The organism is Robiginitalea myxolifaciens (assembly GCF_900115205.1).
Taxonomy (GTDB): Bacteria; Bacteroidota; Bacteroidia; order Flavobacteriales; family Flavobacteriaceae; genus Robiginitalea; species Robiginitalea myxolifaciens.
In genome coordinates, this window is record NZ_FOYQ01000001.1 from 346,988 (window position 1) to 404,658 (window position 57,671).

46 protein-coding genes and 5 tRNA genes (1 of these 51 cut by a window edge) are annotated in these 57,671 nt (G+C 49.1%); 15 read left to right on the forward strand and 36 right to left on the reverse strand.

The window, feature by feature from the left end; genetic code table 11:
• The 6 genes from BM318_RS14345 to BM318_RS01525 form a co-directional block, all read right to left on the reverse strand.
• The coding region (locus tag BM318_RS14345; protein WP_218154976.1) for a hypothetical protein at positions 1 to 623 on the reverse strand (623 nt) is incomplete at its 3' end.
• A 429-nt stretch (positions 624 to 1,052) separates the two neighbouring features.
• Complete coding sequence (locus tag BM318_RS01505) at positions 1,053 to 4,313, reverse strand: FG-GAP-like repeat-containing protein (protein WP_092980111.1); 3,261 nt, start codon at positions 4,311 to 4,313, stop codon at positions 1,053 to 1,055.
• 1 nt (position 4,314) lies between these two features.
• Positions 4,315 to 10,008, reverse strand: a complete 5,694-nt coding sequence (locus BM318_RS01510) for an HYR domain-containing protein (RefSeq protein ID WP_092980113.1) — start codon at positions 10,006 to 10,008, stop codon at positions 4,315 to 4,317.
• 219 nt (positions 10,009 to 10,227) lie between these two features.
• Positions 10,228 to 12,162, reverse strand: a complete 1,935-nt coding sequence (locus tag BM318_RS01515) for an OmpA family protein (RefSeq protein WP_092980114.1) — start codon at positions 12,160 to 12,162, stop codon at positions 10,228 to 10,230.
• 11 nt (positions 12,163 to 12,173) lie between these two features.
• Positions 12,174 to 13,085, reverse strand: a complete 912-nt coding sequence (locus BM318_RS01520; protein WP_245759776.1) for a PorP/SprF family type IX secretion system membrane protein — start codon at positions 13,083 to 13,085, stop codon at positions 12,174 to 12,176.
• A gap of 45 nt (positions 13,086 to 13,130) precedes the next feature.
• The gene (locus tag BM318_RS01525) at positions 13,131 to 16,580 is read right to left on the reverse strand and encodes a T9SS type B sorting domain-containing protein (protein ID WP_092980118.1); all 3,450 of its coding nucleotides are present in this window, start codon (positions 16,578 to 16,580) and stop codon (positions 13,131 to 13,133) included.
• Between the two features lie 374 nt (positions 16,581 to 16,954).
• On the opposite strand from BM318_RS01525, the gene BM318_RS01530 reads away from it, so the two are divergent.
• Positions 16,955 to 18,544, forward strand: coding sequence for a peptide chain release factor 3 (locus BM318_RS01530; RefSeq protein ID WP_092980120.1), 1,590 nt, complete (start codon positions 16,955 to 16,957; stop codon positions 18,542 to 18,544).
• 28 nt (positions 18,545 to 18,572) lie between these two features.
• Here BM318_RS01530 and BM318_RS01535 read toward each other — a convergent pair whose 3' ends face one another.
• From BM318_RS01535 to BM318_RS01655, 25 genes are all read right to left on the reverse strand, one after another.
• Positions 18,573 to 18,917 carry an SdpI family protein gene (locus BM318_RS01535; protein WP_092980122.1) on the reverse strand — a complete coding sequence of 115 codons (345 nt, stop codon included), beginning with the start codon at positions 18,915 to 18,917 and terminating at the stop codon, positions 18,573 to 18,575.
• Positions 18,918 to 18,935: 18 nt separating this feature from the next.
• On the reverse strand, positions 18,936 to 19,247 hold the full coding sequence (locus BM318_RS01540) for a DUF3467 domain-containing protein (RefSeq protein ID WP_092980124.1): 312 nt from the start codon (positions 19,245 to 19,247) through the stop codon (positions 18,936 to 18,938).
• 85 nt (positions 19,248 to 19,332) lie between these two features.
• Positions 19,333 to 23,631 carry a DNA-directed RNA polymerase subunit beta' gene (gene rpoC, locus BM318_RS01545; RefSeq protein ID WP_092980126.1) on the reverse strand — a complete coding sequence of 1,433 codons (4,299 nt, stop codon included), beginning with the start codon at positions 23,629 to 23,631 and terminating at the stop codon, positions 19,333 to 19,335.
• Between the two features lie 37 nt (positions 23,632 to 23,668).
• Positions 23,669 to 27,478 (reverse strand): DNA-directed RNA polymerase subunit beta, encoded by a 3,810-nt coding sequence (gene rpoB / locus BM318_RS01550; RefSeq protein WP_092980128.1) that lies wholly within the window; start codon positions 27,476 to 27,478, stop codon positions 23,669 to 23,671.
• A 127-nt stretch (positions 27,479 to 27,605) separates the two neighbouring features.
• Positions 27,606 to 27,989 carry a 50S ribosomal protein L7/L12 gene (gene rplL / locus BM318_RS01555; RefSeq protein ID WP_092980130.1) on the reverse strand — a complete coding sequence of 128 codons (384 nt, stop codon included), beginning with the start codon at positions 27,987 to 27,989 and terminating at the stop codon, positions 27,606 to 27,608.
• Between the two features lie 52 nt (positions 27,990 to 28,041).
• Positions 28,042 to 28,560, reverse strand: a complete 519-nt coding sequence (gene rplJ, locus BM318_RS01560; RefSeq protein ID WP_092980131.1) for a 50S ribosomal protein L10 — start codon at positions 28,558 to 28,560, stop codon at positions 28,042 to 28,044.
• A 12-nt stretch (positions 28,561 to 28,572) separates the two neighbouring features.
• Positions 28,573 to 29,268 (reverse strand): 50S ribosomal protein L1, encoded by a 696-nt coding sequence (gene rplA / locus BM318_RS01565; protein ID WP_092980133.1) that lies wholly within the window; start codon positions 29,266 to 29,268, stop codon positions 28,573 to 28,575.
• Positions 29,269 to 29,290: 22 nt separating this feature from the next.
• Positions 29,291 to 29,728 (reverse strand): 50S ribosomal protein L11, encoded by a 438-nt coding sequence (rplK, locus tag BM318_RS01570; RefSeq protein ID WP_092980135.1) that lies wholly within the window; start codon positions 29,726 to 29,728, stop codon positions 29,291 to 29,293.
• Positions 29,729 to 29,860: 132 nt separating this feature from the next.
• On the reverse strand, positions 29,861 to 30,412 hold the full coding sequence (nusG, locus tag BM318_RS01575) for a transcription termination/antitermination protein NusG (protein ID WP_092980137.1): 552 nt from the start codon (positions 30,410 to 30,412) through the stop codon (positions 29,861 to 29,863).
• 9 nt (positions 30,413 to 30,421) lie between these two features.
• Positions 30,422 to 30,610 (reverse strand): preprotein translocase subunit SecE, encoded by a 189-nt coding sequence (gene secE / locus BM318_RS01580; RefSeq protein ID WP_092980139.1) that lies wholly within the window; start codon positions 30,608 to 30,610, stop codon positions 30,422 to 30,424.
• Between the two features lie 54 nt (positions 30,611 to 30,664).
• Positions 30,665 to 30,737, reverse strand: a tRNA-Trp gene (locus BM318_RS01585).
• Between the two features lie 83 nt (positions 30,738 to 30,820).
• Entirely contained in the window at positions 30,821 to 32,008 is a 1,188-nt protein-coding gene (gene tuf / locus BM318_RS01590; protein ID WP_092980141.1) for an elongation factor Tu, read from the reverse strand.
• Between the two features lie 49 nt (positions 32,009 to 32,057).
• Positions 32,058 to 32,129, reverse strand: a tRNA-Thr gene (locus BM318_RS01595).
• 69 nt (positions 32,130 to 32,198) lie between these two features.
• Positions 32,199 to 32,271 (reverse strand) — tRNA-Gly (locus BM318_RS01600).
• 272 nt (positions 32,272 to 32,543) lie between these two features.
• A tRNA-Tyr gene (locus tag BM318_RS01605) sits at positions 32,544 to 32,626 on the reverse strand.
• Between the two features lie 24 nt (positions 32,627 to 32,650).
• A tRNA-Thr gene (locus BM318_RS01610) sits at positions 32,651 to 32,724 on the reverse strand.
• Positions 32,725 to 32,810: 86 nt separating this feature from the next.
• Positions 32,811 to 33,128 (reverse strand): ribosome hibernation-promoting factor, HPF/YfiA family, encoded by a 318-nt coding sequence (gene hpf / locus BM318_RS01615; RefSeq protein ID WP_092980143.1) that lies wholly within the window; start codon positions 33,126 to 33,128, stop codon positions 32,811 to 32,813.
• A 40-nt stretch (positions 33,129 to 33,168) separates the two neighbouring features.
• Positions 33,169 to 34,059 carry a tyrosine-type recombinase/integrase gene (locus BM318_RS01620; RefSeq protein ID WP_092980145.1) on the reverse strand — a complete coding sequence of 297 codons (891 nt, stop codon included), beginning with the start codon at positions 34,057 to 34,059 and terminating at the stop codon, positions 33,169 to 33,171.
• A 91-nt stretch (positions 34,060 to 34,150) separates the two neighbouring features.
• Positions 34,151 to 34,345 carry a 30S ribosomal protein S21 gene (rpsU, locus tag BM318_RS01625; RefSeq protein WP_092980146.1) on the reverse strand — a complete coding sequence of 65 codons (195 nt, stop codon included), beginning with the start codon at positions 34,343 to 34,345 and terminating at the stop codon, positions 34,151 to 34,153.
• A 67-nt stretch (positions 34,346 to 34,412) separates the two neighbouring features.
• Entirely contained in the window at positions 34,413 to 35,552 is a 1,140-nt protein-coding gene (locus tag BM318_RS01630) for an acyl-CoA dehydrogenase family protein (protein WP_092982018.1), read from the reverse strand.
• A 39-nt stretch (positions 35,553 to 35,591) separates the two neighbouring features.
• Positions 35,592 to 36,266, reverse strand: a complete 675-nt coding sequence (locus BM318_RS01635) for a ComEA family DNA-binding protein (RefSeq protein WP_092980147.1) — start codon at positions 36,264 to 36,266, stop codon at positions 35,592 to 35,594.
• Positions 36,267 to 36,323: 57 nt separating this feature from the next.
• A complete protein-coding gene (locus BM318_RS01640) occupies positions 36,324 to 38,396 on the reverse strand; it encodes an amino acid carrier protein (protein WP_092980149.1) in 2,073 nt (690 codons plus the stop codon).
• 68 nt (positions 38,397 to 38,464) lie between these two features.
• Positions 38,465 to 39,478 (reverse strand): potassium channel family protein, encoded by a 1,014-nt coding sequence (locus BM318_RS01645; RefSeq protein ID WP_092980150.1) that lies wholly within the window; start codon positions 39,476 to 39,478, stop codon positions 38,465 to 38,467.
• A 2-nt stretch (positions 39,479 to 39,480) separates the two neighbouring features.
• Entirely contained in the window at positions 39,481 to 39,708 is a 228-nt protein-coding gene (locus BM318_RS01650; RefSeq protein WP_092980151.1) for a PspC domain-containing protein, read from the reverse strand.
• Positions 39,709 to 39,746: 38 nt separating this feature from the next.
• Entirely contained in the window at positions 39,747 to 40,061 is a 315-nt protein-coding gene (locus BM318_RS01655; RefSeq protein WP_092980153.1) for a rhodanese-like domain-containing protein, read from the reverse strand.
• 181 nt (positions 40,062 to 40,242) lie between these two features.
• Between BM318_RS01655 and BM318_RS01660 the strand changes: the two genes are divergently transcribed.
• From BM318_RS01660 to BM318_RS01710, 11 genes are all read left to right on the forward strand, one after another.
• A complete protein-coding gene (locus BM318_RS01660; protein ID WP_092980155.1) occupies positions 40,243 to 40,689 on the forward strand; it encodes a MarR family winged helix-turn-helix transcriptional regulator in 447 nt (148 codons plus the stop codon).
• A gap of 55 nt (positions 40,690 to 40,744) precedes the next feature.
• On the forward strand, positions 40,745 to 41,404 hold the full coding sequence (locus BM318_RS01665; protein WP_092980157.1) for an NAD(P)H-dependent oxidoreductase: 660 nt from the start codon (positions 40,745 to 40,747) through the stop codon (positions 41,402 to 41,404).
• Between the two features lie 63 nt (positions 41,405 to 41,467).
• A complete protein-coding gene (locus BM318_RS01670) occupies positions 41,468 to 42,058 on the forward strand; it encodes a YceI family protein (protein ID WP_092980159.1) in 591 nt (196 codons plus the stop codon).
• A 182-nt stretch (positions 42,059 to 42,240) separates the two neighbouring features.
• Entirely contained in the window at positions 42,241 to 43,638 is a 1,398-nt protein-coding gene (locus BM318_RS01675) for an anthranilate synthase component I family protein (RefSeq protein ID WP_092980161.1), read from the forward strand.
• A 1-nt stretch (position 43,639) separates the two neighbouring features.
• Positions 43,640 to 44,209, forward strand: a complete 570-nt coding sequence (locus BM318_RS01680; protein ID WP_092980163.1) for an anthranilate synthase component II — start codon at positions 43,640 to 43,642, stop codon at positions 44,207 to 44,209.
• Positions 44,206 to 45,198: an anthranilate phosphoribosyltransferase gene (trpD, locus tag BM318_RS01685; protein ID WP_092980165.1), complete on the forward strand. Its 993-nt coding sequence runs from the start codon at positions 44,206 to 44,208 to the stop codon at positions 45,196 to 45,198. The genes BM318_RS01680 and trpD overlap by 4 nt, the downstream gene beginning before the upstream one ends.
• A gap of 10 nt (positions 45,199 to 45,208) precedes the next feature.
• On the forward strand, positions 45,209 to 46,012 hold the full coding sequence (trpC, locus tag BM318_RS01690) for an indole-3-glycerol phosphate synthase TrpC (RefSeq protein WP_092980167.1): 804 nt from the start codon (positions 45,209 to 45,211) through the stop codon (positions 46,010 to 46,012).
• Positions 46,009 to 46,746 carry a phosphoribosylanthranilate isomerase gene (locus BM318_RS01695; RefSeq protein WP_245759707.1) on the forward strand — a complete coding sequence of 246 codons (738 nt, stop codon included), beginning with the start codon at positions 46,009 to 46,011 and terminating at the stop codon, positions 46,744 to 46,746. The genes trpC and BM318_RS01695 overlap by 4 nt, the downstream gene beginning before the upstream one ends.
• The gene (gene trpB / locus BM318_RS01700; protein ID WP_092980169.1) at positions 46,743 to 47,933 is read left to right on the forward strand and encodes a tryptophan synthase subunit beta; all 1,191 of its coding nucleotides are present in this window, start codon (positions 46,743 to 46,745) and stop codon (positions 47,931 to 47,933) included. The genes BM318_RS01695 and trpB overlap by 4 nt, the downstream gene beginning before the upstream one ends.
• Positions 47,934 to 47,952: 19 nt before the next feature.
• Complete coding sequence (gene trpA / locus BM318_RS01705) at positions 47,953 to 48,738, forward strand: tryptophan synthase subunit alpha (RefSeq protein WP_245759708.1); 786 nt, start codon at positions 47,953 to 47,955, stop codon at positions 48,736 to 48,738.
• A 24-nt stretch (positions 48,739 to 48,762) separates the two neighbouring features.
• Complete coding sequence (locus BM318_RS01710; protein WP_092980171.1) at positions 48,763 to 50,361, forward strand: M20/M25/M40 family metallo-hydrolase; 1,599 nt, start codon at positions 48,763 to 48,765, stop codon at positions 50,359 to 50,361.
• A 35-nt stretch (positions 50,362 to 50,396) separates the two neighbouring features.
• Here BM318_RS01710 and BM318_RS01715 read toward each other — a convergent pair whose 3' ends face one another.
• Positions 50,397 to 52,943, reverse strand: coding sequence for a phosphoenolpyruvate carboxylase (locus tag BM318_RS01715; protein WP_092980173.1), 2,547 nt, complete (start codon positions 52,941 to 52,943; stop codon positions 50,397 to 50,399).
• Between the two features lie 178 nt (positions 52,944 to 53,121).
• On the reverse strand, positions 53,122 to 53,805 hold the full coding sequence (locus tag BM318_RS01720) for a uracil-DNA glycosylase family protein (protein ID WP_092982021.1): 684 nt from the start codon (positions 53,803 to 53,805) through the stop codon (positions 53,122 to 53,124).
• 80 nt (positions 53,806 to 53,885) lie between these two features.
• Between BM318_RS01720 and BM318_RS01725 the strand changes: the two genes are divergently transcribed.
• Positions 53,886 to 54,014 carry a 30S ribosomal protein THX gene (locus tag BM318_RS01725; protein ID WP_092980175.1) on the forward strand — a complete coding sequence of 43 codons (129 nt, stop codon included), beginning with the start codon at positions 53,886 to 53,888 and terminating at the stop codon, positions 54,012 to 54,014.
• A 40-nt stretch (positions 54,015 to 54,054) separates the two neighbouring features.
• On the opposite strand, the gene yaaA is transcribed toward BM318_RS01725, so the two are convergent.
• The 3 genes from yaaA to BM318_RS01740 all read right to left on the reverse strand — a co-directional run bounded on the left by yaaA (position 54,055) and on the right by BM318_RS01740 (position 56,559).
• Positions 54,055 to 54,816: a peroxide stress protein YaaA gene (gene yaaA / locus BM318_RS01730; protein WP_092980177.1), complete on the reverse strand. Its 762-nt coding sequence runs from the start codon at positions 54,814 to 54,816 to the stop codon at positions 54,055 to 54,057.
• 109 nt (positions 54,817 to 54,925) lie between these two features.
• Complete coding sequence (locus tag BM318_RS01735; protein ID WP_092980179.1) at positions 54,926 to 55,969, reverse strand: RluA family pseudouridine synthase; 1,044 nt, start codon at positions 55,967 to 55,969, stop codon at positions 54,926 to 54,928.
• Positions 55,969 to 56,559 carry a PASTA domain-containing protein gene (locus tag BM318_RS01740; RefSeq protein WP_092980181.1) on the reverse strand — a complete coding sequence of 197 codons (591 nt, stop codon included), beginning with the start codon at positions 56,557 to 56,559 and terminating at the stop codon, positions 55,969 to 55,971. Before BM318_RS01740 ends, BM318_RS01735 begins: the two co-directional genes overlap by 1 nt.
• 93 nt (positions 56,560 to 56,652) lie before the next feature.
• Between BM318_RS01740 and BM318_RS01745 the strand changes: the two genes are divergently transcribed.
• Positions 56,653 to 57,639, forward strand: coding sequence for a D-alanine--D-alanine ligase (locus BM318_RS01745; RefSeq protein ID WP_092980183.1), 987 nt, complete (start codon positions 56,653 to 56,655; stop codon positions 57,637 to 57,639).
• A gap of 13 nt (positions 57,640 to 57,652) precedes the next feature.
• Positions 57,653 to 57,671: the 5' end (the start) of a pantetheine-phosphate adenylyltransferase gene (gene coaD / locus BM318_RS01750; protein WP_092980185.1), read on the forward strand. 434 nt of this gene lie beyond the right edge of the window; 19 of the gene's 453 nt are visible here — the first part of the coding sequence; it begins with the start codon at positions 57,653 to 57,655; its stop codon lies beyond the right edge, outside the window.

Below are 57,671 nucleotides of genomic sequence, written 5' to 3' on the forward strand. Positions count from 1 at the left end.
GTTAAAATCTGCTGCACATTTCCAGCTTCATCGGTATAGCTGTAGGTTCCGCCCCCATCGTCGGTTAAGGTGGAAATTGAGGTATCGGTAATGGTAGTTACGTTTCCAGCAGCATCTGTAAAGTCGTAAGTACCGTCTCCATTGTCTACCAGGGATACATTACCAGCCAGGCCGTTGATCTCGTCAATCGCAGCCTGAACATCTGTTGCTCCCAACCCTGAAGTCGTATTGTCATAAGTTACCTCCGCAGCCGTCTGGTCGTCCGTATCTACCTGAGCCGCAATGTCGGCAAGCGCAACACTAACCGAATTACCATCCGAATCCGTCACAACTAAATCCGCTCCAACTACGGCAAAGGTGACATTGGTGGTATTGGTGTCCGTGGAAGTCAATTCCCATGAACTTCCGTTCCAGAAGTAAATAGTCCCGGTATTCGTGTTGACGTAAATATCGCCGGTATCCGCTCCGGTGGGGCTGGTTGCCCCGGGAGCCGTAACGGCCGTTCCGGAAAGGACCTCACAGTTACACTGGTCGGCCAGGTTAACCGTGGTCTGGGAGTAACCAACAGCACTAAAAAGCGCGAAGGCTACCAAGAGGACCACTTGGCGTAAAAATTTTGACATTTGACGAGAATTGGATTCTTGGCTCATCGGTTTGAGATAATTGGAGCTGGTTGGAAATGCCTGAACCGCTCTATCGCTTTGAGGCGTACCCTCAGCACCCAAAATTTTGGGTTGAACCTCCCGAGCTTTCGGAGGAGTTTTGGTTGGTTTGATAGTCAACGGGTTCATTACATGCATTTTAATTCCCTACAAAATTATCCTGATGCCTAAGGGGGGGAAATATTTGTTGTGTACTGGTAAAAATTCACAGTAAAGGCACTTATTCTTGCTGTTTGCATACCCGGAAAAAGCGTGTTTTTCGTCGATCAAAGCCCGATATATCGATGATTCTGAAGGGTATTTGTAGGAAAAAACTGAGGGATTTTTGAACCAAAAACCAACAAAAAAACACCCCGGAATTGAGGTGTTTTTTTTCATGAAATTCCAGCACTAATTCGGATCTACCCGGTACGTAATTCTTCTATTAGTAATCACTCCGGTAACCTGTAGATTCAGCTGAGCTGTATTGGAGAGAACAGGACCACATATATAAGCCAGATTACCGACTAAAACCCTGTAATTCAAGCCATTTTTATCTTCTCTGGGGACATTGATTTGCAGCGTATTGGTAGTGGTCCCTGAGTACTCAGTTCCGTCGCTAATATCGTTCCAACTACTCCCGTCAAATACCTGCCATTGAAAGGTATTGGCACCGTTTGCGGTAACGGAAATGCTGGTGGAACACCCCAGACAAGTCGTTGTATTGGGCGGTTGGGTCGAAATTGTCGGTACATTACTGATTTCCAGGTGGTCAGGGGTACTACTGCTATCCGAATCGGCAGGTGCAGCATATGTAGCAGCTGTCACCAGGCCGTCCGCATCTACTGCTGGGCTACCTGTGCCATATATGCCATCATTATCTGAATCGGTAGTATCGGAGGCATATGCCTCGTTAGGATCAGTACAACCGTCCCCATCGCTGTCTCCATCCAGGTGATCAGCGGTAGTATCGGAATCAGTATCACGGGGTTGACAGGCGCTAAGCGTGAAACGCAAATCATCAAATACCGCATAGTTTTCCGGGGAATCATCTACATAGCCAAATACATAGGCCCTGAAAGTATAGGTCGTATTGGAATCCAGGCGATACTCGGCAGCATCCAACAGGTCAAATACGGCATATCCGGAACCGTCGTCTGTAATATTCAAATCATGGGTCAGGATTTCATAGGTAGCAAATCCATCCGCAGAAATCAGGAAGCTCATGCGGTAGGAATCCCCAACAGAAGGCTGGAACCAACCCCAGGTTATATCCGACAACACAGTATTAATCAATTGATTTTCAGTCGTAAAGGACACTTCTATGTAATCATTATTCGCCAAAGCTTCCCCGAGGGAAACGGCCGTAATATTTCGTATTTCAACGGCGCTATATGGGGCGCTGGCACTAATTCCACTGAAACTCATATTGGTACTTGAAGCCAGTACCCAAGTGGCATAGTCCGGATCCCCAAAGGCATCGATGGCGAGTGTTCCCGAAGGATTATTTAACTCCCAGGCAAAGTAGGAGTTAAAGGCATCCTGCGACTCCGTACAGTCGGTTATACCGTCATTATCGTCGTCCTCATCGCATAAATCATTGATACCGTCGCCATCTGAATCGGTACCTGAAGGATCGGTACATGGCGTGAACAGCGTTACAGTCCCGACATCGTCGAGACCTAAAGCAGGACAAAGGGAAACGGTGGCATCCGTTACGGTATAGGTAAAACTGGTACCCAAAAAGGCAGTGCCTGCACTGTATGTAAAGGTCACCAACCCTGCGTCCGCATCGTCAATAACAACGGAACCTACAGCCGGCTGGGTTATACTTTCAATACTAATTGCTTCGCCGTCCGGTTCATAATCATTATCGAAGAGCGAAATTTGAATCGAAATTGAAGTGGAAGATTCCAGACTTATAAGGTCATCCCCGGCTACAGGAGGATTTACATTTTCAATAATTTCGGCATCCGTGGTCGATAGATCAAAGTGGTTCGTGCCCGGTATGGTTGAAGGCTGGGCAACTGCCGTGGCTATCAGTCGGGTAACTCCCTCGTCCGGATCGTTGAAATTGGGGTACCGAACCTCGATGATATAGGTTTCATTCTCACCCAGCGGCAGGCCAAAATGAACAAGTTCTGGCTGTTGGGTACCGTGACCGAAAACTCCGGCCACCTGACGCAAGCCACTTACGATATTCCCCTCACAATCCTTAATTAATACGTTTGTTCCAATAGCTACGCGTCCTGCAAATCCACCCGTATCCCCGTTAGCGGCGCGATCCTCAGTTACATTGATCAATAAGTGGTTATTCCTATTGGCTGCGGGCAGGTTGTTTATATAGAGCTGATTGGTCCCGCTAATATTCATATAGATATCGAGGTCCCCGTCATCGTCGACATCGATCATGGTAGTTCCCTCCCCATTGCTGGAATTGAAAGTTTCTGAATCCAGAGTAAAAGTCATCGGGCTTCCGCTTCCGACCACCCCAGGAGCGGGTGTAGGGCTGTTGAGCTGGTTGATGTACAGATAGCTCCGATTATTTCCAACCAGTAGAATGTCTATATCCCCATCATTATCGATATCACCACCTGCAAGAGCATCGATCCGGGCACTGGAATTACTATTCGCATTCGAAGGCTGGGGCAGTCCTGGAAATACCCCCGCTCCCATGGCCGTCCAAACGCCCGGGCCATCGTTACGAAATATTTGGGTGATGTCGTTTTCCGTCCAAACGGCGTCCAGATCCCCGTCATTATCGAGGTCCCAGAGTCCATTACCTCCCTTATTATTGTTTCGGGCCTGTGCCAGGTCAGCGCCATTGGTAAAGGTTCCCCCCTGGTTCAGAAAGAAGTCGTTCTCGTCCCGCTTCCGCATGAAAATGTCTACCCATCCATCGTCGTCGACATCTGCGGCCGTTCCATAGTCTCCATCTGTGGCAAACTGATTTAAACCGAATTGCACTACCCCACTGCCATTACCCGGTGTAATGTGTGTAAAGAGGCCACTTGCAGGGGGATTCACTACAGTACTGGTGGTATGATCGATATAATTATTGCGCAAGAGCTCAATCCCATAATTATGTGAGTCGAAGAAAATATCCAGATCCCCGTCGCCTTCAAAATCAAAGAATCCTGCCCCTTCTGCGTTGAGTGGATTTATATTTATAGTATGCCCATTCCGCCCTACAGTAATAGGAGCGGTTCCGCCAACACCGTCTCCAAAAGTCCCCGAAGCGTTTTGAAGGAAGATTTGGAGTGCCGCTGGAGAAGGGTTTCCTCCTGAATTTCCATGACTGGTGATCATAAAGTCAGGGCGCCCGTCATTATTTAAATCCCCCCAGGCTGCCTGACGCTCAGCACGATCCGAAAGCATACCCGGAACCAGTGAGGGTTGCACATTGGTAAAAGTTCCATTCCCATTATTTCGCATCAGGTAGGAACGACGCGAGTTACTATTGACCAGGACAAGTACGTCTTGATCCCCATCCCCGTCGTAGTCTGCCCAGGCATGTCCCCCATCCTTATTGGTTCCCAGGTCGAGGTTAAATGCGGCAGCATTCTCCGTAAAGGTTGTCTGGCCATAGATACTGCCAATACCGCAGCAGAGCAGCAGGAAGCAGCAAATAAGCTTGGAAAGCCCAGATGGAAAACAGTAAGCCCGTTTCATGTTAGTTTGGATTTACACGATAGGTGATTCTTCGATTCGTAATCACCGTACGGGGGCTTACGGTAAGTATAGCAGCGTTTGAAATAACATCCGGACAGCTGACAGCTCCGGAATTGCTTACCAGAACACGGTATTGATACCCACTTTTGTCGATTTCGGGGGAAATTACGGTCAGTACGGCACTGTTAGTGCCCGAATATTCCGGGCCGTCGCTTATGTTTGCCCAACTCGCTCCTGCATTCGTGCTTAGCTGCCATTGGTAGGTATCCGCATTGGGGGCAATTACTGAGAAGCCGGCATTAGTTCCTACAAAAACTGTTGCATCACTCGGTTGGGAGGTGATAGCTATATCATATATGTTTATCTCCTGAGTCACATCGGTTGTATTCCCAGCCGAGTCGGTAATGCGATAGGTTCGGGTAATAATTTCAGGGTTGGATCCGCCATTACTGCTATCGGAAATAAAACTTACCGTGGGCGAACCGCAATTATCCGATTCATCGGTGACTACCGTAGGGTCCGGAGCCGGAACATCGGCCACACAGTAAACATCTAAGGAGCCAGGATTACTTGCCGCTGGAGGCTCGGTATCGGTAACCGTAATATCGAAACTATAGCTGCCGGTGTTCCCGAAGGCATCTGTTACTTCAAAGGTATTGGTGGTTGTACCCACAGGGAAATCCGATCCAGAAGGCAGTCCGGCAGTCTGCACCACCTGTAGGCTGGCAGCAGGACATGCACCACTGCCTGAGGTATCTGCAATGACCAGGGCCGGGATACTAACATCGTCTAACTGGCCGCGATCGGTAGCATTCGTATTGGTGTCAAAATCAAAACGCACCCGGTAATTCCCCGTGAGGGTTACATCAATGGCCGCGGTCTGTGTACTGTTGCTTGAGTACGTTTCCGTATAAACCACAGTTGCTACATCTGCTTCGTCTACCAGGGAAACTGTTAATCTATTGCTATTGCGAGCCTGGCTTATTCGGTGGCTAAACATTATCTGCCCACTTCCATTGAAATACGCGAGCGGACTAATCAAACTCCGCGATTCTGTACTGATTAAATTACTGGTTCGAAAGCTGCTACTTCCATTCAATGCGGATGAGGTAGAAACAGTACTTCCGAAAAATTGCCAGCATTCGGCTATCAAGTCATTACGGCTGGGGACTTCAAAATCTGTTACAAGGGGATATGTCCCGGGGCCGGCAGCGCAATTGTCCGTGGCTCTAGGGAGGGCGTAGGATACATTTGCGGAACACATGCCTGCGTCATTGTTTACTAAAATATCAGCAGGTCCTGTTACAACAGGGTCCTCCACCTCGTTTACCGTTATGGTAAAACTGCAGGTGCTCTGATTACCAGCTGCGTCGGCAGCTGTATATACAACTGTAGTCACGCCGGGTAAGAAGGTATCACCGGAACTATAATTGTTGGTAGAAAGGGTAACACTGCTGCAATTATCCGTAGCAGTTGGAGCAGTCCAGGTAACTACTGCCCCGCAGGTTCCCGGATCGTTATTTACAACAATATCGGAAGGACAAGAAGTGAACACAGGAGCCACACTATCACTAATCGTTACAATTACCCCATCTCCATCGTCCTCGTCATCAGGATCGTCCTCAATATTCAAATCCGTATCCGTATCCACTCCATTATTGGGTGTGCTATCCGGGTCTGCCTTGTCGCTAGCCGTTACCTCAGCTAATAAGGTCTGCGCACCGCATCCATCCGCGGAAGCTACAAGGGTCAGCGTTTGGGTATCCCCATTGTTCATGGCACCGACATCCCACAGCCCGGTAATATCGTTATAGGATCCCTGGGAGGGGGTTGCACTTACATAGGTCAGTCCGGCAGGCAAAAGGCTGGTAACCGTGACGTTGTCGGTTGCCCCTAGTCCATTATTATCTAAGGTAAGGGTGAAGGTTATCGAAGTGCCTGTGTCCGGGTTAGCATTGTTAACACTGGCTTCCAACTCAAGATCGGCCAGGGCGTCTACAGCAAAGGCATTTGAAAATTCTGAGGTGCTACCCCCTACGGTCGCAGTGGCCGATAGTTCGTTACCCATGGATACGCCGGGTGGCATGGGTATAATGAACTCAAATCGATTGGTATTGTCCGTATTTCCATCGGCATCGGTATAGGTAGAACTCCCATTATCCGTATCCGATCCGCTGCCTTCCACAAGGGTGATTAAATAGGTCTGGCCTTCTCCGTAATCCTGGGTATTGCCCAATTGGTTGTCCCCGGCACTGGCGGCACCGGTTGCAATGTCGCTCAAGAAGAGCTCTAGGGTAGCACCAGGCCTGGTCCATCCTCGTAACGTCAGATTGGCGCCATCACTTAACACTTCGTCAAAAACAGGAAAATTCAACAAGTTATTCGATCCGGAATCCGAATCGTTGAGGTCGTTCAAAGTAACGCCATCCCCGCTCAGGTCTATTCCTAGCGCATCCGCGGCTGTACCATTTGCATAGAAGGAGTTCTGGCTGATTGTGTTACCTGTTCCACCCCCGGTAGTAGACAAACCGGCCCCTCCGTTTGAATGGATGACGTTAAAACTAATATCAGAATTACTTCCCCCCAGTTCTATCCCCATATTCTCTGGGGCGCCGCCACAATCTCCGCCATCCTGTCCAGAACCGGTAATTGTATTCTCCGAAATAGTTAGGTTTCCGGAAGAAGCTGCATCAATTCCCAAGGAAGCAGCATCTTCAATAAGGTTCTGTAGAATAGAGATATTACTCCCCCCGGTGATTCGAATATTGTCGTCACAAGCAGCATCCCCGTTAGATGTGATATGATTTAATTGCAAGAGCGTCAACGACCCACCAGAGATAATGACACCTGTATCGGTAACTGTTGCCAGGTAATTTCCGTTCGCTACCAACTGGCCACCAAGTTGTTCAATGGCAAAATCGATATCTCCTGCATTTGCCCCCAGGGCGTTTACACCAACCAGGTTACCCTGTACGCTAAGGGAACCACCATCTACTCTTATACCTGCATTATTGTTGGCATAGACAGAAACATAGCGAATAGCATTGTTGTTACCATCATTGACGATGACATCACCGCCATTCCGGTGTATCTGAATCTCCGGACGCTCGAAAGAAGGCAGGGCAACAGCGGTTGTCCCTACAGTACTCCCTCCGGAACCGACAGTACCCGTATTGGTATCACCGCTATAGGCTGTTTGAGTACGTCCATCGATAATAAGGTTATCCGAGGTCAGGTCCTCTGGATTAATGGAATTATAGAAAATATCGAAATAACCCGAGCCATAGCCGGTATCGGCGGTCCGACCCATAGCATCTCCGGTAGGCGGTATTACAAATATGGAAACATCTTCCCCCGCAGCCGGATCAAAGAGGCTGTTGGCTTCAATATCCAATCCGCTTTCATCCAAATTATTAGCATTGATCAGAAATTGATCAAAAGAACCCTGCCCATCTTCATTGGTGTTTACAATGGCATTAAAATTAAAGCCGAAGTCTATTCCCCCAATTCCCCCACCAGCAATGCTAATGGTACTTATGGTCTGGGCTCCGGTTACGGTCCCTGTCGCTGCGTCTGCGGTTGCTGCCGGGTTAGCACCCCCAACTTCATTCGTAATTTCACTGATGCTTACCCCATTATATGATGTGCGGAAAGTCTGGACGGCGTAGCAAGAGGAACACCCACTGCCTCCGCCGCGGGTAGATTCAACATCCTGGTTCACCACGCGAATCCGATAGGTACCGTCTGACATACCTCCGAAGGAATAATCCCCGTTTACATCGGTTGTGGTAGTAGCCTGTAATACGTTGGCCACGTCGTATAACTCCACAGTTGCATTGGGAATTCCCACTCCAACTGCTGTAGCCCGGTTCCGCCCGCTTCCTCCTGGGTAATTGATATCCTCGAATACCGTTCCCGAAATCAGGTTGGAAGGAACGCGAATGGCTACTGCAGAGGAAATTACCAAATCCTGGCCTACGTCCACGTTGGCCGTTACCTGGGTATCTGCCGGGCCAATGTAGGCCGAGATATCGTAGGTATCCAGATCCAATCCATAGATCCCGGTATTATTGACCCCGCCAATCCCGTCGTAAACTGTTGAATTGTAGGCATTATTACCGGTCTGACCCCCATCCCCGGTAAGTATAAAATTGGCTCCGAGTTGGTTGGTAATCGAAAGTTCTTCCGGGTTTGTAGATCCGGAACTGGATCCGTCCAGGGTTGCATCACCTTCATAGGAAAGGAAGGTAGCTTTACTACCCGCCGCACTGATCGCATAGAAATTATCCAGGGTAAAAGAAGTCCCTGCATTTTGTGTAATATCAAACCCATAATACAGGTTTATGGTCGAGGCTGGAAGGGATGCCTCCTCATAAAATACCATCAGCGACCAGGCTCCCAGAACTGTCGCCGTCCCACAAAAATTGGCAGAATTATCGATTACTAAATCGGTAAGGTCAAATGTATTTGAGGTTGGATTCGAAATCCCAGAAACAATCCCGGTGACATTGGCGATATAGCCGTAGAATTGCCGGCCGGTAAAACCCGCGCCATAGACCAAATCGGCCTGGACATTCTGCCCTTCGAAAGTTACCTCGTTATCCGTCACATAGGAGGAATGGGACCAGAAGAGATAGGCCTCCTTTACGGTCGCTCCAGCGGGAATGGCATCAGTCAAAGTAGCCGAGGAGGTGGTTGTGATTGCACAGGGATCGGTATTGTTATCTGCAGTACGGAAGGTTCCTCCGGCGGTGGAATAATTGTAATTACCACTGAGGTTTCGATAAAGGGATAGGGGTACATCGTCCAGGATAACCTCATCATCCGTTATGCTAGCGGTACCCGTATCGGTAATAATCACTGAAGGATCTGAACTTGCCGTAAGGCTTAGAACGAAGGTTTCCACCGCTTCGAATAAACTATCGTCCAGTAGGGTAATGGTAACCGTTTCCGTATCGCCGGATGTTCCATTAAAACTTAAGGTACCCGTAAGCGCGGTATAATCATCACCTGCAGTAGCGGTCCCATCTGAGGTGGCAAAATCAACAGTAAACGGTCCGGATGCATTCCCATTGGTATGGGTTACCGTGAATGTAGCGGTACCATCGTCTTCATTGACCGCGATATCATCAATAACCATACTGGGGCCGTAAGTAGCTGTGAACAGTACGTTGTCCACAAATACTTCTTCACTACCACCCCAGTTGGTATCTCCCCGATAAAATATAATCGCTGGATTGGATGCTATTTCCGCCGCGGTCAGCGTGTAATTTACCGTACCCGTACCCCCTGTAATATTTGAGATCAAGTTCCAGAATCCGGTCGAAGAATTGTAGATATATACCTGGAGGGTTTCGTCACCGATATTGTTCGCATTATAGCTGACGCTTAAATCTACATTGCTGGCCCCGGCCAGGGGTACAAACCGATAAATAAACCGATTATCAAGATTGCGAAAGCGCAATTGGTTAGAGACTACCCGGATATTCCCACCGGTAGCAGATCCATCATCCCCGGATTCGATCCAGTTGGAGCTGAAATTCTGGGAACCGTCATTGTTGTTGTAGGCAGCGCTGCTGAACTGATCCAAAAAGGTTTCCTGACCGCTAATTTCGTTTGGCAACAGGAATGCCAGGAGCAAAGCCGATATCAGCAGAAAAAAATGAGTAGATGGAATGGAATTCCATTTGGGCATGTCAGGTCACTTAAATCGCAAATGCCTAAGGCATCCGCTAATAAACAAATGTAACCGACTGAGCTGGCGAGCTTAAACTTTTGTTGTGAACTGGGAAATTCCCCTAGCGAAGTGAGCCAATAGAGGAGTGAAGATGAAATAAATCCATGGATTTCAGGGCTGCATTTTATCGATTACAGCCCTGAAACAGGATATTCCGAAAGGTTTGAAACTTGGTGATTACTCCTGAATAATGAATTCAGAACGGCGGTTTTCCTGGTGCTGTGCCTCGCTGCAACTTACCCCATCCTCACAGCCATTAATGAGCTTGGATTCCCCGAATCCTTCACTGGTCAGGCGATCTGCGGGAATGCCCTTGGAAATCATGTAGGCAACCGTTGCCTCCGCGCGCTTTTGACTCAGCCATCTGTTGTATGCATCCGGTCCACGGGAATCCGTATGCGAATTTGCCTTGATTTTAAGGCTGGGATACTTCTCCATGGCAGCTATTACTTTTTGCAGTTCCACCTCCGCATCGGGCCGGATCTCGTATTTATCGAAATCAAAATATATAGTGCTGAGCTGCAGTAGTTTAAACAAGTCGTCTCCAAAGCCGCCTGTTACCGTTTCCGGCTCCAGATAAAAGTCTATGATTCGCGGTTTTCCATCGGAGGGTTCCAGGTATTCCTCAGCGGGAACATACCCTTCACGGGAAGCCCGGACAAAATTGATTCTGTTACAATCCAAGGTGAGTTCAAAGTTGCCTTCCCGATCGGTAATTGCGGAGCCCACTTCCTGGTTGTTCTCGTCGATTACCCGAACAGTAGCCCCGGGTAGTACTTCATTGGTTACTTTATCCCGAACAGTACCCGTTATCAGCTGAATGCATTCAAAATTTAGCGGGCGGTTCTCCACAAAACTGTAAATGTCATCTGATCCTTCGCCATCGGCGCGGCTGGAAGCGAAATACCCGATCCGGGTATCTCCCTGGATAATGTAGGTGAAATCGTCTGCAGGGGAATTAATCGGCCTGCCCACGTTCAATACTTTCCCGCTATACGGCAGGTAGGCCAGTTTCGTAGCAAAAACGTCCAGGCCGCCAAGACCAGGATGTCCTTCCGAAGAAAAGTATAGGATGCTATCCGAAGAAATAAACGGGAAGGTTTCTCTTCCGGCGGTATTAATCTTAGGCCCCAGGTTTTCTACCTCGCCAAAGGTACCGTCTTCATTTATGCGGGAGCGAAAGATATCGGATTCCCCCATGGTTCCGGGCCTGTCAGAAGCGAAGTATAAAAATTTACCGTCCGGACTTATCGCGGGGTGCGCTACCGAAAAACTATCATCATTGATGGGAAGCTCTTCCAGTGGCCCCCAGCCCAGGCTGTCATTGCGCTGAATCCTGTAAATTTTTAGTCGGGTTATCCCCTGATCGTCCTTCCCCTTTTTCTTGCCTTCCAGGGTATTGGTACGGGTAAAATAAAGGGTGCTGCCATCGGGTGAGAGGGCCGTTGTCGATTCGTGATAACGACTGTTGACTACATCGAGTTTGCCCACCCTAGCCTGAGCACTGTCAGTATGGATCTTATAGATATCCAGGAAATCCTGGCCATTCCAGGTGTGGCGGTAACGTGCCAGGTTACCCGTATCCCGATCGGAGGAAAACAGGAGTCCCCCATCGTAGAAGGCCGGTGCAAAGTCTGCATATTCAGAATTGTACTGAAAGGGAGCCGGGGTATAACGCCCGGAATTCTCTTCTATTTCCGCTAAATAATCCCCCTGGGCTTCGAATTGAATAGCCCGGGAATCATTACGCGTCACCGCTGCGAAGCGTTGCATAATTTCTTCAGCTTTCTGATAATCCTCCACGGATTTCAGCGCTTGCGCATAGCGAAAGAGGTACGCGGGAGGAAGGTCTGGACCGTATTCCTCCATCAGACGCCCATAGATTTCAGCGGCCTGGGTGTAGTCGGCATTGAAATAATAGGTGTCTCCCAATTTGCGCAACAAATCTTCTGATTGATACCCTCGATCCAGTACTTTCTGGTAAATATCCTGGGCAGGTTTAAAGGAATACGACTCGAAATTCTGGTTGGCGCGGTTAACACGACCCTGCTGGCCCTGGGCGATAAAGATCCCGGCTGCTAAGGCTACTAAAATGCTTAATTTGATTTTCATGTGTCGAACCATTAAAAGAATCTCGGAGATACGAGGCGTTCATATGACTTGATCAGCTCCCAACGGAGGAACAACTCAAAAGAACCATCGTTAAATTGCGATGCCCCTAATTCGGTCACTTCCCGGTCATAGGCGAGGCCTACCATAAGTTGTTGGTTGAGTTGGAAGCCCACCAGGGCACTAATAGCTGCATCCCAGCGATAAGCCGCTCCCAGGGAAAACTTATCGTTAAACAGGAAACTGGTCGATAAATCGAGCTGCAGGGGCGCGCCACTGACTACCTTAGTCAACACAGCAGGTTTGAATTTGATATTTCCTCTTAAATCAAAGACATACCCGGTTATCATGTAAAAGTTAATCCGGTCTACGGACAGGAAGTTCTCATCTGCGCCTGCTGCATTATCGAAGTGTTCCGACTCCAATAAATTCGGAGCCGATAATCCCGCGTAGAATTTATCGGTATGATAGTACATCCCGAGTCCGAAATTCGGTGCAAAACGGTTATCGATGTTATCGGCGTCGATCGTTTCCTCCTGAAAGGTAGCCAGACCATTAAAATCCAGACTCAGTAAGTTTCCACTCGCCATCAATCCAAAAGAGAGCTTGGCATCCCGGCTTACATCGATGGTATAACTCACCACCGCATCCAGATACGTTTCCTGAACTACCCCATCCCCTATATTGTCATTGACAATGGAGATACCATATCCTACCCGGGAATTCCGGATTGGTGAATGCAAATTGAGTGTAAAGGTTTCCGGAGCCCCATCTAATCCAATCCACTGCGAACGATACAGGGCCGCAATACTCAACTGACCCCGGGAACCCGCATACGCAGGATTCACGCTCATGGTATTATACATGTACTGGGTGTACTGCGCATCCTGTTGCCCGAAAATTGGGCTCAGCGCGCATCCCAACATTAAAAGCAGGCTAAGGCGAAAATTCTTGGTCATCATGGGTAGGTATTAACGATTCTTGTTCCCCAGGTAGAGATATCCGCTCAGGGTGAATCGCTCCTGATTTAACTCGTACTCAAAGATATAATAATATACACCCGACGGCAGGAATTCCTCCACGTTTATCGTTGAACGCCCGCGGGAACGTCCGTCGAATACATTATTGATATTGTTGTAATTAGTACCCTCATACACCGCAATTCCCCAGCGGTTATAAATTTTGAGACTGTTGTTGGTCGTGCGATCAACATTGTCTATCCAGAGGAATTCGTTGGTTCCATCGCCGTTCGGTGTGATCAGCTCAAAGACGATAATTTCGCCATCGGGTTGATCCGGGTCCAGATAGTCGGGAGTCCCATCATTATCGAAATCGTCATTGGTTGGATCCCCGTTGTTATCGGCGTCTTCTTCCATGGTAGGAATACCGTCCCCATCGTCGTCTACATCCCGGTAGTTCACATCCTCGGTGCCGTCGGTATCGGGCAGGTCGGTGGCAGGATTGTCTATTTCGTCATTGACATCGAAGTCGTCGTTGACGTCGCTGCCTTCGTACCCGTCGTCCAGGCCATCAAAATCAGAATCTGATCCGGTAAAGGTCTGATCCGGGATACCGTCAAAATTAAAGTCGTTCCCCTCATTGTTATCCGGTACAGTGTCGTTGTCGGAATCTGAATCCAGATAGTCGGGCGTACCATCTCCATCCGAATCCACAGGATCAATCCCGTCGGGAATGTAAGCCGAGTTCAAACCGTCATTTGCCGCATAGGTAGCCTCGTCATCCGGGTTGGGTGCGACATAGGTAAAGGTTGGCTGCGCTTCCACATTATCAGGGATTCCGTCGTTGTCAGCATCGATATCCAGGTGATCCGGGAAGAGGTCGCCATCTGAATCCTGGGGATTCGTAAGCGGGTCATTATCTCCGTCGGTATTCGGATCCTCCACGGTATCCAGGATTCCATCGTTGTCGTCGTCGATATCCTCAGAATCGGGTACCCCGTCGCCATCGGTATCCGGGCCCATAGGAGAATCAGGATCCAGGTAATCCGGCGTGCCATCCTCGTCCGAATCATCGTTAGTCGGATCTCCGTCTTCGTCCACGTCCTCATCCGGGGTATCAATATCGTCGCCATCGTCATCAATATCGCGATAGTTCACATCTTCGGTACCATCGGTATCCGGCAGGTCATTGGCAGGATCGTCGATCTCGTCATTTACATCAAAGCCGTCGTTGACATCGCTGCCTTCATAGCCATCGTCCAGGCCATCCCCATCCGTATCCGTACCTGTAAAGGTCTGGTCGGGGATACCGTCGAAATTAAAATCGTTCCCCTCATTATTATCGGGTACCGTATCGTTATCCGAATCCAAATCCAGATAATCTACAGTTCCGTCTTCGTCGGTATCAACAGGTGTAATTCCCTCATCTCCACTGCCTTCGTAGGCATCGTCAAGACCATCGTTATCCGAATCCATTCCCGAAGGCGCCACATAACCGTCGGTCGTCTGAGCTTCTACATTATCCGGAATACCATCATTATCCGCGTCAATGTCCAAATGGTCCGGAATACCGTCTCCATCGCTGTCCAGCGGATCGGTCAGCGGATCGTTGTCACCGTCGGTATTTGGATCCTCAAAAATGTCCAGGATCCCGTCGTTATCGTCATCGATGTCAATGGGGTCAGGCACGCCATCCCCATCGGTATCTACAACCTCAGGGTCCAGATAATCCGGAGTGCCATCACCATCGGTATCATCATTGGTAGGATCTCCGTCCTGGTCAACATCTTCGTCAGGGGTATCCAACTCATCCCCATCATCGTCAAAGTCGCGATAGTTGACATCCCCTTCCTGATCGGTATCGGGAAGGTCGTTGGCCGGATCGTCGATTTCGTCGTTGACGTCAAAACCGTCATTCACGTCTTCACCTTCGTAACCGTCGTCCAAACCATCTCCGTCGGTATCGTTTCCGGTAAAGGTATCATCGGGGACACCGTCGAAATCAAAATCGTTTCCTTCGTTGTTATCGGGAACCAGGTCATTATCGGAATCCGGATCCAGGAAGTCGGGCTCATCCGTACCATCGGTATTTACCGGATCAATTCCTTCGTCACCAGCACCTTCATAAGCGTCGTCCAGACCATCTCCGTCAGTATCGTTCCCACTAGGTGGAACATATCCGTCGGTAGGTTGTCCTTCAACGTTGTCAGGGATTCCATCGTCATCGGAATCGATATCCACGCGATCCGGCAGACCATCTCCGTCGCTATCCACATCCTGGCCAAAATTCACCGTTTGTGGGTTTACAAAATTTTCCAGGCAGGAGAACTGTATTCCCGATTGCCGTGCTACACCAGTCCTGAAGTCAGAATCGATAGAAGCCTGAATCCCAAACCGGAATACGAAGGTGGAAATATCCACAAATTCTACCGCGAGATTGACGCTGGGATTCTGATTGGAAATTCCGTCGTATTCCTGGGTCCCCCCACTGATGAGCAACCCACCTTCAGTAGCCGTTACAATGATCTCTGTTGGATCATCGAAGGTATAGCTAGCCGGGGTATCGAAGCGGTTGAATTCCTGATAATCCGGATTACCATCCACATCCAGGAAATTGGCGATCAATTCCGGTAAAACTACTGCAGTATTGGTGCCACTACTAACTAAAGTAAGGCGCAGATCCGCAAATGGCCTGCGCTGTGTGGGCGTTGTTGTAAAGAAGATCTCCGGCTTAAAAAATTCCGGATCAATGGCGTTCTGGTCCAGGGTGGAAATTTCCGCTCCCTGTAATTCTTCAATTTCAATCAAGGCATCAATGCCATCGGCAATATTGGGTATCCGATAAACGGAGCCTACCTGAAACGCATCGCCGGTCTCTAGAACCGCCGGTTGGTCAAAACTCAGATCAGGTACCGTCTCACAGTCAAAATCCGTGCTGCGCACGCTGGATTCAATCCCATCGAGTATTCCGTCATTGTCCGAATCCGGGTCCCGATAATCCGGTACGCCGTCCGATTCGGTATCTATCGGTATTAAACCTTCCCCGGCACCAGGGCTGCTTTCAAAAGCATCGTCCAGGCCATTCCCATCGCTATCGACACCGGAAGGCTCGATTATTTCGGTTGCACGTTGTGCTTCTACCGTATCGGAAAGTCCGTCATTGTCAGAGTCCGGATCCTGATAGTCAGGAATCTTATCTCCGTCGGTGTCCGTTGGGTTCGTCGCCGGGTTATTATCTCCGTCCGTATTGGCATCCTCGAGGATATCCAGGATTCCGTCCCCATCATCGTCGATATCGTCCTGATTGAATATACCGTCACCATCGATGTCCAGCAGGCCGGGATCGGCTTGTTGAAAGGCAAAAACCGAAGTAGTGGAAAAGCTTAGGAGTAATAAAAGGATAAAAGGAATCCAGCTGGAAACACGCTGATTCCATGTAGGTTGTAGGGTAGTGTTCTCCATAGTTGAGCGTTTAGACTTGAAACGGTCACCATGGCAATTAATCGGTTAGGTCAATCTTAGACTTGGGGTCTTAGGTAACACGCAAGATAGGGGGAAACTATCGCTCCGCCAATTATTAAATCCGGAAAAACGCTGCTACTCTTTCAATGACTATATTATTCGTTCAATTACCTATTCGGCCATATTTCAAAGGGTTGCGCAGCAGCTAATTTGTCGTAATTCTTAAAATAGCCCGGAATCCTATCGATAAAAGCAGCCCATTGAACGATTGATTCTTTCACGGTTCATTTGAGCAGCGGGCACACGTGAGATTAGACCCGCAAGGGATTCAATGGTCACCATTTTTATGGTATTTTTGCCCAAAATTTTTCTTCTTGAGCTTTAAATCGGAAATCGCCAAACGCAGGACCTTCGGCATTATATCTCACCCTGATGCCGGGAAAACCACCCTTACGGAAAAGCTACTCCTTTTTGGGGGCGCCATCCAGGAGGCCGGGGCTGTAAAGAGCAACAAAATCAAAAAAGGAGCCACCAGTGACTTTATGGAAATCGAGCGGCAACGGGGGATCTCCGTGGCTACATCGGTATTGGCTTTTTATTATAAAGACAAGAAGATCAACATATTAGACACGCCGGGTCACAAGGATTTTGCGGAGGATACCTTTCGAACGCTTACGGCCGTAGACAGTGTCATTGTGGTAATCGACGTCGCCAAAGGAGTCGAGGAACAGACCGAAAAACTGGTGGAGGTTTGCCGGATGCGACAGATTCCAATGATCGTTTTTATCAATAAACTCGATCGCGAAGGGAAAGACGCCTTTGACCTCATGGATGAGGTGGAACAAAAACTTGGCTTAACCGTTACGCCCCTGAGTTTTCCGATAGGAATGGGATACGATTTCCAGGGGATTTACAACATCTACGAAAAGAATATTCAGCTTTTCCAGGGAGGTACTAAAAAGAAGGTCTCGGACAGCATAGCCTTTGAGGATGTAAACGATCCCGGTCTTGAAGAACTCATTGGGGAAAATGCCGCTGTCGCCCTCAGGGAGAACCTGGAACTGGTTGAGGGCGTTTACCCGCCATTCGAGCGGGAAGCCTACCTACAAGGGCAGTTACAACCCGTTTTCTTTGGATCGGCCCTAAATAATTTCGGGGTACGGGAACTCCTGGACTGTTTCGTCGAAATAGCCCCTCCCCCGAGGCCGAAACAAGCCGAAGAACGCGAAGTAAAGCCCGGTGAAACAGAAATGAGTGGGTTCGTTTTTAAGATCCACGCCAATATGGATCCCAAACACCGGGACCGCCTGGCCTTCATCAAGATAGTCTCGGGTACCTTTGAACGCAACAAGCCCTATCAACATGTACGGCTGGGGAAAAACCTGAAGTTTTCAAGTCCTAACGCCTTTTTCGCCGAGAAAAAGGAGATCGTGGATACCTCCTACCCCGGGGATATCGTGGGACTTCACGATACCGGAAACTTTAAGATTGGGGATACCCTGACCGAAGGTGAAAAACTTAACTACAAGGGAATCCCTTCCTTCTCTCCGGAGCATTTCCGCTATATCAACAATGCCGACCCCATGAAAGCCAAGCAACTCAATAAAGGGATCGACCAGTTAATGGACGAAGGGGTGGCTCAATTATTTACCCTGGAGATGAATGGTCGTAAGGTGATTGGAACGGTGGGGGCGCTTCAGTATGAGGTTATTCAATATCGCCTGGAACACGAATACGGAGCCAAATGCACCTACGAGCCCTTCCCGGTACACAAGGCGTGCTGGGTACAACCTACGGACGCAGAAAGCGACGAATACAAGGACTTTCTTCGTGTTCGCCAGAAGTACCTGGCGCGGGATAAACGCAATCAGTTGGTTTTCCTGGCAGATTCTGCCTTCTCACTCCAAATGGTACAACAGAAATATCCTGGAGTTAAGCTACACTTTACTTCGGAGTTTGAATAGTGCCTTATCGTGAGGTCTTAACCAATACCTAAGAATCTTCAGGGAATTTTTCCCGCAAGGCGCGCTCGGTGGCCACGAAGAGATGAATACAAACCGCCAACGGGAGAAAAAGGCCCGAAAGGATGGCCAGTAATACCGGTAGTTCAAAGAGGCTGCCAAATAAACCGAGTGCCAAAAGTACCAGTCCCCAAAGGGCTACCAGTTTTCCGGAAAATTTTTGGGCAAAATCCCAGTGCTCCTGAGATTTTTGTGAAGCAGCCGTCCGATACCCGTACCACCAGTTTCTCTTTTTAGGGGGAAAGCGATAAAGGATATAACCGGAAATAGCGAAGAGCAAGCCCGTTAAGCCACAGGTGATCAATATTGGCTGCACAGCGACGAACTTCTTGGTTTAAGCCTCCCCGGTAGGTCCGAAATTCAGGGGGATTGGCGGTTGATCATAGTCCTGAATAGTTCCATGGGCCTGTTCAAACCGCTGTACGTTTTCACCCAGGGCTTTCAGGAACTTTTTGGCGTGTTGCGGGGTAAGTACAATCCGGCTTTTAACCTTGGCCTTTGGCCTTCCAGGCATGATGCTGATAAAATCGACAATGAACTCGGAAGCCGAGTGATTAATAATCGCCAGGTTGGAGTAAACCCCTTCTGCCGTTTGCTCGTCGAGTTCAATATTTATCTGTTGCTGTTTCTTTTCTTTTTCCGCCATTGCATTGTTGTTTCAGGAATTGCTGAACAGTTTCAGCATTTGCTAAAATAAAAAAACCCCCGGCGTTTGCCGGGGGTTGTTCTATTTAGAATTTCAGCTCTTCTTTCCGAGCCATGATTTCCTCGTATTCCTCTTTGGAACCGACGATTATAGAATCGTAATCCCGCATACCGGTACCGGCAGGGATCTTGTGACCCACAATCACGTTTTCCTTGAGGCCTTCCAGGGTATCAATCTTACCGCTAACCGCAGCTTCGTTGAGTACCTTGGTGGTTTCCTGGAAGGAAGCCGCCGAGATAAAGGATTTGGTCTGCAGGGAAGCTCTTGTAATTCCCTGAAGGATTGGTGTTGCCGTTGCAGCAACAGCATCCCTGGCCTGAACCAGCACCTTATCCCCTCGCTTGAGGATGGAATTCTCATCCCTGAGCTCACGCAGCGTTACGATCTGCCCCGCTTTCAGGTTTTCGGATTCCCCGGCATCGGTGATGACTTTCTTGCCATAGAGTTCATCGTTTTCCCGGATAAAGTCGTCCTTGTGAACCAGTTGGTTCTCGAGGAAGATACTGTCTCCCGGATCCTGAATCTGAACCTTACGCATCATTTGGCGTACCACTACCTCAAAGTGCTTATCATTGATCTTCACCCCTTGTAAACGGTATACCTCCTGAACCTCATTCACCAGATATTGCTGTACAGCAGAAGGTCCTTTGATCGCCAGGATGTCTTCCGGGGTAATGGACCCGTCGGAAAGTGGCATTCCTGCGCGAACATAATCGTTCTCCTGAACCAGGATCTGATTGCTGAGTTTTACCAGGTATTTCTTCACCTCGCCCGTTTTGGATTCGATGATGATCTCACGGTTTCCGCGTTTGATCTTCCCGAAGGAAACTACCCCGTCAATCTCAGAGACAACTGCTGGGTTCGAAGGGTTACGAGCTTCGAACAATTCGGTAACCCGTGGCAGACCCCCGGTAATATCCCCGGCCTTCGCAGACTTTCTTGGGATTTTCACCAGGATCTTTCCTTCGTCGATCTTCTCCCCGTTGTCCACCATCAGGTGGGAACCAACCGGCAGGTTGTATGAACGAAGGATTTCTCCCTTCTTATCCTTGATATGCAGGGTTGGGATGAGCTTTTTGTTTCGGGATTCGGTAATAACCTTCTCCTGGAATCCGGTTTGCTCATCGATCTCGACCTGGAAGGTCGTACCCTGTTCGATGTTTTCATATTCAATTTCCCCGGTAAATTCGGAGACAATGACCCCGTTATAAGGATCCCACTGGCAGATCACATCGCCTTTCTTCACCTTGGCTCCGTTCTTGATGAACAGTTGGGATCCGTAAGGGATATTGTTGGTGCTCAGGGTAATTCCCGTCTTGGCGTCTACAACTTTAATCTCAGAGGTTCGGGAGATTACGATTTCGACCTTCTCACCTTCGGCATTCTTACCGTTAACGGTTCTCAGGTCTTCAATCTCAGCAACCCCATCGAATTTAACCTCGAGCTTACTCTCTTCGGAGATGTTACCTGCAATACCTCCCACGTGGAATGTACGCAGTGTAAGCTGAGTTCCGGGCTCCCCAATCGATTGGGCAGCTACCACTCCAACAGCTTCCCCGCGCTGAACCATTTTATTGGTCGCAAGGTTACGGCCATAACACTTGGCACAGATACCTTTTTTAGCTTCACAGGTAAGCGGAGAACGCACTTCGATACGCTCAATCGGAGAGGCTTCGATCTTTGGAAGATCTTTCTCCATGATTTGCTGACCAGCAGTGAGGAGCAATTCCTCTGAAATCGGATCGTACACATCGTGGAGGGAAACCCGTCCGAGGATACGCGCTCCAAGGGATTCTACAATCTCCTCATTTTTGCGCAATGGCTCCACTTCGATTCCTCGCAGTGTACCACAATCCTCCTCGTTGATAATAACATCCTGGCTAACATCTACCAAACGACGGGTCAGATACCCGGCATCGGCAGTTTTCAGCGCCGTATCCGCAAGACCCTTACGGGCACCGTGGGTAGAGATAAAGTACTCGAGGATCGACAGCCCTTCCTTAAAGTTGGAAAGGATCGGGTTCTCGATGATTTCTCCACCTCCTGCGGTAGATTTTTTAGGCTTGGCCATCAGTCCGCGCATCCCGGTAAGCTGACGGATCTGTTCCTTAGATCCACGCGCTCCGGAATCGAGCATCATATACACCGAGTTAAAGCCTTGCTGATCCTCGCGGATACGTTTCATGGCCAACTCAGTAAGCATTGCGTTGGTGGAAGTCCATACGTCAATAACCTGGTTGTATCGCTCGTTGTTGGTGATCAGACCCATGTTGTAGTTCATCATGATGCCGTCGACCTGCTCGTTGGCGTCGTCGATCATCTCGTGCTTCTCCTTTGGGATAATGATATCTCCCAGGGAGAAGGACAATCCACCGCGGAATGCGAACTCATACCCCATGGTCTTGATGCGATCCAGGAATTCTGCCGTTGTTGGCACATCGGTTACCGCCAGAATGTTACCAATAATATCCCGCAGGGATTTCTTGTTCAATACGGCATTGATGTATCCGGCTTCTTCCGGTACTACAGAGTTGAATAACACACGACCTACAGTAGTTTCCACCAGCATTGGCACTAACTCTCCGGCCTCGTTGAAATCCTTCACACGGACTTTGATGCCGGCGTTGAGATTTACGCGCTCTTCATTGTACGCAATCTCCACTTCCTCAGGGCTGTAGAAGGTCAGGCCTTCTCCCTTAACGGGTACCTCTTTGGTAGATTTGCGCTCTTTGGTCATATAGTACAGTCCAAGTACCATGTCCTGTGAAGGAACGGTGATTGGAGAACCATTGGCCGGGTTCAGAATATTATGGGAAGCCAGCATCAAGAGCTGAGACTCCAGAATAGCTTCCGGACCTAATGGCAGGTGAACCGCCATCTGATCCCCATCGAAGTCCGCGTTAAAGGCGGTACAAACCAGTGGGTGCAGACGGATCGCCTTACCTTCGATAAGCCTTGGCTGGAAGGCCTGGATACCCAGACGGTGCAGGGTGGGGGCCCGGTTCAGCAGAACAGGGTGCCCTTTCAGTACATTTTCCAGGATATCCCATACTACAGGCTCCTTCTTGTCGATAATTTTCTTGGCCGATTTAACCGTTTTGACGATTCCGCGCTCGATGAGCTTTCGGATTACAAAAGGCTTGTACAGCTCTGCCGCCATATCTTTTGGAAGACCACACTCGTAGAGTTTCATCTCCGGTCCTACAACGATTACCGAACGTGCAGAATAATCCACACGCTTACCGAGCAGATTCTGACGGAAACGTCCTTGCTTACCTTTCAGGGAATCGGAAAGGGATTTAAGCGGACGGTTGGATTCTGTCTTAACCGCAGAAGCTTTACGGGTGTTGTCGAAGAGGGAATCCACAGCTTCCTGCAGCATTCGCTTCTCGTTCCGTAAGATTACTTCTGGCGCTTTGATTTCCATCAGGCGCTTAAGACGGTTGTTCCGGATAATTACGCGACGGTACAGGTCATTGAGGTCAGAGGTAGCAAAACGTCCTCCGTCCAGCGGTACCAGTGGGCGCAGTTCCGGTGGAATAACGGGGATCACTTTCATGATCATCCATTCCGGATTATTCTCACGGTTGTCCTGGGACTCCCGCAGGGCCTCGACTACCTGAAGGCGCTTCAAAGCCTCGGTCTTCCGTTGCTTGGAAGTTTCGGTATTGGCCTTGTCACGGAGCTGATAACTCAGCTCTTTCAGGTTGATTCGGGACAGGAGGTCAATCAGACACTCCGCTCCCATTTTGGCGATAAATTTATTTGGATCGGTATCCTCCAGATATTGATTCTCTGGTGGGATGGTCTCCAGGATATTCAGGTATTCCTCCTCGGTCAGGAAATCCATTTTATTGATCTCCTCCCCGTCAGGACCCTTGGCAATACCGGGCTGAATAACCACATACCTTTCATAGTAAATGATCATATCCAGCTTCTTGCTGGGTAGTCCCAGCAGGTAACCAATTTTGTTTGGCAGGGAACGGAAGTACCAGATATGCGCAACAGGAACCACCAGGTTAATGTGGCCAACGCGGTCGCGACGTACCTTTTTCTCCGTTACCTCAACCCCACAACGGTCACAAACGATTCCGCGGTAGCGGATACGCTTGTACTTTCCGCAGGCACATTCGTAGTCCTTAACAGGTCCGAAAATACGCTCACAGAAAAGCCCGTCCCGCTCCGGCTTATGGGTGCGGTAGTTGATTGTTTCAGGCTTAAGGACTTCCCCCCGGGATTCGGCTAGGATCGCCTCAGGAGAGGACAGACCGATGGAAATCTTATTAAACCTTTTGACTTGTGTATTATCCTTGAATCGAGCCATTCGAATGGTCTTAATATTATAAAGTGTTCTGCTATTCTTACTCCTCCAGACGGATGTCCAGGCCTAATCCCTTAAGCTCGTGCATCAGTACGTTGAAAGATTCCGGCAAGCCGGGTTCTGGCATGCCCTCGCCTTTGACGATAGACTCATAGGTCTTGGCCCTTCCGATAACATCATCCGATTTAACGGTCAGGATCTCGCGCAGGGTTGCGGAAGCTCCATAAGCCTCCAGGGCCCATACTTCCATCTCCCCGAATCGCTGTCCACCAAACTGTGCCTTACCACCCAGCGGTTGCTGTGTAATGAGGGAGTATGGTCCGATAGAACGGGCGTGCATCTTATCGTCCACCATGTGGCCGAGTTTCAGCATATAGATAATTCCAACGGTTGCCGGCTGGTGGAAACGCTCTCCGGTACCTCCGTCAAACAGGTACGTATGTCCGTATTGCGGAATACCCCCGTCTTTGGTGAACTTTTCGATTTCCTCCAGGGTAGCCCCGTCAAAAATCGGTGTGGAGAACTTCTTGCCCAGCTTCTCGCCGGCCCAGCCCAGAACAGTTTCGTAAATCTGGCCAATGTTCATTCGCGAAGGTACCCCCAGCGGGTTCAGGACAATGTCCACAGGAGTTCCGTCCTCGAGGAACGGCATGTCTTCCTGGCGCACGATTCGGGCAACAATACCCTTGTTTCCGTGGCGCCCGGCCATTTTATCCCCTACCTTAAGCTTGCGCTTCTTGGCGATATAAACCTTAGCGAGTTTCATGATCCCCGCAGGCAGTTCATCACCCACAGAGATGGTGAACTTGTCGCGGCGCAGGTTCCCCTGCAGATCATTCAACTTGATCTTATAGTTGTGCAGCAGATCGGCGACCATAGCATTGAGCTTGTCGTCGGTAGTCCAGCTTCCACCCACCAGGTGAGCAAAGTCGTCTACAGCGTTCAGCATCTTCTGCGTGTACTTCTTACCTTTTGGCAGCACCTCTTCACCCAGGTCGTTGATAACACCTTGTGAAGTTTTTCCGCCTACCAGGTGGAAGAGTTTCTCGACCAGAACATCCTTGAGCTGCTGGAATTTAACTTCGTATTCCAGTTCCAGCTTGGAGATGGCCTCTTTGTCTTCAGAACGCTTGCGCTTGTCCTTGATAGAACGAGAGAACAGTTTCTTATCGATAACCACACCTTTCAGCGATGGTGGTGCTTTGAGGGAGGCATCCTTGACGTCTCCCGCTTTATCACCGAAGATCGCCCGGAGGAGTTTCTCTTCCGGAGTAGGATCAGATTCTCCCTTAGGTGTAATTTTTCCAATCAGGATATCCCCGGATTTCACCTCGGCCCCGATACGGATCATTCCGTACTCATCGAGATCCTTGGTAGCTTCCTCACTTACGTTCGGGATATCATTGGTCAATTCTTCAGCACCCAATTTGGTGTCACGAACTTCCAGGGCGTACTCATCGATGTGGATGGAAGTAAAGATGTCCTCCCGAACCACTTTCTCTGAGATCACAATCGCGTCCTCAAAGTTGTATCCTTTCCAGGGCATGAAGGCTACTTTCAGGTTCTGCCCAAGGGCGAGTTCCCCGTTTTCAGTAGCGTATCCTTCACAAAGCACCTGACCTTTCTTAACCTTCTGTCCTTTTTGGACAATTGGCTTCAGATTGATACTGGTACCCTGGTTGGTCTTGCGGAATTTAACCAGCTCGTACGTCTTGCTGTCTTCATCGAAACTCACCAGGCGTTCGTCGTCGGAACGCTCGTACTTGATGGTAATTTTCTTGGCATCTACATATTCCACAGTACCGTTGCCCTCGGCATTGATCAGTACACGAGAATCAGACGCTACCTGACGCTCCAACCCGGTCCCGACAATAGGGCTGTTAGGTTTGAGCAGGGGTACAGCCTGACGCATCATGTTGGATCCCATCAGGGCCCGGTTTGCATCGTCATGCTCCAGGAATGGAATCAGGGATGCAGATATAGATGCGATCTGGTTAGGCGCAACATCGGTGTATTGAATTTCCTTGGGATCGACTACCGGGAAATCGCCTTCTTCACGGGCAATTACCTTATCTGTATCGATAGTACCATCCTTTTTCAACGGGATGTTGGCCTGGGCAATCTTTTGCCCTTCCTCTTCCTCAGCACTGAGGAAAATGTGTTTCTTGAGATCTACTTTTCCGTCTTCGACCTTGCGATATGGTGTTTCCAGGAAGCCCATCGGGTTTACCTTGGCGTACACAGACAGGGAGGAAATCAGTCCAATGTTCGGCCCTTCAGGGGTTTCGATCGGACAGAGACGGCCGTAGTGGGTATAGTGTACGTCACGTACCTCGAATCCGGCGCGTTCCCTGGAAAGACCTCCTGGCCCAAGCGCCGAAAGACGGCGTTTGTGCGTAATCTCCGCCAGCGGGTTCGTCTGGTCCATGAACTGAGACAGCTGGTTCGTACCGAAGAAGCTGTTGATCACGGAAGACAGGGTCTTGGCATTGATCAGGTCGATCGGAGTAAATACCTCGTTATCCCGAACGTTCATACGCTCACGGATGGTACGTGCCATACGGGCAAGTCCCACACCAAACTGGGCAGAAAGCTGCTCCCCTACGGTACGGACACGACGGTTACTCAAGTGATCGATATCGTCAATCTCCGCTTTGGAGTTGATCAGCTCGATCAAATATTTGATGATGGTAATGATATCTTCTTTGGTCAGGACCTGCTTGTCCATCCCGATATCCAGACCTAATTTCTTATTCATTCGATAACGTCCTACCTCTCCCAGGTTATATCGCTGGTCGGAGAAGAAGAGTTTATCGATGATCCCCCGTGCTGTTTCCTCATCCGGCGGCTCTGCATTACGCAGCTGACGATAGATATGCTCTACCGCTTCCTTTTCGGAGTTGGTTGGATCCTTCTGCAGGGTATTGTGGATGATCGCATAGTCGCTCTGGGCGTTGTTCTCCTTGTGCAGGAGGATGGTTTTCACATCGGTTTCCAGAATCTGGTCAATGTGCTCCTTTTCCAGAACGGTATCGCGGTCAAGAACGATTTCGTTTCGCTCGATGGAAACTACCTCTCCGGTGTCTTCATCTACGAAATCTTCGTGCCAGGTATTCAGAACACGGGCCGCAAGCTTGCGTCCCATGATTTTCTTCAGCCCTGCCTTACTTACCTTAACTTCCTCGGAGAGGTCAAAGATCTCCAGGATGTCCTTATCGCGCTCAAAACCGATGGCGCGGAACAGGGTAGTAACAGGTAATTTCTTTTTACGGTCAATGTAAGCGTACATCACACTGTTGATGTCCGTAGCAAACTCGATCCAGGACCCTTTGAATGGAATTACCCGGGCCGAGTAGAGTTTGGTACCGTTAGCGTGGAAGGACTGTCCGAAGAACACCCCAGGCGAACGGTGCAACTGGCTAACCACTACACGTTCTGCCCCGTTGATAACGAAGGTCCCGCTGGGGGTCATGTAGGGGATGGTTCCCAGATACACGTCCTGAACGATGGTTTCAAAATCCTCGTGCTCCGGATCGGTACAATATAATTTCAGTCGTGCTTTTAAAGGCACGCTGTAGGTAAGCCCTCTTTCAATACACTCTTGAATAGAGTATCGGGGCGGGTCAATAAAGTAGTCGAGGAATTCCAGAACAAATTGGTTCCGGGTGTCCGTAATGGGAAAGTTTTCCATGAAGGTGTTGTACAACCCTTCATTGGCCCTTTCGTCCGTTTTGGTCTCCAACTGGAAAAAATCCTGGAAGGATTTTATCTGGATGTCCAGGAAATCCGGATATTCCGGAGTATCCTTAGCGGAGGCAAAGCTAATTCTTTCAGTCTGTGGTGTGAACATCTATGGACGCGTATTAATCGTGAATTCTCGTGGGCGGTATACCTCTTCGTATACTAGCTATAAAAGGGTTTAGGCCTAGCCACCTGAGAGGCGGAAGACCTAAACCTTAACCTTATGGTCGAAGCGATTATTTAAGCTCAACTTCCGCTCCTGCTTCTTCCAGTGATTTTTTGATACCTTCAGCTTCGTCTTTAGCAACTCCTTCCTTAACGGCTTTAGGGGCGCTATCAACAATCTCTTTAGCATCTTTCAGACCGAGACCGGTCAGTTCCTTAACTAATTTTACAACCGCCAGCTTAGAAGCTCCGGCTGCTTTCAGGATTACGTCGAATTCGGATTTCTCCTCAGCCGCTTCACCAGCTTCTCCACCTCCGGCGGCTCCACCAGCAACGGCAACTGCAGCAGCAGCAGGCTCAATCCCGTACTCCTCTTTCAAGATATCAGCCAGCTCATTTACTTCCTTAACGGTAAGGTTTACCAACTGTTCTGCGAATTCTTTTAAATCTGCCATTTTACTATCGTTTAATACTCGTTGAAATTTATACTTAGTTTATAGTGCGTACTTATTCTTTTTCGGAAAGGGTCTTGAGGATTCCAGCCAATTTTCCACCTCCGGACTTCAGACCGGAAATAACATTCTTGGCAGGAGATTGCAGCAGTGCAATGATATCCGCAATAACCTCTTCCTTAGATTTGATGCTTACAAGGGCATCTAGCTTATCGTCTCCGATAAAAACTGCCTCCTCGATGAAAGCGCCTTTCAGCAATGGACGATCAGACTTCTTGCGGAAGGTCTTGATCAGTTTTGCTGGAGCGTTTCCAGTTTCGGAGAACATCAGGGACGTATTTCCTTTAAGGACTTCAGGCAATTCGCCAAATTCCTTTTCGGAAGCTTCCATAGCCTTAGACAGTAGCGTATTTTTTACTACTGCCAGCTTGATATTTGCCTTAAAACAGGCTCTTCGGAGATCCGAAGTGGTACCGGCATCCAGTCCTGAAATATCCGCAAGGTAAATGGTGGTGTTATCCGCCAGTTGCGATTTCAGGTCCTCGATTACCGTTGCTTTCTCTTCTCTGGTCATTTTTCAGATGATTTAAGCTTGGACCGCCTTGGGATCCAGTTGAACACTAGGACTCATGGTGCTTGAGATGAAGATGCTCTTCATATAAACACCTTTGGCAGCCGCCGGCTTCATTTTTACCAGGGTATCGATCAATTCTTTGGCGTTCCCGGCGATCTTGTCCGCAGAAAAGGAAACCTTTCCTATTGATGCGTGTACGATTCCGGTTTTATCTACCTTGAAGTCGATCTTTCCCGATTTAACGTCGGTTACCGCTTTGGCCACATCCATTGTTACTGTTCCCGTTTTTGGGTTCGGCATCAGACCGCGAGGTCCGAGGATACGTCCGAGTGGTCCGAGTTTCCCCATTACGCTGGGCATGGTAATAATCACGTCTACGTCTGTCCATCCGCCTTTGATTTTGTCCAGATATTCATCCAAACCTACAAAGTCAGCTCCGGCCTCTTTGGCCTCTGCTTCTTTGTCCGGGGTAACCAGGGCGAGGACTTTTACATCCTTACCGGTCCCGTGAGGCAGGGTAACAACCCCGCGAACCATTTGGTTGGCCTTACGAGGGTCAACCCCCAGGCGAACCGCCAGGTCAACAGAAGCGTCGAACTTAACGTTGGTGATTTCCTTGATCAGCGCAGAGGCTTCTTCCAGGGAATAGAGCTTGTCCCGGTCAATCTTGGCCAGGGCCTCTTTTTTCTTTTTTGTTAGTTTTGCCATCTTAAAAAGTGCTTTTCAAAGTTTAAAAAGGGCGCTTTCCCGCAACCTTAAGTCCCATAGAACGAGCTGTTCCTGCAACCATACTCATGGCTGACTCCGGGGTAAAGGCATTGAGATCCTGCATTTTGTCTTCTGCAATTGCGCGAACCTGATCCCAGGTAACACTACCGACTTTCGCACGGTTGGGCTCCCCAGCTCCTTTTTTAACTTTCGCCGCTTCCAATAGCTGAACTGCCGCCGGAGGTGTTTTGACGACAAAGTCAAAGGACTTGTCGGCATATACGGTGATAACAACAGGCAGGACTTTCCCCTGTTTGTCCTGCGTACGAGCATTAAACTGCTTGCAGAACTCCATGATGTTAACGCCGGCAGCACCTAAAGCGGGTCCAACCGGTGGCGACGGATTCGCAGCACCTCCCCTAACTTGTAGTTTAACTACTTTACTTACTTCTTTTGCCATTGTTAAATTTAATTTGCAATCCCGGCCGTTTCACCCCGTCCGGGTCCTTCTTCCCCGGGAAAATTCCCGGATCAGAAATTATAAAGTGCGTCTAATTTGGAAGCGACAACACTTATAAGCGTAACATAATTCTTAAACCTTCTCTACCTGCATGTAACTCAGCTCCAGAGGTGTCTTACGACCAAAAATCTTAACCATTACCTCGAGCTTGCGCTTCTCTTCATTGATCTTTTCAACCGTTCCGTTAAATCCATTGAATGGACCATCGATAACTTTTACGGTTTCTCCAAGCACAAATGGAATAGCAACCGAATCGGTACTTACAGCCAATTCGTCAACTTTTCCTAACATGCGGTTTACCTCGCTTTTACGAAGCGGTACCGGATCACCTCCCTTGGTTTCCCCCAGGAAGCCAATAACATTGGTGATCGAGCGGATCACGTGTACCATCTCTCCGGTAAGATTGGCCTTCACCATTATATACCCGGGATAGTAAACGCGTTCCTTATTAATTTTTTTTCCGTTGCGGATTTGCACAACTTTCTCGGTAGGTACCAGAACGTCTTCGAGGTTATCCCCGAATCCATGGCGCTCTACCTCGCTTTCGATATAGCCTTTGATCTTATTTTCCTGACCGCTGACAGCACGAACGACGTACCACTTTTTTTCCAAAACTTCAGACATGTCTAAGGCTTATCCTATTAATGCGTTGAAATACACCTGAATAACTTCAGCAAACAGTGAATCTACCCCCCAGGTTGCTAGTGCAAAAAGGATGGAAAAGACGGCGACGATCACCATCAGATTAGAAGCTTCTGCCCGCGTCGGCAGCGTAACATGATTCCTGAGCTCCTCGTAAGATTCCTTGATATACGTAATCATTTCAGGCTATATTAATTTGATTTTAGATCGCTTTTTCGGCGACCGCTATCCTTGCACGGGAGGAGAGACTCGAACTCCCGACACCCGGTTTTGGAGACCGGTGCTCTACCAACTGAGCTACACCCGTAAAACACAGTGAAAGGGTACCGCCCCGATTTGGATCAGGAAGGGACCCCTCACTGCTTTTTATTCCAGCTTACCTAGCCTGGATTAATCCAGGATCTTGGTTACCTGTCCAGCACCTACAGTACGTCCACCTTCACGAATCGCGAAACGAAGACCTACACTCAGGGCGATTGGCTGAATCAAATCAACCGTGATTGTCAGGTTATCCCCAGGCATTACCATCTCTACACCGTCAGGCAGGTTGATGGTTCCGGTTACGTCCGTAGTTCGTACATAGAATTGTGGACGGTAGTTGTTGTGGAAAGGAGTGTGACGACCACCTTCTTCTTTCTTCAGGATATAGACCTCAGCTTCGAATTTGGCGTGAGGCTTAACGGAACCTGGCTTACAGATTACCATTCCACGCTTGATATCTTTTTTCTCGATACCACGCAGCAGGATACCTACGTTATCACCAGCCTCTCCGCGATCGAGGATCTTACGGAACATTTCAACACCAGTAATGGTAGAAGCGAGTTTCTCAGCTCCCATCCCGATGATATCAACAGCGTCACCTGTATGAGCAACACCAGTTTCGATACGTCCGGTAGCTACAGTTCCACGTCCTGTAATAGTGAATACATCTTCTACAGGCATCAGGAAGTCCTTATCTACATCGCGCTTTGGCAGCTCGATCCACTCATCAACAGCAGCCATGAGCTCCATAACAGTGTCAACCCACTTTTGCTCTCCGTTCAGAGCTCCAAGGGCAGATCCAGCGATAACAGGACCATTGTCTCCATCGTACTCGTAGAAAGAAAGCAGTTCACGTACTTCCATTTCTACCAGCTCGAGCAGCTCGTCATCGTCTACCATGTCTACCTTGTTCAGGAAAACAACGATACGAGGAATACCTACCTGACGACCAAGGAGGATGTGCTCACGAGTCTGAGGCATAGGACCATCAGTAGCAGCTACTACAAGGATAGCACCGTCCATCTGGGCAGCACCAGTTACCATGTTCTTAACGTAGTCGGCGTGGCCTGGACAGTCAACGTGTGCGTAGTGACGATTCTCTGTTTGGTATTCTACGTGCGAAGTGTTGATGGTGATACCACGCTCTTTTTCTTCAGGAGCGTTGTCGATAGAATCGAAGCTTCGCAATTCAGACAGACCTGCGTTTGCCAAAACAGTGGTGATAGCAGCTGTAAGAGTAGTTTTACCGTGATCGACGTGTCCAATAGTACCTATATTAAGGTGGGGCTTGGACCGATCAAAAGTTTCCTTAGCCATTGTAAATAATTTTAGTCTTAGTTTATATTAGTGTGTACTCGTCGTTTTGAGCCAACGACGGGAATTGAACCCGTGACCTCTTCCTTACCAAGGAAACGCTCTACCCCTGAGCTACGTCGGCTGATTGGCGCTAGTCCTTTTAAGGTGTCGCTCAAACCAGATTGCACCAGGTACAATCGGGTTATTCTTGAGCGGGAGACCGGGTTCGAACCGGCGACATTCAGCTTGGAAGGCTGACGCTCTACCAACTGAGCTACTCCCGCTTATAAACTTTCAATATGTCAAACCTTCTTTCGAAGACTTTCACTTCGTTTCTCAGGACTCCGCCTGAGAAGGATTACCTGGCTTTCGCTCGGTTCCTCAGGACTCCGCCTGAGAAGGATTACCTCGCTTTCGCTCGGTTTCTCAGGACTCCGCCTGAGAAGGATTACCTCGCTTTCGCTCGGTGATCCTGGTTCGGGGAACCAGGACCAAAGAAATTCTTACGCGGTTTTACAAGAGCGAGCTCTTGACACCCCCTTTAAGAATTTCTTTGTGGGGAGAGCAGGATTCGAACCTGCGAAGGTAAAAACCAACAGATTTACAGTCTGTCCTCGTTGGCCGCTTGAGTATCTCCCCTAGCCCTATTTTTATGAACTTGCGAGCCGATGGAGGGACTCGAACCCACGACCCCGAGATTACAAATCACGTGCTCTAGCCAGCTGAGCTACATCGGCTTAATGGGCCTTTTTATCGCATAAAAAAGTCCGCTATTTCTAACGGACTGCAAATGTAGCTATTTTTTTATCTATTCAAAACAAATTCAGAAAATTTTTAGGGGGTTCTGAACCTTGGGCTTTGATTTCTTTTTCACCAGTTTCCGCTCCAAAGAATTACAGGCAGAATCAATGGCTTCTTCGAAGGTTTTACATCGCTTTTTCACGATAAAAGTGTCCTTGGGAATGTGCACTTTTACCTCAACTACTTTATTCTCTTTTAATGAAGTTTTCTGAACTTTCATAAAGACTTCGGAACGTACAATCCGGTCATAAAAAAGTTCGAGCTTTTCCATTCGCTTTTGTGCAAAGTCGAGCAGTTCTCCATCCGCGTTGAAATTGACGGTTTGGGTGTTTACTTGCATAGGCCGCGATTTTGAAGTTAGACAATGGATGCTGTACCGGTTATTCCCTGTTTCTGGGATGGGCTTTTTCATGCGCCCGCTTCAATTCGGCAATGCTGTTGTGTGTGTAAACCTGAGTGGAAGCCAGTGAGGCATGTCCCAGCAATTCTTTGACCGAATTCATATCCGCCCCCTTATTCAATAAATGCGTGGCAAAGGTATGCCTGAGGATATGCGGACTGCGTTTTGCTTTAACCGATACCTCACTAAGATATTTATTTATAATGCGATATACAAGGGTAGGATACAATTTCTGACCAGCCGATGTCAGGAATAAATGTGCAGTGGAATCTGCGGTAATCACCTCGGCCCTGTAGCTCAAATACCGCCCCATAAGCGTCCTGGTTTGTTCCAGTAGCGGAAGTACGCGCTCCTTATTCCTTTTTCCAAGCACGCGCAGGGTACCAGAAGCCAGATCCAGATCCGGCATTTGTACCCCGATCAATTCGGCCCTGCGGATACCTGTGGTGTAGAGTAGTTCCAGGATCAGCCTGTCGCGAATAGCCTCAAAGCCTTCCTCCCCGTCCCAATTGCCGAGGAGTCGTTCCATTTCCTCCTGGGAAAAAGGAACCTCCAATTTGCGGGAGGTCTTGAGTGTCTTGTGTCCGGCCAACGGACTTTTATCGATACGGCCTTTCCTAAGTAAAAAAGTGTAGTAGCTTTTCAGGGAGCTTATTTTTCGATTCACCGAACGGTTTTCCACCCCCGATTCCACAAGGGAAATGATCCAGCTACGGATCATCGGATACACTACGGCCTGGGTATCGGAAGAATCGAATTCCTCCAGGCAGAATTCCGCGAACTGTTTCAGGTCCCTCAGGTAAGCTGCAGCGGTATGGGGCGAATAATTGCGCTCGCTCAAAAGGTATTTCTCAAAATCTGCCGCAGCCATATTTTAAAAGTAAAAAGAAATACGCAAGACGAGTTCAAAAAAAATCCCGGCTGGTAGAGCCGGGATGTCAATATTATAGTGGGATCAGGACTTAAATATCCTCTTGGTCCCTGAGGTGCTGAATGTAGCGCGCCTTGAGTACTTGCTGGCGACGTGCTACAGAAGGCTTGGTAAACTGCTGGCGTGAACGCAGCTGGCGCATGGTACCGGTACGGTCAAATTTACGCTTGAAACGCTTGAGCGCCCGATCGATGTTTTCTCCTTCTTTAACAGGTATAATTAACATAAGCTACCACCTCCTTTCTTTAGATTTCGAGGGTGCAAATATACGTCCTCTTTTAAGACTGCACCTATTATTTTAAAATATTTTTGGCGATTACCACTTTTTGGATCTCCGTTGTGCCCTCTCCAATCGTGCACAATTTAGAATCGCGATAGAATTTTTCGGCAGGAAAATCCTTGGTATACCCATAACCTCCGTGGATCTGCACGGCTTCATTGGAAACCCGCACACACATTTCAGAGGCATACATTTTAGCCATCGCACTTTGCAGGGTAACCGGCTTGGATTGATTTTTTAATGAGGCTGCCTTGTGAACGAGCAGGTCGGCTGCTTCAATTTCAGTGGCCATTTCTGCAAGTTTGAAGGAAATCCCCTGGAAAGCACTGATCGGCTTCCCAAACTGTTCCCGTTCCTTAGAATATTGCAGGGCGGCCTGATAAGCTCCTTTGGCAATACCCAGGGAGAGTGCCCCAATGGAGATCCTACCCCCGTCCAGTATTTTCATGGACTGAATGAATCCATCGCCTATGGGTCCTAATCGGTTTTCATCGGGAATGCGACAATCCTGGAAAATCAATTCCGCAGTCTCACTGGCCCGCATCCCCAGCTTGTTTTCTTTCTTACCGCTACTGAAACCTGGGGTTCCCTTTTCGATAACAAAAGCGGTCATTCCCCGGCTATCTCCTTTCTCACCTGTACGCGCAATCACCACAGCAACATCGCCACTAATTCCATGGGTTATGAAATTCTTGGCACCATTGAGTATCCAGTAGTCGCCGTCTTTTTTGGCCGTGGTGTTCATACCGCCCGCGTCAGAGCCGGTATTGTGTTCAGTAAGTCCCCAGGCACCAATCCACTCACCAGTCGCCAATTTCGGGATCCAACGCTGCAACTGCTCGTCGTCGCCAAAACTAAGGATGTGGTTGGTACAAAGAGAATTGTGGGCGGCCACTGACAGCCCAATAGAAGGATCCACTTTCGAGATCTCTTCAATAATAGCGATGTATTCATGGTAGCCCATCCCAGAGCCGCCTAAGGACTCGGGTACCAAAACCCCCATAAAACCATATTCCCCAGCCTTCTTAAATACTTCGACCGGGAATTCCTGGGTTTCATCCCATTGGGCTACCCCGGGCCGAATATATTGTTCTGCAAAATCCCGGGCCGATTCAGCGACCAGGTTTTGTGTTTCAGATGGTTCAAAATTCAGGCTGCTAATCCCTTCAGTAAGCATAAATCACAACAATTTTTAGAACTGCAAATATAGCGCAATTCTATCAATTTTATCCTGAGGGATACCCAACAGCTGAGCCAATTCAGATGGCTTGGAAATGTTGCCATGTGCGTTGCGGTACCTGACAATTTCATTGACCATGTTCCAATCCAGATAAATCAGCCCACTTAATTCTTCCTTGCTGGCCGTATTAATATCCAGTGGAGCTATATCCGGGGCATCGACTATCGTAAACCGTTTCATCGCTTCCCGGGCCACTTCGGGTGACAAACCATAGACATCGCGCAATTGAGACTCATGGAGGAATCCCCCCAGGGCATCGCGAAATTTCAGAATGCGCTTTGAAAGTATAGGCCCAATTCCCCGGACAGCCTGCAGCTCAGTTGCACTGGCTGTATTCAGGTCCTGTTTTGATCTCTGGGGTTTGTTGGGTGCTTTATGGGTCAGCGTCGGCTGCCCTGACTTCCCAGGCAGTTGCGCCTCGCTTTCCTGAAGCCTTTGCAAACTATCCTGCTGGTGCAGCCAGCTAATAAATGCAGAATCCTCCTCAAGAAGCATCTCAGGGTCGGGCCTGAGCAAACCCGGAAGCCAGAGGCGCAACCCCAGGGACAGCAATAAAAAGATGTACATATAAAAAATCCCACTTCGCAATCTGTAATTATTGCTGAAGTGGGATCCGGCTCGTCTCATCCGCCAAATCTAAGGCGGTTGGGTGTGCTCTGATTGCAGTATCGGATTAATTACTTCCTACTCTGCAGCGCTATTCCTATATAGCAAATTGTCTTTTAGTTTCTTCAAGTACTGGTCCAAATCCTTACGTACCTCCCCGGACATGATATACAAGCCGATGATGTTCGGGAATGACATGGCCAGGATCATCATATCGGAAAAGTCCAGTACGGCGCCAAGGCTTACCGAGGCTCCTACTACCACAAATACGAGGAACAGCATCTTGTATACCATCTCAGAACGCTTGCTCTTACCAAAGAGATAGGTCCAGGCGCGCATTCCGTAATACGACCAGGAAATCATGGTGGAAAAAGCAAACAGGAATACAGCGATACCCAGGACATAAGGGAACCAGCTGATCTGGCTTCCAAAAGCATCGGAAGTAAGCTGCGCTCCGGCCATGCCTTCTACCTCATGCATCCCGGTAAAGATCAGTACAAGTGCCGTTAGGGTACAGACTACCACGGTATCGATAAAGGGCTCGAGCAAGGCCACAAAACCTTCGGAAGGAGGATGGTTGGTTTTTGCAGTACTGTGTGCAATGGCCGCAGAACCTACCCCGGCTTCATTGGAGAAGGCGGCCCGTTGGAAGCCGATAACCAATACCCCGATAATTCCCCCTTTTAGTGCGGAAGGATTAAAAGCACCATCGATAATAGCGGAAAACGCCGGACCGATATTCTGAATATTCATGATAATAACCGCCAATGCGGCCACTACATAGATACTGGCCATAAGCGGCACCACCCGTCCGGTAACTTTGGCAATACTCTGGATACCTCCGATAATTACGACCCCTACCAGGATGGCGGTAACTACTCCAAACCAGAAGCCGTTGCCCTGTAATACGGTGAATTGGCCGGCCAGCTGCTCAAAGCTCTGGTTTGCCTGGAACATATTTCCACCTCCGAAAGAAGCACCAACAGCCAATACTGCAAATAGTCCAGCCAGGACTTTGCCCAGGCCTTTCAAATTCCGCTTCTCCAATCCGTAGCGGAGGTAATTCATAGGTCCCCCGAAAACCCGTCCATCTTCAAGGATATCCCGATACTTTACGCCCAGGGTACATTCCACAAATTTTGAGGACATTCCCAGTAATCCACATACGATCATCCAGAAAGTTGCTCCGGCTCCACCAAGGGATACCGCTACCGCGACTCCCGCAATATTTCCTAATCCTACAGTACCGGAAACGGCTGTAGCCAGCGCCTGAAAATGCGTAACCTGGCCGGGTGCATTCGGATCATCGTATTTCCCTTTAGCCAGGGCAATACTGTGTCTGAATCCGCGGATATTGATGAAGCCCATACGAAGGGTAAAGAAGGTTGCCCCCAATACCAACCAGATTACGATAAAGGGTATTCCGTTACTTACCGGATCCCCATTGGGATGGGTAATTACAACAGGCTCATCATAAGCAATTTCAGCAAAAATGTGGGCGCCCTGTTCAATGACGTGCTCGGGATTTTCCGGATTATAGATAACTCCGCCTTCCGCGGTGAGGTGCCTGAGTGTTCCCCCCGCCTCGGCTAAAATCGTTTGATCATTGCCGGCACCATGGCTGATAATTGCAATGGCATCGCCTTTGGCAACTTTAGCACCTTCTGCTTTGAGCCATTGCTTTAAGACATAGCGCTCGGAACCATCAGGAGTCCAATCCGGGATGGGTACCCGCTTAACCTCAGCATAGACCTTCGGATCATAAATCCCAACCGCCGCAAAAGGATCCCAAAAGAGTACAGATCCCAGGGCATTTACCGCCGGAGTCATGGTTCCGTTGAATACCTCTGTGATGGATTCTGTTGGAATGGTCATCTCCAGGGTCTCGCTATTTCCCGCAGCATCCGTAACCGTTACGCTATATCCGATGCCCTCGGTTAATCCAGTTGCCTGGTTGGAATTCAGGGGCGTACCCTGATTACTCCACTTATAGGAATACGGAGGAACTCCTCCCTCGACATCTACCCTTAAAACCCCGTCATTGATATTACTGGAAGGGTTACTGATGGTTTCTTTCATTTCCAGCTGTTGCGCCCCAAGGCCCCAACTTAAGAATGCAAAGAGTAAAAAAAGCGGTGAGAAGCGTTTCATATTGGCTTGCTTGCGTTAGTATGGTTTCAATTACAATCCGGGCAATATCCTAAAAATATTCCACCCGATCAACTCTGGATGTGGAACATTTCGTTCAGCTTGCGAATTTGCTCAGGCCTCCCCAATACAATTACCTTGCTTTTGGGCTGCAGGGGAAGATCCGCCTCCGGATTGATAATGTAGGTGCCATCCGGCTTAATGTATCCAATTATGGTACACCCGGTTTTGCGCCTTAAATCCAGATCGCGCAGGGTGTTGCAATCGACCTGATTTCGAAAATCTTCAATTTCCACTTCCTCAAGGTTGGTGGTGTCCTCCCCTTCCTCCATGGACAGTTGGTCCATAAAGGTTATCAAGTCAGGAAGTACCACCAGAGAAGCCATGTGATCCCCTCCGATCTTATCGGGCATGATTACTTTATTCGCACCGGCAAGCTCCAGTTTCTTGACCGAAGAAATCTGGGATGCCCTGCTTATTATATTGAGACCGGGATTGAGCTGCCGTGCCGTAAGGACAACAAAAAGATTGGCCGCGTCGTCGGGGAGGGCAGCGATCAGGTACTGCGCTTTGAGGATACCTGCTTCTTCAAGGATCTCATCCTCATTGGCATCTCCTTCTACAAAGAGGAATTCCTCTTCGTGCTTTTCAATGATTTCCCGATCCCGCTCAACAATTACAAAGGGACGTTTGTAGGCCTGAAGCCGCTGCACGGCCTGGGCGCCATTGCGTCCGAATCCGCAGACGATTACGTGATTCTCCAATTGGTCAATTTGTTGTTTCACTTTCTTCTTCTTTAAGGTTTGCAGAGAATTCCTGCTGAGGATGTACTCCGTAATCACCGAAATCGCGAACGCAAAAATGAAGACGCTGCTGATAATGAGGATTACAGTAAAAAGGCGTGTTGGGGTGTCCAGGGGACGTACTTCCTGAAATCCCACAGTGGTCACGGTTATTATGGTCATGTACAGGGCTTCCGACCAGCTGTAATCGGCCAGTATGCGATACCCCATAACCCCAAGAATTAGGACCGAGGTCATCAGGAAAAGGGCCAGGTATATTTTAGAACGGAAGAGTCTGACCATAATTAGAGATCAAAAACCGAGGTACGCTTGGTATAAATCAAATCTTTAATCCGGAGCCAGAATGCCAGAAAGAGATAGAGGGCGAAACCAAATCCCAGCGTTACAAAAGTGAGGTAAATGAAGGAGGTGCGGACCACCCGGGTACGAATACCCAATCGCTCCGCAATCCTGCGACAAACTTCAAAGCCCCGCTTTTGAAAATAATATAAGGTCGAATAGAAAAACTGCATTGTCCCGGGAAATGTGTTTCACTGCGCTGGCAGGCGGATTAATCTTCTACGACCTCCCCTTCCCATTCCATCATTCCTCCCAATAAATTGTGGGTATTGGAAATGCCGCGGCTGTTCATAATCGCACATGCCTGTCCGCTTCTGTTGCCGGATCTGCAATAGACGTAATAGGTTTTAGACTTGTCCAAAGCATCGATTCCCTGCACAAACTCAGCCCCCCCATAAAAGTCAATAAAAAGGGCGCCGGGGATATAACCATCTTCGATTTCTGCCTCGGTACGTACATCGAGGATTACAGCTTCAGGATCTTCCTGAGCCTTTTTCCACCAATCATCCTGAGTTAAATCTGCCATATATATATGTTATTGCTTCAAAAATACAATTAAAGCCGAAACCAACGCACATATCCGCCTGGCGGCTTGACCGTTTTCCCTGGGGAATATCCCTTTAAGAGTTTTAACAAAAGTTTATCTTCTAGATATTAGGACGGTTTGATTTTGTCTTTACATTTGTATATACAATTATTGTAAAAACATGAATGTAGAGGAAGTTATCAAATCCGGAGTAATGCTCCCCCCTGACCGGAGGACGATTATTCATTTACTACTGGTTGGTAATCGAATCAACGATGCGCTGAGTCAATCCCTCAAACCTTTTGGTGTTTCCCTGCAACAATTCAATGTATTGCGGATCTTAAGAGGTCAAAAGGGGGAACCGGCGAATCTGAGCACGCTGAACGAGCGCATGGTACATAAAATGAGCAATACAACCCGACTGGTCGATAAACTAATCAGTCGCGGGTTTGTAGATCGTCAGGTTTGCCCTTCGAACCGTCGCAAGGTGGAAATTACAATCACCACAGCAGGAGAAAAGGCACTGACCCAAATGGACCAGGCAATCGATCAGACACAATCCGAACTAACCCGGGATTTTGATGACGAAATGCTGGCAACCCTAAACGAGCTGCTCGATAAATTCTGACGTTGACATTCACACTGAAAGTATTCCAATAACCCTAGAAAAGAACTACCATAAAATGATTACTACAAAAGAAAAAGCGATTAACGCTTCCCTGATCGAAGACCTTAACTGGCGCTATGCCACCAAGAAATTTGACGCTGAGAAAAAGGTATCGGATGCAGATTTAAAAACCCTGCTCGATGTGCTTCAGCTGAGTCCATCTTCCTATGGCCTGCAACCCTATCACTTCTTTGTGATTACCGACCCTGAACTGCGCGCTAAAATTCGTCCGATAAGCTGGGACCAATCGCAAGTTACCGACAGTTCTCATTTGATCGTTTTTACGCATCAGACCGACTTCGGGCCCGAATTAATCGACTCTTACCTCGAGCATGTCGCGGAGCAACGAAACCTGAATACTGAAGCGCTGCAGGGGTATGGCGATTTCATGAAAAGCAAATTGCTGGAACTCCCTGCAGATCAAAAAGCAAACTGGACAGCACGGCAGGCATATATCGCCTTTGGCAACCTGATGAATGCCGCTGCCCAGATGCACATCGATATATGCCCAATGGAAGGATTTGATGTCCAGGCGTTAAACCAAATTCTCGGCCTGGATTCTAAGAACGTATCGGCTGTAGCCATGGCTGCAGTGGGATATCGCTCTGAAGAAGACCAAACCCAACACCAGGCGAAAGTGCGTCGCCCGGAAAACGAATTATTCACGTGGCTTTAAGTCACTCCCTATATAACACGATTACTAAAACAATTCATTCACATTAATTACTTCAAAAACACCATGAAAAAACAAGTTGCATTTTTAGCCCTGGCCCTGGCGTTCAGCACAGCTGCCCAAGCCACAGAGCCTATTGAAAAAGAAACCAAAACGGTAAACGCAGAAAAAAGCACCGTTACCTGGAAAGCTTACAAAGTAACCGGATCACACACAGGAACCGTAGACCTGAATTCCGGAGCCCTGATGTTCGAGGATGGTGCCCTGGTAGGTGGGGAATTTTCCGTGAATATGACCACCTTAACAGCCACTGACCTGGAAGGAGACAGCCGTGCCAAATTGGTAGGCCACCTGAAGTCTGACGACTTCTTTTCAGTAGAGAAGTACAACGAGTCTACCCTGGTTTTCACTGGGATTAAGTCCACAGGTAAAAACTCATACGAGGTAACCGGAGATCTGACCATCAAAGGGATTACAAAACCTGTGACTTTTGACCTGAGCGTATATGGAAGTAAAGCTACTGCAACCCTTAAGGTAGACCGTGCAGCGTACGATGTGCGTTACGGGTCCGGAAGCTTCTTTGACAATCTCGGAGACAAAACTATCTACGATGAGTTTGACCTGGTTGTAGATCTGGAGTGGGATCCTGCAAGTTAAGTTTGCAAACTCAATTTTCCTTTCTATATTTGAATCGAAATGAGAAACAATATGGTACATAACTGGTGGTGGTCCCTGAAGAGCGAAAATTCGTGACTTGAGACCCTCCTGTTTGTATCTTATATAATAAAAGGCTTGTCTGTCACGACAGGCCTTTTTTAATTGCCATCAATAATAAAACCATGGCTTACCCACTGAAGACATTTTATAAAAAAATACTGGCGGATACCATCACGCCGGTAAGTGTCTACCTGAAAATCCGGGATCAGTTTCCCGGGAGTATTCTGCTGGAAAGTAGCGATTACCACGCCAACGATAATTCCTTCTCGTATATCTGCTGTAATCCCATCGCCAGCATCAAGGTTCAGAATCAGGAGTTGCATACCGTTTACCCGGATGGAACCACCAGCAGCAAACCCATAGATGCCAAGGTAAATGTTCCTTCAGAGATCCACCGATTTGCCGGCCAGTTTGAGTCTGAGGACCACGATTTCAAGTTTATAACCAACGGGTTATTCGGATATATGGCCTATGATGCTGTCCGCTATTTTGAGGACATTCAGATTGGCCAAAAACCCAATTCCCCTGAGATTCCCGAAATCTACTATGCCGTATACCAGAATGTGATCGCAATCGATCATTTTAAGAACGAAGCGTATCTCTTTGCCCATAGTTTCAGCGGGGAAAATAATATTGAGCGCCTGGAGCAGTTGCTCTCGGTGCAAACTTTCGCTTCCTATCGGTTCCGGAAAGTGGGCGAAACCCAGAGTAACCTGGAAGATGAAGACTACCTGGAGCATGTGGCCAGGGCCAAAAAGCACTGTGCCCGGGGTGATGTCTTCCAGCTGGTACTCTCGCGCCGATTCAATCAGGAATTTAAGGGGGATGAATTTAATGTGTATCGAGCCCTTCGTTCGATTAACCCCTCCCCTTACCTATTCTATTTTGACTACGGGGATTTTAAAATTTTTGGAAGTTCGCCTGAAGCGCAATTGGTTGTTAAGAACGGTAAGGCCGAAATCCATCCCATCGCAGGAACCTTTCGCCGGACCGGCAACGATGAAGAGGATGCCCAGCTTGCCCTTAAACTGGCTGCCGATGAAAAGGAAAACAGCGAACATGTCATGCTCGTAGACCTTGCGCGCAATGACCTGAGCCGCAATGGAAATACGGTTCAGGTGGAAACCTACCGGGAGGTGCAATACTTCTCGCATGTTATCCACCTGGTATCCAAGGTTACCGGACAAAAGAAAGGGGATATTCCTACCATGAATGTGGTAGCGGATACCTTCCCTGCAGGAACCTTAAGCGGAGCACCAAAGCATCGGGCCATGCAGCTTATCGAAGACTACGAAACCACCAGTCGGACTTTTTATGGCGGGGCCATTGGTTTTATGGCCTTCGACGGGGATTTCAACCACGCCATCATGATTCGAACCTTCCTGAGCCGGAATCACCAGCTCTACTATCAGGCCGGCGCCGGCCTAGTTGCGGCCTCGGATCCGAAGGCCGAATTGCAGGAGACGTACAACAAACTGGGAGCGCTCAACCAGGCCCTCGAAATCGCAGAAACGCTTTGATATGGAACCGGTACTGGTAATAGACAATTACGACAGTTTCACTTTTAACCTGGTCCATTACCTGGAGGACCTTGACCGTGAAGTAGTCGTTTATCGCAACGATAAAATTAGCCTGGAAGAAGTCGGGAAGTATTCCCATATCCTGCTTTCCCCTGGCCCGGGAATCCCCGATGAAGCCGGACTCCTGAAAGCCATCATTGAGCGCTACGGACCCGAAAAGAGAATCTTCGGGGTTTGTTTGGGGCAACAGGCGATTGGGGAAGTTTACGGAGGAAAACTCATAAACCTGCACAAGGTCTACCACGGCGTAGCCACCCCGATTACCCTGACAGAGGACGACTATATTTTCGAGGGACTCGATAAGCAGATTACTGTGGGCAGGTACCACAGTTGGGTGGTCGACTCAGATTTACCAGACGAACTGGAAGCCCTGGCCGTTGATGAGGCCGGACAATTGATGGCACTGCGTCATCGGGATTACGATATTCGCGCCGTGCAATTCCACCCGGAATCCGTATTGACCCCAGAGGGGAAAAAAATGCTGTCTAACTGGTTAAATCACAAGCCTTGAAAGAAACACTAAACGCCTTAATTGAACACCGGGTACTCAGCCGGGAACAAGCCCGGGAAGTCCTTATCGGTATTGCAGGCGGTGCCTATAATCAAAGTCAGATTGCGGCTTTCCTGACCGTTTACATGATGCGGAGCATTACCACTGAAGAACTGGAAGGCTTTCGGGATGCCTTGCTAGAATTGTGCAAAGCAGTAGACCTAAATGGTGGGGAAGTCATTGACCTGTGCGGAACGGGCGGGGATGGAAAAAACACCTTCAATATTTCCACCCTGGCTTCCTTTGTTACCGCAGGCGCAGGGATACCAGTTGCCAAGCACGGGAATTACGGAGTGAGCTCGCATTGCGGTAGTAGCAATGTGCTGGAATTCCTCGGGGTAAAATTCAGCGATGATGCGGACTTTCTCAATCGCTGTATCGATAAAGCCGGAATAAGCATCCTGCACGCTCCCCTCTTTCACCCGGCCATGAAAAACGTGGCCCCGATACGCCGGGAACTGGGGGTAAAAACCTTCTTTAATATGCTGGGGCCAATGGTTAATCCCGCCTTTCCTAAATATCAAATGGTCGGGGTCTTTAATCTGGAGCTGGCCCGGATTTACGGCTACCTCTATCAGAACACGGATAAGACCTACAGCATCCTCCACGCCCTGGACGGCTATGACGAAATTTCCCTCACGGGCAAGGCTAAGCGGATCAGCAATCAAGAGGAAGCTACGCTATCGCCTGAAGATTTTGGCCTGGAAGCGCTTAGTCCGGAGGCAATCGGAGGCGGAGAAAGTATCGAAGAGGCAGCGGGAATTTTCCTCAAGGTGCTGCAAGGCCGGGGAACTGCTGCGCAGGAGGCGGTTGTTTGCGCCAATGCCGGGGTAGCGATTGCTACCGCAAGGAATGTAAGCCCGAAAGCGGGTTATGAAATGGCTGTTGAATCCCTGAAAAGCGGGGCTGGCCTGGACCGGTTGCGAACCCTGCAGGAATTAAGTAGGTAAACCCGGAATTATGAGTGCTACATCTGCTACCAATATACTCGATCGCATTGCCGCCCATAAAAAGGTGGAAGTTGCCTTAAAAAAAGAGGTGCTTCCGGCAGCTCAACTGCGTGAGTTTCCATTGTTTTCCCGGGAAACCACTTCCATGGCAGATTCCCTCAGGAAGCGACCTTTTGGGATTATCGCAGAACACAAAAGGCGGTCTCCTTCCCGAGCCGCCATCAACCTGAATGTAGCCCTGCCCGATGTGGTGCGGGGATATACGCAGGCAGGTGCGGGAGGAATCTCGGTACTTACCGACGGCACCTTCTTCGGTGGCTCCCTGGACGACCTGCTTCAGGCGCGCGCCTGTACGGAACTCCCTTTACTGCGTAAGGAATTTATCCTGGATCCCTACCAGCTCCTGGAAGCCAAAGCCTATGGTGCCGATGCCATCCTGCTGATCGCAGCCATGCTGGACAGTAAGACGCTTGGGTATCTGGCCACTGAAGCCCGTGAGTTGGGAATGGAAGTATTATTAGAGGTACACTCGGCGGAAGAATGGGAGGCATGCCCTTCCGGGGCCGCCGATCTGGTAGGCGTCAATAACCGGAATCTGAAGACCTTTGAGGTTAGCCTGGACACGAGCAGGGAGCTGGCCGCAAGAATCCCGGATACCCTGGTGCGCGTCTCCGAAAGCGGCCTGGCCCAGCCCGCTGACCTGCGCGAGTTAAAAGAACTCGGGTACGATGGATTTCTGATTGGGGAAACTTTTATGAAAGAGCCTGAACCGGGTTTGGCCCTGGAAGCATTTCTAAAAAACTGTTCTACTTGAATTCGGAAAAAACACATAAGACCACCCGAACTGAAACCCTTAAGATCAAGGTATGCGGGATGAAACACAATCCGGATGCTGTGGCCGCTTTACACCCGGAATATCTTGGCTTTATCTTTTGGGACGGTTCGTCCCGTTTTGTGGGTTCCCCGGAAAATTTGTTGGAGCATCCCGGGAGTCCGGTTGCTGATCAGGTCCCTGAACTGGTCGGTGTTTTTGTGGACGCCGCACCCGATTATATTTTGAGGATAGTGGATCTTTATGCCCTGGATATGATCCAATTACATGGAGATGAGAGCCCCGAATACTGCCAGCGTCTGAAAGACGAGCTGGAACAACGCCAGGCGAGCAATCCATCGGGAAACCATAAGGTCAAAATCATTAAAGCTTTTGCCGTGGGCAACGCTTTTGACTTTGATAGCCTTACCCCTTTTCTGGGGCCATGCGACTTTTTCCTTTTTGATAGCCGCGGACCACTTCCCGGGGGAAACGGCACCCGCTTTAAGTGGGAATTACTGAAAGACTATCCTTTCGAAAAACCTTTCCTCCTGAGCGGGGGAATCAGTCCGGATAGTCTGACCGATTTAAAAGGCTTTATGAATTCAGAAGCAGCCGCATTTTGTATGGCCATAGATGTGAACAGTGGTTTTGAACTGCGGCCCGGAGAAAAAAACACAGGTGCCTTGCGCGCCTTTATGCATGAAATAAGAAAATCAAATAAACCCTTAGCATGAGTAAGTATCAGGTAGATGCCAACGGCTTTTACGGAGAATTTGGGGGCGCCTTTATCCCCGAAATGCTCTATCCCAATATTGAAGAACTACGTCAGGAATATCGCCAAATCCTGTCTTCTGAAAGCTTCCAGCAGGAATATCAACAATTACTTCGGGACTATGTAGGCCGCCCTACCCCGCTGTATTTTGCTTCCCGATTATCGGAGCACTATGGGGCGCGAATCTACCTGAAACGGGAAGATTTATGCCATACCGGAGCCCATAAAGTCAACAATACCGTAGGCCAGATCCTCCTGGCCAGACACCTCGGTAAAAGCCGGATAATCGCAGAAACCGGGGCGGGTCAGCATGGGGTGGCTACGGCAACTGTCTGCGCCCTGATGGGGATGCCCTGTATTGTATATATGGGGGAAGTGGACATTGCCCGACAGGCACCTAACGTAGCCCGGATGAAAATGCTCGGGGCCGAAGTGCGCCCTGCGCGTTCCGGGAGCCGTACCCTGAAGGATGCGACCAACGAGGCCATTCGGGATTGGATCAACAATCCTGAGGATACTCATTATATTATCGGATCGGTCGTAGGACCTCACCCGTATCCCGATTTGGTAGCCCGCCTCCAGGCGATTATCTCTGAGGAAATTAAAGAACAACTTCTCGCTGCCGAAGGCACGGAAGACCCGGATGTACTCGTCGCTTGTGTTGGAGGTGGAAGCAACGCGGCTGGAACCTATTACCATTACCTGGATCGTGAGCATGTGGAAATTATTGCTGCCGAGGCTGCAGGCCTTGGGGTGGACACCGGCGAGAGTGCAGCAACCTCTGCACTTGGAAAAATGGGCATAATCCACGCCAGCAAAACGCTACTGATGCAAACCGATGATGGGCAAATTACAGAGCCCTATTCCATTTCTGCCGGATTGGATTACCCCGGAGTAGGACCCTTACACGCCCACCTCTTTAAGTCTGGACGCGCTAAATTTGTCCCGGTTACGGACGCCGAGGCCATGGAGGCCGGGCAGGAACTCGCACGTCTGGAAGGGATTATCCCGGCCATAGAGACCGCCCATGGATTTGCTGTTCTGAAGAAGGGTCACATTGCGAAGGATTCCCTGGCTGTGATCAACCTCAGTGGACGGGGAGATAAAGATCTGCAGACCTACATGGATTATTTTAAACTCAGCGAATAGGCAAACGATTAATTGCAGTATGAAAGCACAGCACATGACCATGACCGACCGTCTGGAAAAGACACTTTCAAAGCCGGGGAAATTGCTCTCCATCTACTTTACAGCGGGTTATCCCGCGGTGGAGGACACCGTTCCGATCATTAAGAAACTGGAGGAAGCGGGAGCCGATATGGTAGAGATCGGATTACCCTTCAGCGATCCCCTCGCCGATGGACCCGTGATCCAGGAAAGTTCTACCCATGCCTTAAGAAATGGGATGACAACCCGTAAGCTTTTTGATCAAATCAGGGATATCCGCCAGCAGGTAAGCCTGCCACTGGTTATCATGGGGTATTTCAACCCTATCCTGCAATTTGGCGTGGAAGCCTTTTGCGCGGCATGCGCTGAATCGGGTATCGATGGGCTAATCCTCCCGGACCTGCCCCTGGATGTCTATGAGCGGGACTACAAGGAAATTATGGAAGCCCATGGTTTATCGGTAATCTTCTTGATTACTCCCCAGACTTCCGATGAGCGAATACGACAAATCGACTCAGCTTCAACAAGCTTTATTTATATGGTTAGTTCGGCCAGTACCACCGGGGTGCAGTCCGAATTTGGCAAGGGCCGGGACGCCTATTTCAAACGGATTGCCGACCTGGATTTGAAGCATCCCCAATTGGTTGGATTCGGGATAAGCGATGCGGCCAGTTTCCAGCGGGCAACCACCTATGCCAAAGGAGCCATAATCGGTTCTGGTTTTATTCGGATGCTTACCGAAAAAGGTACCGGGGGTATTGAAGCATATATCAAAGGAATACTTTAATTTAAGCCTCCAAATTTCCGGTTTATGAAAAATCCTTTAGCCAACTATCTGTCCGCTTCCTCCCGCCTGAATCCTTTATCCGCTTGCTGCGTGATACTGACCTTGCTGTTCAGCAGCACCGGCTTGGCGCAGGAAACCGTAAATACCCTTGAGCAAAGTCCGCAGCCTTCCCAGGCCATTGAATCGGCTACCCTCAAGGCCCAGGTGCGACATACCATTGATGAGCTGGTGAATTTCATTGCCATCCCCAATGATGCGCTGATCCACGCCGACATTAACCGGAACCTCAACTGGCTAACGGATAAGTTCGGGGCACGGGGCTTTAACACGGCAATTCTCCCTACTGAGGAAGAATCCCTGTTTTTTGCCACCCTTCCCAATGAAGAAAACAAGCCCACTTTGCTGCTTTACATGCACTTCGACGGGCAATCTGTTGACCCAAGCAAATGGGATCAGGCCGACCCCTACCGGGTTGTTCTGAAATCTGAGGCAGAAGACGGGAGTTTCCAGGTACGAGATATGTCTGAACTCAACGACGATATCCCTTACGACTGGCGGCTTTTCGGCCGATCCTTATCCGATGATAAGGGACCCATTGTCATGCTCCTGAACACCATAGACCTGATAAAAAAACAAGGAGCATCCATTCCTTTTAATATCAAAGTAATCCTGGATGGGCAGGAGGAAAAGGGAAGCAAGCCGCTGCCCGCAGCTGTTGAGACCTATAAAGAACTCCTGGAAGCAGATTACCTGGTCATTGCCGATGGACCAGTACACTATTCCGGTTTGCCCACCATCGTATACGGTTGCCGCGGGATTACCACGATTAGCCTCACCACTTTTGGTCCTATCCGGCCGCAACACAGTGGTCACTACGGGAATTACGCCCCGAATCCGGGATTCCGCCTGACCCAGTTACTGGCTGGGATGAAGGACGAACAGGGCCGGGTACTGATCCCCGGGTACTACGACGGCATTACCCTGGACGATGCCACCCAGGAAATTTTACGTTCCGTCCCCGATGAAACCGAACGGATAAATGGGGATCTCCAGATAAAACAGGCCGAGGCCGTTGGTGGTTTCTATCAGGAAGCTTTGCAATATCCATCCCTGAACCTGCGGGGAATTTCGTCTGGTTGGACCGGACCGGAAGCGAGAACCATTGTACCGGCAACCGCTACCGCAGAAATTGATATCCGCCTGGTTCCGGAATCAGACGGGGACCGGCTTAAGGGCCTGGTGAAGCAGTACATCGAATCCCAGGGCTATCGCATTACTACGGAAGTTCCCACCGCAGCGATGCGCGCCGAACACGATCGTTGGTTATTATGGGATGAGCGCGGGGTAACCAATGCCTTCCGAACGCCGCTCGACGACCCTTTCGGAGAGCATCTCGTAACCGTCCTGAAAACTACCTTTGGCCAGGATCCAGTACAGATTCGCATTGCCGGAGGAACCGTTCCAATTGCACCCTTTGTCAACGCCCTGGATATTCCGGCTTTTCTGGTGCCCATGGTTAACCCTGACAACAACCAGCACAGTCCGAACGAGAACCTGAAAATCGGGCAGATTGCCTACGGCTTGCAGGCTTTTTACGCCATGCTCACCACCCCCCTGGACTAATAAGCTGCCTGGGGATTACGATGCAAACCTGTCGTTTAAGCAGAATTTCGGCTTGCGTTGATGTTCCCGTAGAGCGAACGGGTAACGATCTTGCGGTAAAGCTGTGACTCCTCGTCTTTAGCGGCCACCCGTTGTAGGGCATATTGCTGAATGACCAGTAAAGGCAGCACAATACTCTCCCGGATGCGGATCGATTCCCGGCTCACGGTTTCGTTCTCCATCAACACTTTGGCCCCGGAAATTTGCAGGAGCATTTTCTTGGAGAGCTCGTATTCCCGGTGCAGAATCTTCCAGAAATCTCCAAACTCTTCATCCTCCTCCATATAGCGGGTCAATTCAAAGTAGCACTTCTTCAGGGACATCATACTATTGAGCATCAAGGCCTGGAAGAAGGGTACTTCCTTATATAATTTCTTCAATTCCCTCAGGCGACCGGCATCTTTAAGCGTTTGCAGCGCTGTCCCTATCCCGAAATAACCCGGGACATTTTGCTTGAGCTGACTCCATGATCCTACAAAAGAAATCGCCCGCAGGTCCGAAAACTCCAGCTTTGCCTTATTGCCCCGCTTGCCCGGACGGCTGCCAATATTGGCATTGGAGTAGTACTGCAAGGTACTGCGATGCTCCAGGTAGGGCAGGAATTTCGGGTGCTGCTTCAGGGCGTCATATTTCGCAAAACTCAGTTCCGACAGCTCTTCGATCAGTGCGCGTTGCTCCGTGGTAATGGTGTTCTCCTTGCCAAAGATGGTGTTGGAAAGTCCCGCTGTAAGCAATTGTTCGCTATTGTGCATAAAGAGTTCCCGGGATCCGTAAGTACTGGTAATGGTCTGCCCCTGAATAGTTAACTGAATCTCGTGATTGGCAATATCCCTAGTCTGAGCGGCATAGAACCGGTGGGTCTTACCTCCACCACGCGCCGGTGGGCCGCCGCGACCGTCGAAGAAAATGGCTTTGATCTTATTGCGCTTACAAACCTTGGACAGGGTTTCTTTTGTTTTCAAAATGGACCAGTTTGCCTTGAGGTACCCACCATCCTTGGTTCCATCCGAAAATCCCAGCATAATGGTATGCTCCTCCCCGCGTTGGGTCAGGTGCTCCCGGTATTGCGGTAAGTCAAAAAGGGTTTGCATTACGCCTTCGGCGGCCTCCATCCCCTTCATGGTTTCAAAGAGCGGCACAATATCAAAGGTGATCTCTTTTTTGTCCCAGCCACACCATCGGAATAACCCAAATACAAAGAGTACGGCAAAAATATCCTCCGAATTACTGATGATATAGCGATTACAGCCCTCTTCCCCATTACTCTTCTGGATATCCTCCAACTGGTAAATATTGGCGACCGTCTCCCGCAATACGGTATCCTCAAATAAATCCGGGGTAACTTCCGGGGTTTCTTCGAGCAACCAGCGCACGAGTTCTGCTTCGGATAATTCCTCCAGGGATTGCTTAATCACGCCAGCGTTGATCAATATGGTTTCCACAATGGCCTTGTGTTTGCGGTGGTCCTGGCGAATATCCAGGGCCGCAAAGTGGGTGCGGAATACCCGGACCTTATCGATAAATTGATCAAAATCCTTGAGGTACAGGCTGAAATAATCTTCAACCAGAATTTCCCGAATCTCCATAAGGGCAGCCATAATGGATTCGTAGCTCAGTATCTGGCTCTTGTCGAACATGGCCGTATATAGCAGCCCGCGCAATTCCCAGATTTTTTCCTGCACGCCGGGGAAAGATATTTTTTTGCCCAACGCCTTGAGGTCATTGTAGTAGCACTTCATAAGGGTTGTGCGCAATTCGTCGGCTACATCCCGGGTAATCCCTGCGGTGACATATGGGTTACCATCCCGGTCTCCCCCAGGCCAAAACCCGATTTTAATGATGTCCGGATTGTTGTAATTCGGATTCCCCACACTGCCTTTGATATAAGCATAGAGGTCTCCAACCGCCTGATAATAAACGTGCCTTAAGGTGTAGATAATGTTTTTGGCTTCATCCAGCGGGGTCGGCTTTTTACGGTTAATCAGGGAGGTAAGTCCCAACTGCTGAATGGTCACATCGATCTCGTCGATCTTATCCTCCAGAATTAGATTGCGCAGGTCTGCGATGATATCCAGGACTGCCGGGGTATAAAATTGGGTGGGGTGGGCCGTAAGCACAATACGCGCACTGAAGGTATCCAACTTCTTGCTCACCTTATCCCATCGCCTATTTTTCTTGGCCAGTTGGAAATAGTCCCGGATGGAAAGCGATTCGGTGTGTTCGTGAAGCTTTGGAAATGCCGCATCTTCTACGGCATCATATAGGACAACCTGTCGTTCTACATACTGAACAATCCGAAACATGAGGTCAATCCGGTCCCGATGGCTATTAACGGTGGTGAAATTCGTGAAAAATTCATCGAGGATTTCCTGTGGATTCTTACCGGAATCCAGCCCCCGCACACACTGTTGATAGAGTAAGGGAATCAGGATCCCCACATTTTCGCCTTCGGCATAGGGCAGGTTCAGGAATAAGCTGTTATAGACATTGAATTTATTGCGAACGGATCGCTTAAACTCCTTTAATCTTTCGGTTTGACTCATGTAGCATTCTCGTTAATTAGGATAACCCCTGTAAATCCTTGCCCGGTCCGGGCCAGTGGAAACCCCCGTAAAGTTCTGATGGGAGCTCCTATTCTCAAAGGATTCCCACACCCTTAACAAAATAAGGCCGGATCGATTTAAAAACAACAATTCTTCAGGGAAATATGACGGTTTCCCCCTAGAAAAAGGGGCGATATTGTTCCAGGCGGAAATCCAGGGTGTTGTAGTTCTTGTCCAGGGCCTTTCGCGCCTTGTATTCAGGCATACTGCCAATCGCCCGGTTGGCGGAGCCCGATGGGGCCGTCAGGGAAACCGTTCTGATTTTCCTTGTCTCGGTTTTTAAATTCTTGGAGGACGCAGGGGAAAGTTCAAATTCATGGATTCGAGGCACCAGATCCGAAAGACAATTTATAGCAAGTCCTTTAGTTCGCAGTAACCGTCGAAACAAGTATTCCGGTCCGTTTTTGCTGGCTCCTCCTGTGAAAATCAATAATTCCACTCTGGGGTAGTCGCGAAGTATGTCAAGAAGCGGGCGTAACTGGATATTTTCCATCCCCAGATCTGAAGCATCTATTTTTTTGCGTTCGGCTTCCTCGACGATATCGCAGACGCCAATACCTCTTTCATTCAGAAAGGATTGGCGTTGGGCTATGGCAGCTGCCGTGGTTTCAAATTTGAGATCCAGATCAAACATGCGGTCCAGAATAGGCCACAAAAGGCCATCGCGACTGCCGTAACAGAAATTCACATCCCCGGGAAGCAGATCTCCGGTCGTAAAGCGCGGGGGTGGCAAGGTGCCGACAATGAGCTTTCTAACCCCTTCGAACAGAAAGGGTTGGTAAGGATGTTTATGTCGAAAGATTGGGTTCATATTTGCTGGAATACCCGTTTAAGTTCCCCAAGACCGGCTGATAATTAGTATCTTGAATCAAACTTAAGATTATGGGGAAAGGTGACAAAAAATCCAAACGCGGAAAAATTGCAAACAAGTCGTACGGAGTAAGGCGTCCACGAAAAATCCGCAAGCGAACCCCGGTAGAAGAAAAAATCTCGATCAAGGGTAAATCCTAGAACCGGGCGCACCGGTAGTGCTTATTGATAAAACTTTTGGTTAGCGAATGAATACCGGAGCATTCTCCTTAATGGTGTGCTCCTTGCTGAATTGGTAGCCCTCGTAATCGAATTTTAGTAAATCCTGCGGGTTCTCAGCCCCGGACTCCAGAATAAAACGAACCATTGCACCCCGGGCCTTTTTAGCAAAGAAGCTAATTACCCGCAACTTATCGTTATTCCAATCTTTAAAAACGGGAGTGATAATTTGCGCCTTCAATTTTTTGGCATCCAGGGCACTGAAATACTCCTGGCTTGCCAGGTTTACCAGTAATTCCCCATCTTCCATCTCTTCGTTCAGCGCTTTGGTCAAGTCCTGTTTCCAGAATTCGTACAAATTCTTTTTGCGCCCGATTTTTAAGCTAGTTCCCATTTCCAACCGATACGCCTGCATCAGATCAAAGGGACGCAGCATGCCATAGAGCCCGGAGAGGATGCGCAGTTTGTCCTGCATACGTTCCAGCGATTCGGGTTTCAGGCTAAAAGCGTCCAACCCCTGATAGACATCCCCGTCGAAAGTATAAATAGCCGGGCGCGCATTTTCTTCTGTAAAAGGAAGGTCAAAATCCTGATTGCGTTGCCAGTTGAGTTCTGCAAGATCGGCGGAAATACTCATTAGTTTGGAAAGGGACCTGGGGCTTTTCTTAGCCAGCAGCTTATTGAGGCGTTCTGCCTGTTTTAAGAATCTGGGCTGTGTAACCTCGGCAGCGGGAAATTCCCGATCCATTTCCAGGGACTTAGCTGGGGAAATGACAATCTTCATAGCAATTCTAAAGGGTTTATTCGGTTCGCTTTTTTACCCATCAAAAATACGAAGCATCGGACTTAAAATCCAGCACCTTTCAGTGGTGTTCCCTATAACCGGATCAATATCAGTTATCGAGGCGATGTCGGGCATAATTGCGCCACTTTTCCAGACAGGCTTCCATGTCGGCCGGTACCGGAGCCTCAAAACTGAGCTTCTCACCGCTTTCGGGATGCACAAAGCCCAGGGTTCGGGCGTGTAAGGCTTGTCGCGGAAGTAATTGGAAAGCGTTCTCTACAAATTGCTTGTACTTGGAGTAGGTCGTGCCTTTGAGAATTCGATCCCCCCCGTAGCGTTCATCATTGAATAGCGGATGCCCCAAATATTTCAGGTGAACCCGGATCTGGTGCGTTCTCCCGGTTTCCAATCGGCAGGCCACCAGGGTCACATATCCAAAACGTTCCCTGACTTCATAATGGGTAATGGCTTCCTTGCCCTGATCGCCATCGGGAAAGACCTGCATTTGCAACCGGTTTTTAGGATTGCGACCTATATGCCCTTCAATGGTACCCGCGTCTTCTTTCACGTCTCCCCAAACCAAAGCGAGGTATTCCCGTTCCGAAGTCTTGTCGAAAAATTGTCGGGCCAGGTGGGTCATTGCCTTTTCGGTCTTGGCAATTACGAGTAATCCGGAGGTATCCTTATCTATTCGATGCACCAGGCCAGGCCGTTGATCTGAATTCAAGGGAAGTTTACTGATGTGATGCAAAAGGGCATTGACCAAGGTTCCCGAATAATTGCCATGTCCCGGGTGGACAACCATTCCTGCCGGTTTATTTACTACCAGCAGTGCATTATCCTCGTATACAATATCCAGGGGAATGTCCTCCGGTGTAAGTAAGTATTCATGCGGGGGATGTTCGAACAGGACCCGGACTACATCTCCGGGTTTAACCTTGTAATTTTGTTTAACCACCTCATCGCCAACCCGGATATTTCCCGCCCGGGCAGCCTGTTGAATCTTATTCCGGGTAGCATTCCGGATTTGATTCATTAAATATTTATCTACGCGAAGGGGTTCCTGTCCGGGAGCGGCTTTGAAATTGTAGTGTTCAAAGAGTTCATCACTCTCGGCTTCGTGCGACTCCTGCGACTCCTGCGACTCAGACATCAGTCCTCGGATTCAGCTTTGATCAATGCCTCGGCGGGGATTGTTCCATTCCCGCAAACCAATTCCAGTTTAGACGTTTTGGGCAACTTGTCGCCGGGTGAAATATACTTACCCTGAAACTTTAGCCGATAGACCATATCCTTACCGAGTTCATCGATATAGGATACCCTTTCGATGTCCAGGCCTACCGCTCTGAGCTGGGCCGTAGCATTCCTCCTGGAATCCTGAATAACATCGGGCACGGTAACCTTTTTATAGCCGGAAGGATTTACAGTAACATAAATCTTGCGATTATCCTTTACCTCATTCCCGGCAGGAGGGTCCTGATCTATAATGGAAAAACGGGGATATTCCGGATCGTAATTGGCCGAATCCACAACCTCGTATCGCAATCCGGCTTCTTCTATGGCTTTACGCATATCGGGTACCGAAAGACCCGCCAAATCGGGAACCTTAACGTACTCTCCGTGATCCGTGCTAGAGGATAGCCACTGCAGGGTGGCCAGCGTAATCAATACTATTGCCAGCAAGGCCAGGCCCAAATTAATAAGGAAAACCCGGGATCGTAGAAAGTTGAAAAAACGGCGCATCTGTAAGATCTTGGTCGGACAAATATAGGAAACCCGGGCCTTTTTTAGTTAATTTGACGCTGGCATTTACACCGAATTAACGCCTGAATATCCATGGGTAAAACAAAGCGAATTGCAGTAGTTATGGGCGGTTTCTCCAGCGAATTCGGGATTTCCCTGAAGTCCGGCGAGGTAGTCTATCGCACCCTGGACAGGGAGCGCTACGAGCCCTACCGCATTCAAATCAGGAAGGACGGATGGTTCCTGCTTACCGATTCAAAGGAAGAAATCCCCGTAAATCGGGATAATTTCAGTGTAGTGCTTCAGGGGGAAACACTCCAGTTTGACTGTGTGTTCAATGCCATTCACGGCACCCCTGGTGAAGACGGCTTGCTGCAGGCTTACCTGGAACTTATAGGTATTCCGCAAACCGCTTGTTCCTCCTATCCCGCAGCCCTGACTTTCAATAAGCGGGATTTGCTGAGTGTTGTCAAGTCTTACGGCGTTCCTACCGCGCGATCGTATCGCCTGAACAAAGGACAGCAGGTTAAACCCAAAGAAATCTTTGAACAAGTGGGCCTGCCCTGTTTTGTAAAAGCCAACCGGGCTGGAAGTAGTTTTGGTATCAGTATGGTCAAGGAGGAAGACGCCCTGGAGGCAGCCCTGGAGGTAGCTTTTGCCGAAGACGATCAGGTATTGATTGAGGCGGCTCTGGTGGGCCGGGAAGTATCGGTAGGTGTCATCCGCTATGAGGGGAAGACCCGGGTGCTCCCGATAACGGAAATCATTTCAGAGAACGAATTTTTCGATTATCAGGCCAAATACGAGGGGAAATCACAGGAAATTACCCCGGCAGATCTGGACGGCGAAACGGAAGGAAAGATTCGCGAGTTGGCGGCCCGGATCTACGATTTGCTGGAACTCGATGGCTACAGCCGGAGTGAATTTATCCTGGTGGATGGGACCCCCCATTTGTTAGAGGTAAATACCACCCCGGGACTTACCGAAGCCAGCATCCTCCCCCAGCAGGCCGCAGCCGAAGGGATCGGTTTGGCAGAACTCTTCTCCAGTGCCATAGAAGATGCCCTCGGGAAAAAATAAGTACATTTAACAGATGAAACGCGCAATATTTC

Coding starts and splice junctions, on each gene's coding strand:
- BM318_RS01505 (WP_092980111.1), bottom strand. CDS start 4,313: ATGAAACGGGCTTACTGTTTTCCATCTGGGCTTTCCAAGCTTATTTGC.
- BM318_RS01510 (WP_092980113.1), bottom strand. CDS start 10,008: ATGCCCAAATGGAATTCCATTCCATCTACTCATTTTTTTCTGCTGATA.
- BM318_RS01515 (WP_092980114.1), bottom strand. CDS start 12,162: ATGAAAATCAAATTAAGCATTTTAGTAGCCTTAGCAGCCGGGATCTTT.
- BM318_RS01520 (WP_245759776.1), bottom strand. CDS start 13,085: ATGTTGGGATGCGCGCTGAGCCCAATTTTCGGGCAACAGGATGCGCAG.
- BM318_RS01525 (WP_092980118.1), bottom strand. CDS start 16,580: ATGGAGAACACTACCCTACAACCTACATGGAATCAGCGTGTTTCCAGC.
- BM318_RS01540 (WP_092980124.1), bottom strand. CDS start 19,247: ATGGCGGAAAAAGAAAAGAAACAGCAACAGATAAATATTGAACTCGAC.
- rpoC (WP_092980126.1), bottom strand. CDS start 23,631: ATGGCTCGATTCAAGGATAATACACAAGTCAAAAGGTTTAATAAGATT.
- rpoB (WP_092980128.1), bottom strand. CDS start 27,478: ATGTTCACACCACAGACTGAAAGAATTAGCTTTGCCTCCGCTAAGGAT.
- rplL (WP_092980130.1), bottom strand. CDS start 27,989: ATGGCAGATTTAAAAGAATTCGCAGAACAGTTGGTAAACCTTACCGTT.
- rplJ (WP_092980131.1), bottom strand. CDS start 28,560: ATGACCAGAGAAGAGAAAGCAACGGTAATCGAGGACCTGAAATCGCAA.
- rplA (WP_092980133.1), bottom strand. CDS start 29,268: ATGGCAAAACTAACAAAAAAGAAAAAAGAGGCCCTGGCCAAGATTGAC.
- rplK (WP_092980135.1), bottom strand. CDS start 29,728: ATGGCAAAAGAAGTAAGTAAAGTAGTTAAACTACAAGTTAGGGGAGGT.
- nusG (WP_092980137.1), bottom strand. CDS start 30,412: ATGTCTGAAGTTTTGGAAAAAAAGTGGTACGTCGTTCGTGCTGTCAGC.
- secE (WP_092980139.1), bottom strand. CDS start 30,610: ATGATTACGTATATCAAGGAATCTTACGAGGAGCTCAGGAATCATGTT.
- tuf (WP_092980141.1), bottom strand. CDS start 32,008: ATGGCTAAGGAAACTTTTGATCGGTCCAAGCCCCACCTTAATATAGGT.
- hpf (WP_092980143.1), bottom strand. CDS start 33,128: ATGCAAGTAAACACCCAAACCGTCAATTTCAACGCGGATGGAGAACTG.
- BM318_RS01620 (WP_092980145.1), bottom strand. CDS start 34,059: ATGGCTGCGGCAGATTTTGAGAAATACCTTTTGAGCGAGCGCAATTAT.
- rpsU (WP_092980146.1), bottom strand. CDS start 34,345: ATGTTAATTATACCTGTTAAAGAAGGAGAAAACATCGATCGGGCGCTC.
- BM318_RS01635 (WP_092980147.1), bottom strand. CDS start 36,266: ATGAGACGAGCCGGATCCCACTTCAGCAATAATTACAGATTGCGAAGT.
- BM318_RS01640 (WP_092980149.1), bottom strand. CDS start 38,396: ATGAAACGCTTCTCACCGCTTTTTTTACTCTTTGCATTCTTAAGTTGG.
- BM318_RS01645 (WP_092980150.1), bottom strand. CDS start 39,478: ATGGTCAGACTCTTCCGTTCTAAAATATACCTGGCCCTTTTCCTGATG.
- BM318_RS01650 (WP_092980151.1), bottom strand. CDS start 39,708: ATGCAGTTTTTCTATTCGACCTTATATTATTTTCAAAAGCGGGGCTTT.
- BM318_RS01655 (WP_092980153.1), bottom strand. CDS start 40,061: ATGGCAGATTTAACTCAGGATGATTGGTGGAAAAAGGCTCAGGAAGAT.
- BM318_RS01660 (WP_092980155.1), top strand. CDS start 40,243: ATGAATGTAGAGGAAGTTATCAAATCCGGAGTAATGCTCCCCCCTGAC.
- BM318_RS01665 (WP_092980157.1), top strand. CDS start 40,745: ATGATTACTACAAAAGAAAAAGCGATTAACGCTTCCCTGATCGAAGAC.
- BM318_RS01670 (WP_092980159.1), top strand. CDS start 41,468: ATGAAAAAACAAGTTGCATTTTTAGCCCTGGCCCTGGCGTTCAGCACA.
- BM318_RS01675 (WP_092980161.1), top strand. CDS start 42,241: ATGGCTTACCCACTGAAGACATTTTATAAAAAAATACTGGCGGATACC.
- BM318_RS01680 (WP_092980163.1), top strand. CDS start 43,640: ATGGAACCGGTACTGGTAATAGACAATTACGACAGTTTCACTTTTAAC.
- trpC (WP_092980167.1), top strand. CDS start 45,209: ATGAGTGCTACATCTGCTACCAATATACTCGATCGCATTGCCGCCCAT.
- trpB (WP_092980169.1), top strand. CDS start 46,743: ATGAGTAAGTATCAGGTAGATGCCAACGGCTTTTACGGAGAATTTGGG.
- trpA (WP_245759708.1), top strand. CDS start 47,953: ATGAAAGCACAGCACATGACCATGACCGACCGTCTGGAAAAGACACTT.
- BM318_RS01710 (WP_092980171.1), top strand. CDS start 48,763: ATGAAAAATCCTTTAGCCAACTATCTGTCCGCTTCCTCCCGCCTGAAT.
- BM318_RS01715 (WP_092980173.1), bottom strand. CDS start 52,943: ATGAGTCAAACCGAAAGATTAAAGGAGTTTAAGCGATCCGTTCGCAAT.
- BM318_RS01725 (WP_092980175.1), top strand. CDS start 53,886: ATGGGGAAAGGTGACAAAAAATCCAAACGCGGAAAAATTGCAAACAAG.
- yaaA (WP_092980177.1), bottom strand. CDS start 54,816: ATGAAGATTGTCATTTCCCCAGCTAAGTCCCTGGAAATGGATCGGGAA.
- BM318_RS01735 (WP_092980179.1), bottom strand. CDS start 55,969: ATGTCTGAGTCGCAGGAGTCGCAGGAGTCGCACGAAGCCGAGAGTGAT.
- BM318_RS01740 (WP_092980181.1), bottom strand. CDS start 56,559: ATGCGCCGTTTTTTCAACTTTCTACGATCCCGGGTTTTCCTTATTAAT.
- BM318_RS01745 (WP_092980183.1), top strand. CDS start 56,653: ATGGGTAAAACAAAGCGAATTGCAGTAGTTATGGGCGGTTTCTCCAGC.